General features: G+C 39.9%; 35 protein-coding genes, 1 tRNA gene and 2 pseudogenes (1 of these 38 running past the window's edge). 19 read left to right on the plus strand and 19 right to left on the minus strand.

Annotation, left to right across the window (positions count from 1 at the left end):
- The first annotated feature begins 416 nt into the window (after positions 1-416).
- From V7K89_RS32295 to V7K89_RS32310, 4 genes are all read left to right on the plus strand, one after another.
- The gene (locus V7K89_RS32295; protein ID WP_335194676.1) at positions 417-692 is read left to right on the plus strand and encodes a hypothetical protein; all 276 of its coding nucleotides are present in this window, start codon (positions 417-419) and stop codon (positions 690-692) included.
- Between the two features lie 225 nt (positions 693-917).
- Positions 918-2,624, plus strand: a complete 1,707-nt coding sequence (ilvD, locus tag V7K89_RS32300) for a dihydroxy-acid dehydratase (protein ID WP_335194677.1) — start codon at positions 918-920, stop codon at positions 2,622-2,624.
- A 305-nt stretch (positions 2,625-2,929) separates the two neighbouring features.
- Positions 2,930-3,268 (plus strand): hypothetical protein, encoded by a 339-nt coding sequence (locus V7K89_RS32305; RefSeq protein WP_334913524.1) that lies wholly within the window; start codon positions 2,930-2,932, stop codon positions 3,266-3,268.
- A 232-nt stretch (positions 3,269-3,500) separates the two neighbouring features.
- Positions 3,501-4,514 carry an alpha/beta hydrolase gene (locus tag V7K89_RS32310; protein WP_335194679.1) on the plus strand — a complete coding sequence of 338 codons (1,014 nt, stop codon included), beginning with the start codon at positions 3,501-3,503 and terminating at the stop codon, positions 4,512-4,514.
- A 725-nt stretch (positions 4,515-5,239) separates the two neighbouring features.
- On the opposite strand, the gene V7K89_RS32315 is transcribed toward V7K89_RS32310, so the two are convergent.
- Positions 5,240-6,889 carry a Ppx/GppA phosphatase family protein gene (locus V7K89_RS32315; protein ID WP_335194681.1) on the minus strand — a complete coding sequence of 550 codons (1,650 nt, stop codon included), beginning with the start codon at positions 6,887-6,889 and terminating at the stop codon, positions 5,240-5,242.
- Positions 6,890-7,177: 288 nt separating this feature from the next.
- On the opposite strand from V7K89_RS32315, the gene V7K89_RS32320 reads away from it, so the two are divergent.
- From V7K89_RS32320 to V7K89_RS32340, 5 genes are all read left to right on the plus strand, one after another.
- Positions 7,178-8,059, plus strand: a complete 882-nt coding sequence (locus V7K89_RS32320; RefSeq protein ID WP_335194683.1) for a 4-hydroxybenzoate solanesyltransferase — start codon at positions 7,178-7,180, stop codon at positions 8,057-8,059.
- 186 nt (positions 8,060-8,245) lie between these two features.
- A complete protein-coding gene (locus V7K89_RS32325) occupies positions 8,246-11,605 on the plus strand; it encodes an efflux RND transporter permease subunit (RefSeq protein WP_335194686.1) in 3,360 nt (1,119 codons plus the stop codon).
- Between the two features lie 378 nt (positions 11,606-11,983).
- Positions 11,984-12,421, plus strand: a complete 438-nt coding sequence (locus tag V7K89_RS32330) for a DUF6918 family protein (RefSeq protein WP_335194688.1) — start codon at positions 11,984-11,986, stop codon at positions 12,419-12,421.
- A gap of 1,043 nt (positions 12,422-13,464) precedes the next feature.
- Positions 13,465-13,549, plus strand: a tRNA-Ser gene (locus V7K89_RS32335).
- 210 nt (positions 13,550-13,759) lie between these two features.
- Positions 13,760-14,941: a CapA family protein gene (locus tag V7K89_RS32340; protein ID WP_335194690.1), complete on the plus strand. Its 1,182-nt coding sequence runs from the start codon at positions 13,760-13,762 to the stop codon at positions 14,939-14,941.
- A 112-nt stretch (positions 14,942-15,053) separates the two neighbouring features.
- Here V7K89_RS32340 and V7K89_RS32345 read toward each other — a convergent pair whose 3' ends face one another.
- Positions 15,054-16,682, minus strand: a complete 1,629-nt coding sequence (locus V7K89_RS32345) for a serine/threonine protein kinase (protein ID WP_335194692.1) — start codon at positions 16,680-16,682, stop codon at positions 15,054-15,056.
- Positions 16,683-17,294: 612 nt separating this feature from the next.
- Here V7K89_RS32345 and V7K89_RS32350 point away from each other — a divergent pair.
- Positions 17,295-21,578 (plus strand): DUF4347 domain-containing protein, encoded by a 4,284-nt coding sequence (locus V7K89_RS32350; RefSeq protein ID WP_335194694.1) that lies wholly within the window; start codon positions 17,295-17,297, stop codon positions 21,576-21,578.
- Between the two features lie 357 nt (positions 21,579-21,935).
- On the opposite strand, the gene rpiA is transcribed toward V7K89_RS32350, so the two are convergent.
- Complete coding sequence (rpiA, locus tag V7K89_RS32355) at positions 21,936-22,646, minus strand: ribose-5-phosphate isomerase RpiA (RefSeq protein ID WP_335194696.1); 711 nt, start codon at positions 22,644-22,646, stop codon at positions 21,936-21,938.
- Between the two features lie 180 nt (positions 22,647-22,826).
- On the opposite strand from rpiA, the gene V7K89_RS32360 reads away from it, so the two are divergent.
- Positions 22,827-23,036: a hypothetical protein gene (locus V7K89_RS32360; RefSeq protein ID WP_335194698.1), complete on the plus strand. Its 210-nt coding sequence runs from the start codon at positions 22,827-22,829 to the stop codon at positions 23,034-23,036.
- A 424-nt stretch (positions 23,037-23,460) separates the two neighbouring features.
- Entirely contained in the window at positions 23,461-24,135 is a 675-nt protein-coding gene (locus V7K89_RS32365) for an S-layer homology domain-containing protein (RefSeq protein ID WP_335194776.1), read from the plus strand.
- 30 nt (positions 24,136-24,165) lie between these two features.
- Here V7K89_RS32365 and V7K89_RS32370 read toward each other — a convergent pair whose 3' ends face one another.
- The 5 genes from V7K89_RS32370 to V7K89_RS32390 form a co-directional block, all read right to left on the minus strand.
- On the minus strand, positions 24,166-25,500 hold the full coding sequence (locus V7K89_RS32370; protein ID WP_335194700.1) for a hypothetical protein: 1,335 nt from the start codon (positions 25,498-25,500) through the stop codon (positions 24,166-24,168).
- 192 nt (positions 25,501-25,692) lie between these two features.
- Positions 25,693-25,854: a hypothetical protein gene (locus V7K89_RS32375; protein WP_335194702.1), complete on the minus strand. Its 162-nt coding sequence runs from the start codon at positions 25,852-25,854 to the stop codon at positions 25,693-25,695.
- Positions 25,855-26,234: 380 nt separating this feature from the next.
- Entirely contained in the window at positions 26,235-27,257 is a 1,023-nt protein-coding gene (locus V7K89_RS32380; RefSeq protein ID WP_335194704.1) for a hypothetical protein, read from the minus strand.
- Positions 27,254-27,505: a hypothetical protein gene (locus V7K89_RS32385; RefSeq protein ID WP_335194706.1), complete on the minus strand. Its 252-nt coding sequence runs from the start codon at positions 27,503-27,505 to the stop codon at positions 27,254-27,256. The genes V7K89_RS32380 and V7K89_RS32385 overlap by 4 nt, the downstream gene beginning before the upstream one ends.
- Position 27,506: 1 nt before the next feature.
- Positions 27,507-31,445 carry a hypothetical protein gene (locus tag V7K89_RS32390; RefSeq protein ID WP_335194708.1) on the minus strand — a complete coding sequence of 1,313 codons (3,939 nt, stop codon included), beginning with the start codon at positions 31,443-31,445 and terminating at the stop codon, positions 27,507-27,509.
- Positions 31,446-31,757: 312 nt separating this feature from the next.
- Here V7K89_RS32390 and V7K89_RS32395 point away from each other — a divergent pair, with 312 nt between their 5' ends.
- The 6 genes from V7K89_RS32395 to V7K89_RS32420 all read left to right on the plus strand — a co-directional run bounded on the left by V7K89_RS32395 (position 31,758) and on the right by V7K89_RS32420 (position 40,621).
- Positions 31,758-34,619, plus strand: coding sequence for a DUF3131 domain-containing protein (locus tag V7K89_RS32395; RefSeq protein ID WP_335194710.1), 2,862 nt, complete (start codon positions 31,758-31,760; stop codon positions 34,617-34,619).
- 186 nt (positions 34,620-34,805) lie between these two features.
- Complete coding sequence (locus V7K89_RS32400) at positions 34,806-35,864, plus strand: hypothetical protein (protein WP_335194712.1); 1,059 nt, start codon at positions 34,806-34,808, stop codon at positions 35,862-35,864.
- Positions 35,865-37,340 (plus strand): DUF3131 domain-containing protein, encoded by a 1,476-nt coding sequence (locus tag V7K89_RS32405; protein WP_335194714.1) that lies wholly within the window; start codon positions 35,865-35,867, stop codon positions 37,338-37,340. It abuts the gene before it with no gap.
- Positions 37,341-37,427: 87 nt separating this feature from the next.
- Positions 37,428-39,410, plus strand: a complete 1,983-nt coding sequence (locus tag V7K89_RS32410) for a glycosyltransferase (protein ID WP_335194716.1) — start codon at positions 37,428-37,430, stop codon at positions 39,408-39,410.
- A gap of 88 nt (positions 39,411-39,498) precedes the next feature.
- On the plus strand, positions 39,499-40,209 hold the full coding sequence (locus tag V7K89_RS32415) for a PIG-L deacetylase family protein (RefSeq protein ID WP_335194717.1): 711 nt from the start codon (positions 39,499-39,501) through the stop codon (positions 40,207-40,209).
- Positions 40,210-40,294: 85 nt separating this feature from the next.
- Positions 40,295-40,621, plus strand: a complete 327-nt coding sequence (locus V7K89_RS32420; protein WP_335194719.1) for an STAS domain-containing protein — start codon at positions 40,295-40,297, stop codon at positions 40,619-40,621.
- Between the two features lie 42 nt (positions 40,622-40,663).
- Here the strand turns inward: V7K89_RS32420 and V7K89_RS32425 are convergent, their stop codons facing one another.
- On the minus strand, positions 40,664-41,854 hold the full coding sequence (locus V7K89_RS32425; protein WP_335194721.1) for a SpoIIE family protein phosphatase: 1,191 nt from the start codon (positions 41,852-41,854) through the stop codon (positions 40,664-40,666).
- A 150-nt stretch (positions 41,855-42,004) separates the two neighbouring features.
- On the opposite strand from V7K89_RS32425, the gene V7K89_RS32430 reads away from it, so the two are divergent.
- Positions 42,005-42,433, plus strand: coding sequence for an ATP-binding protein (locus tag V7K89_RS32430; protein WP_335194723.1), 429 nt, complete (start codon positions 42,005-42,007; stop codon positions 42,431-42,433).
- 20 nt (positions 42,434-42,453) lie between these two features.
- Here V7K89_RS32430 and V7K89_RS32435 read toward each other — a convergent pair whose 3' ends face one another.
- From V7K89_RS32435 to V7K89_RS32480, 10 genes and pseudogenes are all read right to left on the minus strand, one after another.
- Complete coding sequence (locus tag V7K89_RS32435) at positions 42,454-44,895, minus strand: hybrid sensor histidine kinase/response regulator (protein WP_335194725.1); 2,442 nt, start codon at positions 44,893-44,895, stop codon at positions 42,454-42,456.
- Between the two features lie 5 nt (positions 44,896-44,900).
- On the minus strand, positions 44,901-45,425 hold the full coding sequence (locus tag V7K89_RS32440; protein ID WP_335194727.1) for a Rab family GTPase: 525 nt from the start codon (positions 45,423-45,425) through the stop codon (positions 44,901-44,903).
- 56 nt (positions 45,426-45,481) lie between these two features.
- On the minus strand, positions 45,482-47,668 hold the full coding sequence (locus V7K89_RS32445) for an OmpA family protein (RefSeq protein WP_335194729.1): 2,187 nt from the start codon (positions 47,666-47,668) through the stop codon (positions 45,482-45,484).
- Between the two features lie 95 nt (positions 47,669-47,763).
- On the minus strand, positions 47,764-48,396 hold the full coding sequence (locus V7K89_RS32450) for a hypothetical protein (RefSeq protein ID WP_335194731.1): 633 nt from the start codon (positions 48,394-48,396) through the stop codon (positions 47,764-47,766).
- Positions 48,397-48,623: 227 nt separating this feature from the next.
- Positions 48,624-53,330: a response regulator gene (locus V7K89_RS32455; protein WP_335194733.1), complete on the minus strand. Its 4,707-nt coding sequence runs from the start codon at positions 53,328-53,330 to the stop codon at positions 48,624-48,626.
- A 79-nt stretch (positions 53,331-53,409) separates the two neighbouring features.
- Positions 53,410-54,723 carry a hypothetical protein gene (locus V7K89_RS32460; protein ID WP_335194737.1) on the minus strand — a complete coding sequence of 438 codons (1,314 nt, stop codon included), beginning with the start codon at positions 54,721-54,723 and terminating at the stop codon, positions 53,410-53,412.
- Positions 54,724-55,131: 408 nt separating this feature from the next.
- A complete protein-coding gene (locus tag V7K89_RS32465; protein WP_335194739.1) occupies positions 55,132-55,344 on the minus strand; it encodes a CopG family transcriptional regulator in 213 nt (70 codons plus the stop codon).
- Positions 55,345-55,400: 56 nt separating this feature from the next.
- Positions 55,401-55,999 (minus strand): annotated as a pseudogene (locus V7K89_RS32470) (response regulator transcription factor); the annotation flags it as partial.
- Positions 55,979-56,529 (minus strand): annotated as a pseudogene (locus tag V7K89_RS32475) (histidine kinase dimerization/phospho-acceptor domain-containing protein); the annotation flags it as partial. The pseudogenes V7K89_RS32475 and V7K89_RS32470, both read right to left, overlap by 21 nt.
- A 359-nt stretch (positions 56,530-56,888) precedes the next feature.
- A protein-coding gene (locus V7K89_RS32480) for an MGH1-like glycoside hydrolase domain-containing protein (RefSeq protein WP_335194741.1) crosses the window boundary here: on the minus strand, positions 56,889-57,671 show its final stretch. The gene runs 1,926 nt beyond the window's last position; the window shows 783 of its 2,709 coding nt (coding positions 1,927-2,709); its start codon lies beyond the right edge, outside the window; the stop codon is at positions 56,889-56,891.

Genomic DNA, 57,671 nt, shown 5'->3' on the forward strand with positions numbered 1-57,671 from the left:
GATCATAACTGTAAGGGTTTGCCATACGAATGCAGAAATCAATCACTTCTCTATATATTCTACGTCCTAACTAAGATGGCGACTGCTATAACTTTGTGGATTACGTCTTAGATTTAATTGACTTAACTTGGAATCGTACTACTGTTTAAATATAAATCTATCTCTGACTACTTTTGATCGTTCAAGCAAGTCCTGATAAAACGAGTTTCAAAAGCCAATCATGAAAATATTCTAGAGACTGGGATTTTTACTCAGCATTGGCTCAACGCCCCGCTACCGCTAACAGCACTTTTCAGTCAGATTCTGTGAACAATTACCTTTTAGTATGGAATTTTTAATGAAATTTTTCGACAAAATATTTCGGATTTTCTGATAACTTACTGTATTCTGGGATATCCTACCATGTGGAAAGCCAAATGATGACTATGAATATGCAACGACTTATCAAAAAAACGTCTAACCCAATTCGCAAGAAAACAGAAGTAACTCCACTATCGACTGAACCCTTTGAGATGCCTGAGAGTCAAGATATTCCTGAATCGGTGGTTGAACCAAATCCACCTGTGTACATCGAAGCATCCGAATCAGACTACATCTGGGAAGATTATCGCCCTTTGCGCTCCGTTGGTAACTCTGGCTGGCAACCGTCTGATGTGTGGCGCGAGTTGAGGGTTGATAATTTCTGCGGGTGAGTAATATTAACGCAGAGAGCCATTCGATTTATTGCTGAATAAAATTATACGTTTGTGTAATTCCTGCTGAAATGTAATTCCTCAGCTACAGCAATAAAGTAGGCAGGTGTCGTAGTCCTTTATATTTGATACTTTATAAGTCTCAATTTTAAATAAATATATATTGGACATCTCAAAAAAGGCTACATATCATACTCGTACAGAGATTTGATTGAGGCCAGAGCAATGAGTGAAAAAACAACGTCAGATAATTTTAGAAGTAAAGTTGTCACACAAGGAGTACAGCGATCGCCAAATCGCGCTATGCTGCGTGCAGTAGGTTTTCAAGATAAAGACTTTAAGAAAGCAATTGTCGGTGTGGCTAATGCCTACAGCACCATCACTCCCTGTAATATGGGGATTAATCAACTAGCACTTAGAGCTGAAGCTGGAATTAAACTAGCCGGGGCAATGCCGCAAATGTTCGGCACAATTACCATTAGTGATGGGATTTCGATGGGAACTGAGGGGATGAAATATTCCCTAGTATCACGAGAAGTGATTGCTGACTCCATTGAAACCGTCTGTAATGGTCAAAGTATGGATGGCGTGATTGCCATCGGTGGCTGTGATAAAAATATGCCAGGGGCGATGATTGCAATAGCAAGGATGAATATCCCGGCTATCTTTGTTTACGGTGGGACAATTAAACCCGGACATTACCAAGGCCGGGACTTGACTATTGTCAGTTCCTTTGAAGCTGTGGGTGAATACAGTGCTGGTAAAATTGACGATATCGAACTGATGGAAGTAGAACGCCGCGCTTGTCCGGGTGCTGGTTCTTGCGGTGGGATGTATACAGCCAATACTATGTCTTCGGCCTTTGAAGCGATGGGTATGAGTTTACCCTATTCTTCCACAATGGCGACGTCAGATGAGGAAAAAGCCGACAGTACCGAAGAATCAGCCAAGGTATTAGTAGAAGCAATTCGTAATCAACTGTTACCCCGGCACATTATCACGCGCAAATCTATAGAAAATGCTATTTCTGTAATTATGGCTGTGGGTGGTTCAACTAACGCCGTGTTACATTTTCTGGCGATCGCTCGTGCGGCTGGTGTAGAACTTAATCTAGATGATTTTGAAACTATTCGTGGTCGTGTCCCTGTTTTATGCGATTTAAAACCCAGTGGTAAATATGTTGCCACAAACTTACATCAAGCTGGTGGTATTCCCCAAGTGATGAAAATGCTATTGATACATGGATTACTCCACGGCGACTGTATCACCATCACAGGGAAAACCATCGCCGAAATTTTAGCAGATGTCCCCGATGAACCACCTACCAATCAAGATGTGATTCGTCCTTGGAATAACCCGATGTATGTTCAAGGTCACTTAGCCATCCTGAAAGGGAATCTCGCTACAGAGGGAGCAGTAGCAAAAATTACTGGGATAAAAAATCCTCGTATTACCGGTTCTGCAAGGGTTTTCGATTCCGAGGAAGAATGCTTAGATGCCATCCTTGCAGGTAAGATTAAAAGCGGTGATGTAATTATCGTCCGCTACGAAGGCCCGATTGGCGGTCCTGGGATGCGGGAAATGCTAGCACCCACCTCAGCAATTATTGGTGCAGGTTTAGGTGATAAAGTCGGGTTAATTACTGACGGACGTTTTTCCGGCGGTACTTACGGGATGGTAGTCGGACACGTTGCTCCCGAAGCCGCTGTTGGTGGTGCGATCGCTCTGGTTAAAGAAGGTGATAGCATCACTATTGATGCTAATTCTCGCTTGTTACAAATCAACATTTCTGATGCAGAATTAACTAGTCGCCGCGCTAAATGGCAACCCCGCCCACCCCGTTATACAACAGGCATCTTAGCAAAATATGCTAAGTTAGTTTCCTCTAGCAGTGTTGGTGCTGTCACAGACTTGGATTTATTTCCTGAGTAGGGAGTAAGGGTAGAGACGCAATATACCGCGTCTCTTTACAAGAGTATGGAAAGACAACTTTCTAGCATTGGCTGTGAAACTTATTTCATCTTTTCGCGATCGCTGTATATCAAAATCGAAAATGTATATTTCTTGTTTTTTACTGCGATCACGACCCGTATTTAGTTATCTTCACATAGTTTGCTTCTTTTAAGTCACTCTACTTATGTTTTAAAGTAGGAATAGTTAATTGAAAGTGTTTGTTACTACCAATGAAAGTTTTAGGGTTAATCTTGCCAGTCCTGTTGCTGCTATGCAGTCCTGCTATGGCAGTTGAGCTTAAAGGACAAAATATTGATGGTCAAAAGCTGCCTGCTAGAGCTTATTACTATGCAACTGGTGGAGTCTACAAAGTTCAGGTGCGCTTTCACAACAAACGAGCCACAATTTACTTTGACGACGGCAACCAAACAACTATACAGTTAAACCAGCAAGCGATCGCTGACCCAAAGAATATTGAAGGTTTTGGAAAACTAGGACAATATCCTTTAAATAGAATATTCAGTGTTGGGTTGGTGTATGACAATAATTGGCTCGGTAGCAATGATAGTCAATTTCAACTGTCTAATCCGCTAGATGGGTTGTGGAGAATTAGTTTGGAGTGAATACTCATCTGACTTTAAAAAGGTTTCTCACTTCTGACAGGGCAACTCAACAATATGTCCTTTGCTAGATTCGAAGTAACTACTTAATTAATAAAGTAATATATATAGGAATCATATTTGATTTTTGAATAACTAAGCGGCTTAAAAGCCTGCCATACAAAGATTTTTTTCAAAATTCTCAGTATGATTTAAGTAGGATTACTATATATATGTGAACAGAATAATTACATAAATGAAAGTTGGCATTCAAAATACAGTAGAAATTCTAGAGCAAGTCCACCAATTAGAGTCCACATCAGGTCTTAAAAATGAAGCCTGCCGTTCTAAATTTTTGATTCATCCTGACTTCACTTCAAAAGTTTTTTTGTTTTTGCATGGTTTTACAGCAGGCCCTTACCAGTTCGAGCCGCTTGGTAAAGCCTTCTTTGACACGGGATATAACGTTTTGATTCCTTTACAACCCGGTCATGGACGCTCAGGTGACTGGAAGTCTCAAAATCCTCCACCTTTGCCAACAAATATTGAGATTTATCAAAAATTTGTAATCGAATGGTTACAAATTGCCAAAACGCTAGGGCAACAAGTTGTAATTGGTGGATTATCAACAGGTGGAACTTTAGCTGCTTGGTTAGCTTTAGAGCATCCTCAAGAGATTGACCGCACTTTATTGTTCACGCCTTTTTTAGGTAGCCGTTACTTAATATTCGATCAACTGATCAAAATTCTGCCAATTTACTTTGAATGGTTCAACAAAGATGCACCCGGCAATTTTGGTTATAAAGGTTTTTGTCTCAAGGCCTTACAGATATTTCTGGAATTGGGATATCAGGTTTTAGACAAGTCTCAAGGTTGTGTTTCTGCCCCAATTTTAATGGTATGTAGTGAGGCAGATCGTGCTGTTAGTCGCTCGAAACAGCAGGATTTTTTCCGAAGAGTACTTAGGGAGCAACCAAAATCCTGGTATTACTGTTTCGATGATTCGCTTCACATTGAACACCGAATGATGACAAAATTGGAAGACAATGATTATGAGGAACTGGTAATTACCCTTAGTAAAGCATTTGTTGAGAGTAATTTAACTTGGGTAGAGTTTGAGCAAATGGCAAAGCGGATAGCGCACGGGCAAGCTCATGACCAAATCATGCGAGAACTCAACTTTGATGAACAAGTTTTTCCCCAGCTATCTGCAATGATGACTCAAGGTTTTGGCTGTGAACATCTTAAATGTATTAATCCAGATTCCTAATGAGCATCGTAATTTTGCAAAAAATAGTTTTTTGTGTAAAACATGATACTTATCTTCAAATTATAAAAAAGAAAAAATTTCTTGGAGAGCGTCGGAAAAAATGCTTGCTTGTAGGGTGTGTAAGACTAAATTAGTATTGCTAGAAATATTGTATTTGACTTTGGCAACTACGCTCCACCCAATGCATAGGTGATGAGCCTACCAAAATTTTACCTTGAAGTCTCTAGCAACTGTGTAGGCGTAGCCTGTCGTAGACATCGCTATACCTATCGGTAAAAGTCAGCGCAAGTTTTTTACCGATACTAACATCATATCTGCTTGATTACTTATTAAACTATTGAAATTTTATATAAGGATATCTAAGTTTTCCCGGCTTAGATATCCACTAGCAACATAACCTACATTTAATAGATTGTTAGTCTTATTATAATTACTATTTTTTGTTTTTCAATAGTTCTTAGGACAGTTATAAATTCGTCCTTAAGTTAGATGTCAAAACTAGATATATATTCATCTAATATAGTTTCAAATTTAATTAAAGTTTTTGTGTACAAGAGAAAGTTACTTGTATAATCATACCTTCCTAAATAGTTATTAAATAAAGTTGTCTGATTTTTACCTTAAGCTTTTATATTGAGCCTAACTTATCAAGTTGAATTAGCAATCGCAAAAATAAAATATCAGTTATATTCAGGTGCGTTAACCAGTGTAACGCACCCTACTTTCTAAGACAAGTTAGCAACACTAGAGTTTTCTAAATTCGCTACTAATTTTACTCCAAATTCTTCTTCAAACACTCCTTTTTTATAATCTAAGCTCCAAAGTTCTAAAGTACAATCATCATCTGGTTGAGATGGAAAAATTAACAGGTTGACCTGCTTAAGTTGTGAATAATACTCACATTGCAGTTGAGCGATCGCACCAATTTGTCGTCTATCTAATGCCACTGCTAATCTCAGAATTGCACTTAATTGACTAACAATTTGTCGTTGTTGTTTAGTCAGTAAATTTTGGTAGCTTTCATGTTTTTTCTTGGGCGGCGATTTGCGATGATAACGCGCTAAATTGGCAATAATTTCAATCTCAGTTTCTGTATAACCGAGTAATTCTCCATTGCGAATTAAATAGTAAGAGTGCTTGTGGTGAGACGAATGGCTGATATAATGACCGCAATTGTGTAATATAGCCGCTGCCCACAGCATTTGTCGCTCGTCAGATCCCCAGTGATGTAGAGTACCTTGAGTTTGGTCAAATAAACTCTCGGCAAATTTAGCCACGCGATCGCTGTATTCTAAATTGATGTGGTATTTATCTGCCAGTTTGAGAACATTTCGTTCCCGAATTGAACTTTGGTAGCGTAGCTTATCTTCAATTAAACCGTGGGTTAACATCCAGTCTACGATTACGCCTTCCCTCAGAGAACGCTCACAAACTGTAATCGATTCACTACCCAAAAGGGTCATTGCTTCCTGTAATATAACTGCGCCAGCGAGGATAACTTCAGGGCGCTTCTCTGGCATACCAGGAATCTCAGCTTTTTCGGAATTACTCAGTTTTCGCAAGCGATTTACCAACTCTTGCAAGTCTTTAAAACTAAATTGGTAGCCATTGAGAGTGGAAGGAATAACACCCGACTTTTCCCGTGCATGAATCATCGCCAGGGTTTCAATTGTGCCCGCTGTACCCACCAAACGCGGAGATTCTCCAAACTCTAAATTTGTTAAGATTTCTTCTACAGAACGTTCCAACATCCCGCGTGCAAAAGCTTGCAGATACTGGAACTCAGTGTTACTAATGGGGTCAGTAGTGATTAACTCGCTAGTGAGTCGTACTGCACCAACTTTCGTACTCGTAAGAATGCGGGCTTGATGACTATCGCCTAAAATCAATTCTGTAGAACCACCGCCAATATCAATAATGGTATGAGGCTGGTTGTTAAATTCCATGCCCGACAGCACACCAAGATAGATTCGCCGCGCTTCTTCTTGACCAGAAATCAAGTTAACGCTTAAACCCAACTCCGCTTCTATTTTGTGCAAAAAATCTTTCCCATTGGGGGCTTCCCGCACAGCACTAGTTGCCACAGCAATGATTGTTTCAGCGTTAATAGTTTTGGCAACTTCTTGGAAGCGTCCACAAGCCGCGATCGCCTTTTTAATGATCTCTGGTTTGAGTTCTCCAGTGGTAAGATTGCGATCGCCAAGCCTGACAGTTTCCTTTTCTCTAGCAATAATGCTGAAAGCTGGTAGTGTGGGGTCAATCTTGACTACTACCATGTGTAGAGAATTTGTCCCCAAATCAATGGCAGCAATAATCCGATGTTGCTTAGATGGTTGAGTTGGAATACTCTCCCAGCTAGAAACTAAATTCAGCATCTAGTTTTCTCTCTTTATTAAGAAATGATGGCAAACGGTGATATGTCGGGGTAGCTAGCACTGATATTTATGACAACACACTTGCTCAGGCTAAGTGCTGTTAGTAGATAGCTAGGGTTTAGCTCATATTAGCTATGTATATTTACCCTACTACTTATAACCTCAATGACTATTTAAAGATATTTAAAGTTGCCATTTTCGGTTATGTTTTTACAAATAACAAATAACGTTATTCTATAGATGTAAAGAAGTGTGAATTGAGCTATCTAAAGTTATTTGTTGATTTCTATGTTAACGACGCCAGAACGCCCCCAGGAACCAATTTGGCTTGTAATTATCCGGCTTTTGCGCTGGCATAAACCAGAAGGGCGGTTAATTTTAATGATTCCTGCTCTTTGGGCTGTATTTTTAGCAGCTTCAGGAAAACCGCCTTTACCTTTAGTTGGTGTGATTATATTAGGTACTCTGGCCACGAGTGCAACTGGGTGTGTCGTCAATGATTTGTGGGATCGGAATATCGATCCAGAAGTGGAGAGAACACGCGATCGCCCCCTCGCTTCTCGCGCCTTATCTGTGAAAGTTGGGATTCTAGTTGCGATCGTATCTTTAGCATGTGCAGCAGTCTTGGCCTTTTATCTTAACCCCTTAAGTTTCTGGTTATGTGTGGCAGCAGTGCCTGTAATTTTGCTTTATCCAGGTGCAAAGCGGGTATTTCCTATACCGCAACTAGTACTTTCCATTGCTTGGGGTTTTGGGGTCTTGATTAGCTGGAGTGCAGTCACACAAACCATCTCCCAACCAACTTGGTTACTTTGGGGTGCGACTGTACTGTGGACATTAGGATTTGATACAGTTTACGCCATGAGCGACAAGGAAGACGATCGCCGCATTGGTGTTAATTCTAGCGCCCTATTTTTTGGTAATTATGCCCCTGTAGCCATTGGAATTTTCTTTGCTGGCACAATCTTGTTATTGTCTTGGTTAGGCGTAGTTATACATCTGCACTTAGCCTTCTGGATTAGCCTTGCAGTTGCCACTATCGGATGGGTTTGGCAGTCTCTGCTATTAAGAAAGCGATACTTAGCTAATTCTGCTTATGGTAAGATGTTCCGGCAAAACGTGTGGATTGGTTTTATTTTACTTGCTGGGATGATTGCTGGATCTTTATAAGCAGGCAGGGGAGCAGGGGAAAAGTTGCCAGTAAGTTTTTCCCCTGTGCTTCTGTGCGCCTTTGCCCCTCTGCCTCTTGTATTCAATCTCCAATCTTGCGCGATCGCCAACACTAAACCTTAATAAATTCTTATATTAATAAAAAGCTACTATCTCACTAATGAGTATTGAACTTTTCCTTGATTTATGTTTGTCAATACCTTCATCAAACGTCCAGTCCTGACAACGGTCTGTACGTTCATTATTTTGCTGCTGGGAAGTATCTGTATTCCGATTCTTCCCATTTCTCAGCTACCAGACCTCGCTCCAGTGCAAATCACCGTTAGCTCTAACAATACTGGTGCGGATGCTCAAACAACAGAGAATAGTGTTACCAACATTATTGAGCGACAAATTAATGGTGTTAAAGATGTATCTTATATATCTTCTAATACGGGGAATGATGGTTCTAGCAATATAACTGTCTCCTTCCCAACTAATGTCAATAGCGATATTGCTCAAGTAAACGTTCAAAATAAACAAGCGCTTGCTGAACCTCAACTGCCAGATGTTGTTCAACGAACAGGTGTCACTGTTGAAACGGCATCGAGCAGTCTGCTTCTGGTTTATGGGTTTTACTCAGAAAATAATGAGTATGACAACATTTTTATCAGTAACTATGTCGACCTGTATATTTTCGATCAAATCAAACGGCTTCCGGGTGTAGGAAAAGCCACAATTTTTGGAGAGCGCAAATATGCCATGCGTCTTTGGCTCGATCCCAACAAGCTTGCCCAACATCAACTAACTCCTCAAGATGTGACAACTGCCCTGCAAGAACAAAATATTCAGGTGGGTGCAGGGGCGATTGGTAAGGAACCAGCACCAGATAATCAAAGCTTTGAATTTGCTTTACGGGCAACCAGTCGATTTAAAGATGCGGCTGAATTTGAAGACATGGTGCTGAAGGTGAGTCGAGGTGGCACTAATAGCACCACTAATAGCACCACTAATAGCACCACTAATAGCACCGACACCACTAATAGCGCCACTAATAGTACCCTAGTTAAGGTCAAAGACATCGGTCGAGTTGAACTGGGAGCAGAGAATTATCTTGCTGATGCCAGATTTACCATCCCAGGAAATGCTCCCAAGCCAGCAGTGGGTTTGGGTATATATCAACTTCCGGGTAGTAATGCCCTGAACGTTGCTCATGCTGTTGAAAACCAGATCAAAATATTAGAGAAGAATTTTCCACCTGGACTAAAAGCACAGGTGGCATTTGATACCACTCCATTTGTAGAAATTTCTTTAGAAGAAGTTCTGCACACTCTGGTTGAGGCGATTGTCTTGGTGGTCTTGGTAATTTTTGTCTTTTTGCAAGACTGGCGTACCACGATCATTCCTACTGTTGCGATCCCCGTTTCCCTGATTGGGACGTGTGCGGCTCTGTTGGTTTTAGGATTTCAGATTAATACACTGACCTTATTTGGTTTCGTTCTGGCAATCGGGATCGTCGTCGATGATGCGATTATTGTGGTCGAGGCAGTTGCCGTCAAACTAGAGGAGGGCATGAGGCCCTTTGAGGCGGCTGTCGAAGCCATGAAGGAGTTAACTGGGGCAATCATTGCCACTTCACTTGTACTCATGGCGGTATTTATTCCAGTTGCATTCATTCCGGGCACTACTGGGATTGTCTACAAACAATTTGCGTTAACGGTTGCTTGTTCGATTGGCATCTCGACCTTCAATGCCTTAACCTTCTCTCCAAGTATGGCAGCCATCCTCATGCGCCCAGCTCAGACTCCACGGGGCCCTTTAGGTTGGTTCTTTACGCAGTTTAATCGGGGATTTGGTTGGTTCACGCGCCGATATGTGGGGTTTGTTAGCTACCTTACCCATGTCAAGCCGATTGTTATTGGGGTTTTCATTACTGGTTTAGTCGCAACGGTTTTAATGTACAGAGCAGTGCCTACCGGATTTATTCCAGAGGAAGACCAAGGTTACTTTTTTGTCATTGTCCAAGGACCAGACGGGGTTTCTTTGAAATACACTGAATCTGTTATGGATCGGGTTGTCAAGGAAGTCACATCGCTTCCCGAAGTTCAAGCTAGTTTTATGATCAGTGGATTTGGTTTCGATGGTAATGCTTCTAATTTAGGCATTGCCTTTGCTAACCTGAAACCCTGGAAAGAGAGAGTTAAACAATCTGAATCTGTCTATGGAATACTTCAGAGGATGAACAAAAAGCTCTCTGCAATTACAGATGCTAGAGCGATCGCTGTGAATGCTCCTCCAGTGAGAGGATTAAGTACTACGGGTGGTTTTGAGTTTATCGTTCAAGACAAAACCGGAAGTGCGCCGATTGAAACCTTAATTGAGAATGCTCAAAAATTGATTGGGGCGGCAAATAAAAATCCTGTTCTCCAAAGAGTCTTCACTCAGTTCACCGCAGACACTCCCCAATTTGATATTCAGGTAAACCGCAATCAAGCCAAAGCTCTCAACGTCGAACTCAACGATATCTTTGGAACGTTGCAAAGTTACTTGGGGTCGCAATATGTGAATGACTTTGTGCAGGGACAGCGACAGTATCGAGTATATGTCCAAGCAGATGGGATGTTCCGCTCTAATCCAAATGATATTGGCAAGCTGTATGTTCGCTCTGCAAATGGTGCGATGATTCCCTTGAGCAGTTTGGTGAAAATTACTCCCTTTGTGGGGCCAAAAACCATCTCCCATTACAACTTGTACAGGTCAATCAAAGTACAGGGCGCTCCTGCTCCCGGTGCTAGTTCTGGACAGGCAATTAAAGCGATGGAGCAAATTGCAGCAGAAGTCTTGCCTCAAGGATTTGGTTATGAGTGGACAGGGACTTATCTCCAAGAGAAGACATCTGGGGGAGCTACGGGCTTGATTTTTGCCTTAGCGATTGTGATTGTCTTTCTGGTGCTATCGGCTCAATATGAAAGCTACATTGACCCGATTATTATTTTGCTGACAGTTCCTCTAGCAGTCTTGGGAGCGATGACAGCCCTTTGGCTACGATCAAATATTTTCATGGTAGGTAGCCTTTTCCCCAAAGTGGTGGATGATATCTATTGCCAGGTAGGTCTGGTGACTTTGATTGGTCTAGCTGCGAAAAACGCGATTTTAGTCGTAGAATTTGCTAATCAACTGCATGAGCAGGGCATGAGCTACACGCGGGCGGCAGTGAAAGCGGGGCAAGAACGTCTGCGACCGATCTTAATGACTTCCTTTGCAGCACTGTTAGGATTTTTACCTTTGGTAATCTCTCAAGGGGCTGGAGCTAGCAGCCGTTGGTCTTTGGGAACAGCGCTCTTTGGAGGGCTGATGCTTTCGACGTTCTTGAGTTTATTCTTAGTGCCAATTTTGTATATTTTGGTTAAGAGCTTGGCTCAGGCTATATCACCTCGGAAGCGATCAGGAGGCTCAAACCCTCCAGATTCTCCAAATGGAGCTTCGGGATCTAGACATGAGACTCTACCTGCTGGCTCAAATCAGCCAGAGACGCAACTTAGGTCTCAGCAGGATGGGATAAGCTAACTTTTGCCCTTAAGTCTCCTAGCAAAGTGCAGACTAACCCTTTCTAACAAAAGGAGGCAGGGGGCAGAAGGGCAGGGGGAAAAGACCTCTTCCTGCTGCCGTGAATCAGAGCGAAACATGGGTCTGAGTCCCCCACTTCTGATAAGTGATTATCGTACCCTATGGGAAGCTAGCGCAACAAGTAGGATTGAATCCCCTTTCTGTTTTGTTCCCCCTGCTCCCTGCTCACTACCCCCTGCCTCCTGTTTCTTCGTTGAACTATGCAGCTTAAAAGCGTATCCACAACATCCTCTAACTCTGATACCATTTTCTGTAATTTCCTGCTTGCTAAAAAAATTAGTCGAATAGAAATTAACTACTTAGATAAGGAAGAGTGAAATGGGACTTAGCGACGGACTTTTGAACCCGACCAAAAAGACTATGGTCATAGAGGACTGTTGCAACATGATCGAAGGACAGCTTGCATCCAAGTCAGGTATGAGTGGTATCGCTTTGAAAACTGCCTTTGCTGCTTTGAAGGGGGTTAAGCCAGGGTACATTCCCTATGTCGTTGAGCAGATATTACCACAATGCTTTACAGCTCTCGATCCCATCTGGAGTCAAGGCGTAGAGAAAGGCGACCCAGTTGAATATCTGAGTGCGAATCGCTCTGATACAGCAGATGCACTACTAGGTGTTACTGATGCGAGAATCAAGAACTCAAACCGCCAAATCGTGCGAGGAACTTATGAAAAACTTCGCGGTTCAGCCAAAAAGCACGTAGAAGAAGCAGTGCCAGACTTAGCCAAAGTAATCAATAATTACACTAAGGTCTGAGCCAGAGAAGCAGAGACGCGATTAATCGCGTCTTTCAGATTAATTGATCGCGCAGCGTCTCTTCTGGAGAATCGCTTTTTTATATCACTTGATCAATTAGTTCAATTGTCTCGTCTGGCAAGGTGATGTTAATCGGTGATGCATAATTTTTCGCTCAGTTTTGCCTACCAAATTTAATATACACATCTAAAGCAATACAGCGTTTCCTGTTGTTATGAAGTACAGTTTCTTCTCCCTTCTTGCCTATCTCCTGTACCCTTTCAGGACTGAGAACGTACCTCACAATAGCGGGAACTGCTGTACAGTTCAGAATGAGCAACAAAACCTTTATATAGAGACGCAGTTTATCGCGTCTTAAAAAACCAATTATCTACACCAATAACCCTTAACCTAAGGGTATTGACATTCTAAAGTATATTTGTGTGAAGAGAGCGTAGTTTACTGCCGTAGGCATCGCCTGAGATAATTCTGCAAAGTGCGTACATACAAGCTTGTTGCCATACCTCCCTTGGCTCTTATATCAAGTTAGGTTAATTATTTATTATTACTCCGTTGGATTTTTATTTTTTGTTAGGTGCGATCGCGCTTTGTCAATTTTTGTGAAGCATAACTGTCTTGCAACAACTGTGACCCTTATTCTGATTACATTTCAGCTTTTGAAATATATTTGCAAGATTATTTTTGAGATAAAAAATGGCGGAATTTTTACTAGTTATGCCAAAGTACGATCACACTGGTATCAGCATGAGTCATTTGGTGCAATCGCTTTTATTGGAGTGGTTGAGATAAGAGGATATTGATTAAAAAATATTTTACAGAATAATACGAGTGCTGTTATTTTTAAGTCATGCTAATGTAACATGATAAATTTTGTGATGTCTTTTTCGATGTTTACAGACCTTAATTCGCCCTTGGCGTTCTTGGAGGATGCGTTACGCAAAAAAAGCGATAATGCTATAGTAGTATTGGAAATCCAGCAAAATTTCCCTAAATTTATAGCATTTGAATGTAGAATAGATACTCAAATGTCTGAATAAATAGTTGGAGAGGTGTCCGAGCGGTTCATGGTGACGCACTCGAAATGCGTTTTGGGGAAACTCAACGGGGGTTCGAATCCCCCCCTCTCCGTTCAAAAGATTACTGAAAATTTACTACAATGCGGCTGAAATTTGTCTACCTTGAACAAGAATCTTGAGCAACTTGTCTGTTTATTCGCAAGTGAGATAGGATTATCGCTTAATATTTACGTAGTTCAACATTTGCTAACAAAGCACTAAAATATACACTATAAACACAGATTTTTGGGATAAACTAATGCCATCGTGTGAGGAGTGAACGATGGTAGATCGCAGCTTTGGACGAGTATTCTCATTTAGTCTTATCAGCATTTGTTTATATCTGGGTATTAGTATAGGAGTCATTATCCGGCTTGGGCAATCACAACGATTAAACGCTGCTACTACACCTACTGAGCCTGTGCGATTTCCATTAGCTATTCCTGAACTTACGCCATCAACAACAGAACAACAAACCTTTCCAGATACTATTACCATCAAAGCCGTTGGAGATATTATTCCCGGCACTAATTTCCCTAACTATAGATTACCCCGCTTTCGAGATCAATTATTACCAAAGTCAGTGAGAACTCACTTGCAAGGATCTGATATCTTGTTTGGTAATTTTGAAAGTAGTCTAACTAATTATCTTTATACTGCCAAAGATATTAGTCGAGGACAAGTCTTTGCCTTTCGCTCTCCACCTGCATACGCCCAGCTTTTTGCTGAAGCTGGTTTTAATGTGTTCAATATGGCAAATAACCATGCAATGGACTTTGGGGCAGCAGGGTTCAAAGATACAATGAAAAATCTTCAGGCTGTGGGCATTGCAACATTAGGTCATAAAAATCAAATTCTTTATTTGGAAGCTAACAATATCCCCGTGGCGATGATCGGGTTTTCTCCTTATGAAATGTATAATTCCATCCATAATTTAAAAGCAGCTAAAGCACTCGTGGCAGAAGCCAAAAATAAAGCCAATATTGTAGTAGTATCAATGCACGCTGGAGCCGAAGGAACAGGGGCACTACGCGTTAAGAATAAAACAGAGTTTTTTTATGGAGAAAACCGAGGTAATTCGATCGCATTTGCTCGAAACATGATTGATGCAGGAGCAGATTTAGTACTAGGACATGGCCCTCATGTTCCCAGAGCGATGGAAATTTATAAAGGAAAAATCATTGCCTATTCTTTAGGAAACTTTTTGGGATATCGGACTTTATCTACAAATGCCCAAACAGGTGACTCAATGATTTTAGAAGTCAAACTCAACTCAGCAGGAGATTTAGTATCAAGTAAAATTATTCCTGTTCGGATGGATCAGCAAGGAATTCCTCATATCGACCAGAGTTTTCAAACTGTGAAACTTATGCGTTATTTGAATAATCAAGCTTTTCCCAAGAATCCGGTAAAGATTAATAAAAAGGGGGAAGTTGTTGTACACAATAGGCTGGATCCTTCCTAAAATAATTACTAATTCGTAATTCGTAATTCGTAATTAGTTAATTAGGAGTCAGCGCTGTGCTGGATTTACCGCACTGCTTCACCAAAATCCCAAATTGAAAATATAAAATTGACTAGTTATTGTCATCTTGTGGCTTTTCCTCGAACTTCTGAATATTCTGGGGTTGACTATTAGTCGGTGAATTTTGCTTTTCCAGTGTTGGTACTACCACAGCAGAAGGATCTGATTGTTTGGATTCTGTTGATGGTGCTGGTTGTATAAGTACAGGTTTTGATGGACTTACGGATTCAGGAGAGGCAGGATTTTGACTAGAAGCGGGTAAGTTTTTTTGTGGGAATGGCAATGGTGCAGGGGAAGCATTTCGCTGATCTCGGAATGTCCGTAATTTTTCTACTACCGAGGGTGTGGGTGAAACGCTAGGTGAAGGTGTGGATTTATCGGAATCACCGCGTTGTGATTCTCTTGTAGGGTTGCTGGGAGATTCTTCTTGGGAAGAACGACGATTGCGCCGACGCTGCTTGGAATTAGAGGCAGGTGCTGTTTCAGTTCTTGAGGTAGTGTTAGTCTCTTTACCTCTGGGTGAAGATGTACGATCAAAATTAGGTACTTTTGCTGCTGGTTCTTGAGTTGGCTGTTGAAAAAGCGGCTTTGCAGTCGGTTGCTGCTGAGATTTGGGTAATATACTCGTAATCCCAAAACCTGCTGTCACAGCAATTAGGGCTACACCTATACCAATAAATATCTGAGATGACCCCAGCTTTTTAGCCAGTACAGTTTCTTTTGCGATGCCTGGGTTGGGCTGCGCCAACACAGATGGTCTATGAATACGATTTTGGGCAGTTTTCCCAATTAAAGTTGCTGCCTGCTGGGCAGATAAATTGACAGTTGGCACTGCATAAGTGGGTAAGACTTGCGATGATGTACCATTCACTTGATTTACAGGTAGCAATTGCAGCCATTCAGCAACTGTCGCTGGCCGAAAACGAGACTCTACCGCCATCCCGCGCATTACTGCCTGGTTGACAGCAGCACTCAAGTGTGGTTGCAATTCGCGAGGGGAAGGCATTTGTTCGCGATCGCGCAATAATGCTGGCATAGGAACTTGGGCTGTCAACAGTGCATACAAGGTTGCTGCTAAACCATAAACATCCGTGGCGGGTGTGCGTGCCGCTTGCGTCATATACTGCTCAATGGGAGAATAACCCTCAGAAACCAGACCTGTGTGGGTCTGCCTGACACCGCCATTAAATTCCCTGGCAATGCCAAAATCAATCAGCACTACTTCCTGTGTTCCTTGGCGAAGAATTATATTATCTGGTTTGACATCGCGGTGTAACAAACCGTTGTTGTGTACTACCTGCAACGCTGCCCCAATTTGCCGGATGTAATGAATTGCTGTGGCTTCAGGCAAAGTTATCCCCGGTAAAACAAATGCGTCTCCCAAGGTTTCGCCAGGAATGTATTCCATTACCATATAAGGCAGTCCAGCTTCTACAAAAAAGTCACTAACTCGGACTATATTTGGATGAATACACGTAGCTAATCGTCTGGCTTCATCTTGGAATTGGCGCTCGAATTTAGCAAAATCAAGATGTTGTCGCAGCCGTTCATTGATGGTTTTCATCACCACCTCCTGACCTAAGTAGTGATGCTTAGCTTTAAAGGTAATGCCAAAGCCACCCCGCCCTATTTCTTGAATTAGGGTATATTTTCCATCCTGCAAAATTGTGCCTGCTAACATAAAGAGTTCTGAGTCCTGAGCGAGCAGATAAGTAGCGAGTCCTGAGTTTTGAGGGATTTCCCAAAAATTTTCCCATAATTTTATCGGGCAGGGTTCTTGCCTGTCTATTTTACGGGATGATTTAGTTGTTGGAATTCCTGAAGTGAGAAAGACCTCCTTAACGATCGCAACAGTTTTATCTTTCTCAGATGATAGCGTGGGAGTGCGGCAAGCTTAAACCGGAAGACGGGCTAAGGCTATTTTTTAGGTTTTATAAAAGTCATTTTTAGAAAAGCTATTTAAAACCCAAATTCATCAATTGAATATCTGGCACGATCTTAACAAAACTTGAAAAACCGCGTTTGTGGGCGAAAAATCTAGGTTCTCAGGATAAACCAGCATAAAAACTGATTTTTGATACATCTGCTAGATGTGAATTCCAAAACGCAGTAATATTACATACTTTTATTACTTTACAAAAGTGGCAATTTACTAGATGATGACAACGAAAGGGAATAATACATTAGTAAACATCTAGTTCTTTTTTACTTTCAGTAGTTGTGTGAAAACCCTGTAATTACAAGGCTGAAGTCGGTTTGAGTTTCCCTCATTACCATAGCTCGAAGTAACAAAATGGCAACGTTACATACCTCAAACTTCCTAGAAAATCACGCAACTTCTACCTCATGTACCTATAGTTTAGTCTTCATCGACATGGCGGTTGAAGACTATAGCAATTTAATCAATGGCGTGCTTGATAATGCTCAAGTGTTCGTGCTTGACTCGACACAAAACGGTGTTGAACAAATTACGAAAATTCTGGCGAGTTGCGTAGACGCGCAGCAGCTTGCCGTTAGACATCGCTCGAATTTGACTAACATTCATATTGTGTGCCACGGTGTCCCAGGTTGCTTACAATTGGGCAACACCCATTTAGGAATTGATACCCTCGATGAATACAGCCAGCAACTCCAACAATGGCAGAAGATATTTTCAGCCTCTGGCAAAAGCGATAACCCTAGTAACTTACTCATCTATGGTTGCAATGTGGCTTTGGGTGATGCAGGGGCAGAATTTGTAGAAAAACTGCACCAACTCACAGGAGCGAATATTGCCGCTTCTCGTCAGCGGATTGGCAATGCAGCATTAGGCGGTAACTGGGAGTTAGAAGTTCGCACTGCTGATATGGAAGTAAATCTTGCGTTTGCAGAAACGACGCGAGAAGCTTACCCAGGAGTACTAGCAACGTTTACAGTAAATAATACCGGAGACGCAGATGATGGCGATCGCAATAACGGCATCACAACACTCCGGGAGGCAATTAACTTAGCCAACGCTACTGCTGGGGATGATGCGATCGCTTTTGGAGGCGTGTTCACAGATACTACTCCAGATACCATCACGCTCACCTCTGGGCAACTGACGATTACCGATGATGTTACCATCTTGGGGACTGGGACATCTAAGCTTACTGTGAGTGGAAAGAATACCTCTACAGTATTCGAGATATCGGGACTAGGGACAGGTGTCAATATTAATGGACTGGCGATCGCTAGCGGCAGTATTAAAATTAATAGAACTTCCATCCTCAGCCTAGCAAAAAGTAGTGTGTCTGGTAATACAGCAGGAAGTGGCATCTCTAATAGCGGCATCCTCAGTCTTACTAACACCAGTGTCTTTGGCAATACGCAAGGTGGTATCTATAACGGTGGTATTCTCAGCCTAACTAATAGCAGTGTTTATGCCAATACCGCGGGAAGCAAGATTTATAATGGCAATACTGGAGGAGGCGGCATTTTTAATGACTCTTCCTCTGATAAAATTGGTATTCTCAGCCTAATTAACAGCAGTGTCTTTAGCAATACGGCAAACTCCGGCGCTGGCATCTATAATCGAGGCGGTACTCTCAGGCTGACCAATAGCACTGTCTCTGGCAATACTGCAACCTCTGGCGGTGGCATTTTTAACGGAAATGATGATGGTTATGGTTCCGGATCAGCTACTCTAACTAATAGCACCATCTCTGGCAATACAGCGTTAGAGGATGGCGGTGGCATATACAATGGCGGAGCCTACGCCAGTGGCAACAGCCTCACCCTAATTAGCACTACAATTAATAACAACACAGCTGACTCAGATGGTGATGGTACTGGCAATGGTGGGGGTGTTTTTAGTTCCTCTGATTCCTCTGTTAACGTCAAGGTTAGTAACACCATCATTGCAGGCAACTTCGACAAGTCCACCTCCGGTGATATACACCCCGACGTGAGTGGTGGGCTGATTGACTCCGGCAATAACCTGATTGGCAATAATACTGGTAGCACTGCCTTTACCACCAGCACCCTCGTCGGCACAAGTGCTAACCCCATTGACCCCAAACTCGGACTGCTGCAAAATAACGGTGGTGCAACCTTTACCCAGGCGTTACTTGCGAAAAGCCCTGCTATTGATGCTGGCAATAATTCTCTAGTTCCTAGTGGTGTCACCACTGACCAACGCGGCGGTCGATTTAACCGGATATTCAATGGTGTTGTTGATATTGGTGCTTACGAAGTCCAATCCTCTGTCACTCCGCCACCTGTTAATACTGGCACATTTGTGGTGACTAATACCAACGATTCTGGCTCAGGGTCATTGCGCCAGGCTATCCTCAATGCCAATTCGACTCTTGGGGCAGATACGATTACCTTTGCAGGCGTGTTTACCGATGCCACCCCAGATATTATCACCCTGACCTCTGGGAAACTAACCATCACCGATGATGTAACCATTTTGGGCGCTGGGGCATCTAACCTCATTGTGAGTGGGAATAATTCATCGGGCGTGTTTGAGATATCGGGTTCTGGAACAGATGCCAGCATTGATGGCTTGAAGATTGCTAATGCTAATGATCCCTTAGGCAGTATTTTGATCAATAGCAATACCAGCCTCAGCCTGACGGGAAGCAATGTTTCTGACAATACAGGGGAAGTAGGCGGCATATTTAATAGAGGCATTCTCAGTCTCATTAACAGCACTGTCTCTGGTAATAGAGGGTCATCATTCGGCGGGGGCATCTTTAACAAAGGCAACCTGAGCCTAACTAGCAGCACTGTCTCTAATAATTACGCATACGTCGGTTTCTACACAGCATATGGCGGTGGCATATTAAATACAGGTAGACTCAATATAAATAACAGCACTGTCTCTAATAATAATGCGTTCGCCAGTGGTCTTGATCGGGGAGGCCCAGACCCTTACCCATCTTACGGCGGCGGCATTTATAACTCAGGTACTGTCGATATCACTAGCAGCACTGTCTCTGGTAATGGTGCAGCAGACGGCGGTGGCATTTATAACTCAGGTACTTTTAGCCTGATTAACAGCACTGTCTATGATAATAGTGTATATTATACCGGCGGCGGTATCTTGAACAGCGGCACTCTCACCCTCACCAATGACACCATTACCAATAACGCAGCAGAAGGCTTTGGCTATAACGGTGTTAGTGGCAACGGTGGAGGTGTCCTCAGTAATGGCGGTAATGTTATCGTTGGTGATACCATCATTGCAGGCAATTCCTACACAGCCTATTCTGATGATTCTGGTTATTCCCGCGACGTTTCCGGTAAGTTCACTGACGCTGGTAATAACCTAATTGGCGACAACACAGGTAGCACCGGCTTTACTACCAGCACCCTCGTCGGCACCAGAACCAACCCCATTGATCCAAAACTCAGCCCCCTGCAAAATAACGGTGGTGCAACCTTTACTAATGCTTTACTTGCAGATAGTCCTGCAATTAACGCTGGCAATAATGCTTTGATTCCAGCAGGTATCACTACTGACCAACGCGGCACTGGATTTAACAGAATATCTAAGGGTAAAGTTGATATTGGTGCATTAGAGTTTAACGGACTGAATGGAACCAATGGCGCTGATAATTTAGTAGGCAAGAACTACAGTGACATAATTAACGCTCAAGCCGGGAACGATACCATCACAAGTAATCAAGGCAACGACATCCTAACTGGTGGCGGCGGTAAAGATAAATTTGTTTACAATTTAGGTGATGGTGTTGATACCATTACCGATTTTGGTGGGTTAGGTAAAGGCTCAAATCCATCAGCAGCAATCATTGCCGAAGTGGATACCCTCAAATTTCAAGGTGCTGGATTGACAGCTCAAAATCTACTACTTACCCAGAATTCTAACAATCTGGAAATCACCTTTGAAGGGGTGGCTGATGACAAAGTTATTCTGCAAAACTTTTCTGTGGAAAACCTAGAGAACGTATCGGCAGTAGGTAATATCCTGTTTAATGGGCAAACCAGTATTAGTGAAAGCTTTGATGTCTTCGATGCCAACTCCACCCAAAACGCTATCTTCAACAAGAACACAGTCACCTTTCTCAATGATTTGAACAACAATCTCAATGGCTTTGACAACTCAGCAGATGTTATTAATGGTCAAGGGGGTGATGACCGCATCGACGGCAAGAGTGGTAACGACCTGCTGCGCGGCGGTGCAGGTAACGATACTTTGCTTGGTGGTACTGGTAATGATACCCTGGTTGGTGGTACAGGTAATAATAGCCTCATTGGAGGTGCTGGTAATGACATCCTCATTGGCGGTGATTTTAATGATACCCTGACTGGCGGTAGCAGTAATGACCAGTTTATCTACCAAACCCTTAGCAATAGTGATACAATCACTGACTTTAATAAAAGCGAGGATAAATTAATCCTTACTGACTTGTTTAAGAGTCAAGGCTACAGTGGCAGCAATCCCATCTCAGATGGTTATCTACAGTTTGTGCAATCGGGTACTTCTACACAAGTTCAGTTTGCATACTCTGGTAACAATTTTTATACTTTTGCAACTTTGAATAATTTCACGGCGACAAATCTGGTAATTGGTACTAACGTCATCGTCTAGCGCTTAATTCTAGTCTGTAGCCACTGTCTTAAAAGTCAAGAGATCATTTAATAAATATTAGACATTTGGTGAAAAAGAACGTAGAGACGTAGCAGTTGCTATGTCTCTACAAGGGTTGTGGATAACGCATAATTAATTTGTGCAGATGTCTATCATGTCCGCTTAAACAGTTGTCATTGCGAACGGAGTGAAGCAATCGCAGAGACTTTGTGATTGCTTCTCTACGAGACGCTCCGCGAACGTTTCACTTCGTTCCACTCGCAATGACATATCACAAGTAATTTCCCGGATATCATATCATTGCTTAATTTTGGATTTTAGAATGTCTGTGAAATTTAAAATCCAAAATCTATACTCTTACAGTTGCCGCACTAATGGCTGACCATCTTTGACTTCACCAATCAAAACTAAATCGACACAGTTAACGAAGATACCATTTTCTAAGACGCCAGGAATGTTATTCAATGTGTTTTCTAGTCCGGCTGGATCTTCAATAGAGTCAAATCTGACATCTAAGACAAAATTCCCTTGATCGGTGATTACTGGGCCAGCTTTTTTTACACCCATGCGGAGTTCTGGTTTACCACCGAGTGTTTTGATGGCATTGGTAACAGGAGTAATTGCCATTGGAATCACTTCCACGGGCACAGCGAAACTAGAACCTAAGCGGTCTACTAACTTGCCACTGTCTACCACAACGATAAACTGTTCTGCTAGGTAGTCTACGACTTTTTCGCGGGTATGTGCTGCACCACCACCTTTAATCAAATTCTTTTGCGGATCGACTTCATCAGCGCCATCAATGGCAATATCGATGTGGTCAATAGCATCCAAGGTGGCGAGAGGGACACCATACTGCTTCGCCAGCACTTCTGACTGAAACGAGGTAGGTATACCAATGATATCTTTGAGTTCGCCAGACTTGAGGCGATCGCCCAAAAACTGAATCGTATATGCTGTAGTTGACCCCGTACCCAAGCCGACAATGGAACCCGACTTGACTAGGGCGGCGGCGGCTTTGCCAACTTCTTGCTTCATCAACTTTACGGGATCTGCTGCTGCTGTCATTCCCAAAACTCCTGAAAAACTGACTATAGTCCATAGTAGTGGGCAGATAACATCAAAAGATGAAAGGTAAAAAACAAGTTTTTGCTATTGATTAGGGATTTCCAAAATATAAAACATCCTAGTGTCCGGAATAAAGGAGATGACTGATGTATATATAATGTATATTAATATACGAAATTTATGAACTCACTCCAGTACACTGATTCTACTTTTAAGCAACTTTTCGCTGAGATTGACCCGGAAATAGCAAATACCTTCACGGTAGAGCAATTAGAAGCGATAAAAAAGGGTTTAGCCTCTCGTGCTAGGACACGTCATTCTTTAGACATAAGAGTTTCAGTACCAATTCCCGGATTAAAGTTTTATCTGGTGTTGCTAGCAGGTTCATAACGTCGCTCAAAAGTGCGTTTACGCTCTGAAAAAGGTTTATATCCTTTTTGGACTCCTGCCAATATCTTGTTCCTCATAGGATTTCTAATCATTCTATCGACTTGTAGCTACACTATATTTTCTTTTGCATTGTCTTCACTTACTCCCACATCTAGCTCCTATTACCCTACTTCAATTCCTTGGATTTACAATAAATCAGAATGCGAACAAACTGGTAGAATCTGGCATGATGGGAAGTGCTGGGATTCTGAACACAGTCCTAATTTTTAAAATTTCTAACTACACCCTACGTAGCAGGAGCAACATTGGCCAGCCTAAATTCGTCACTAACTGAGTTACAGGTTATTAGCAACACCCAACTTCGCCTGAACCTCAGTAACGTAGTTTTTTAAATTCACGTTAGCAGTTAAAAGTGCTTATCATGATGCGTCAGCTTTCAATTACTTTATCTTTAATAGCACTACTACAAAGCTTGCCAGCAATTGCTCAAGTACCAGAATCTACTTCTGGAATACCAGCTGATTCCATTCAACAGGTAACTGCTGTCAAATGGATGACAAACTTTCCCGATGGCAAGTTTTATCCCGAAAGGTTAGTGAGTCGGGCAGAATTAGCCTCGATTATGGTAAAAGCATTCCGCCTAGATAAAAGAGAAGCTGTTACCAAAGAAAATTTAACTATTCCAGATGTTCCTCGTTCTTATTGGGCATTTAATGATATACAAACAGTCCTAAAAACTGACATCATGAAAGGCTATCGGGGCAATGAATTTTTTCCTAATCAAAAGGTGACAAGGGCAGAAGCTCTGGCTATTTTCGCCCAGGCTTATGGTGTATTTCAATTTCCTGATAGCGCTGTAAATGAGATTCTGGCTTCACATCCAGATGAAAAATCTATCCCAGCTTGGGCTAGAAAAGCGATCGCTACAGTAGCTAGTGAAGGATTTCTGAATACAGATGCTCAAGGCAATATTTCTCCATTAAAACCCGTAACGCGTGGGGATATGGCTTATGTATTGAGTAAATATTTGCAACGACAACAGCAACAACCCGAAACACCAGAAGTTCCGATGATTCCAAATAGCCCACAATCACCTTAGCTAGACTTTATTGAGCCAACGTACTCAAAATTAGTTTTGACCCGGATTTCTATATTTGTCTCGAAGTTGGCGAAGAAGATATAAGGAATTAGATTGTGTTGGTTGCTGCAAGACATTATTCCCATAATTAGTTTGTGAGGGTAGGGTCGGTTGCTGCAAGCCATAATTCCCATAATTAGATTGTGATGGTTGGGTCGGTTGCTGCAAGCCATAATTCCCATAGATAGATTGTGGTGGCTGGGTCGGTTGCTGCAAGCCATAATTCCCATACCCTACAGGATTTGTGGGTGTAACAACACTTTGACTTTGGCTAGAGTAAGGTACAATATTACTTGGTGCTACATTAGGCACTACTTGACCGTTATTTAAATTGTTGTAGGCATTTTGCGGTAGGTTTGTACCCGTAGTTAAGCCATTGTTAGGTACTACTTGACCGTTATTTAAATTGTTGTAGGCATTTTGCGGTAAGTTCGTGCCCGTAGTTAAGCCATTGTTAGGTACTACTTGACCGTTATTTAAATTATTGTAGGAATTTTGTGGTAAGTTCGTACCCGTTGACGTGTTGCCTGTCCCAGGAGTTAACCCAGTACTTGGTAGAGAATTCTGACTGGTTAAACTGTTGATGGGTGGCGTTAGCGTTGTTCCTGGATTGGAGACTTGACCCGAAGTATTTGTCTGAATTGCAGTAGTACCATTGAAACTAGACAACTTCTGGTTTGTCGATTGGTTAAGCTGTGTTTGCAGAGGGTTGGTAGAAAGAGAATTTTGATTATTGTTGGTTTGATTTGGGAATCCAATACCCAGGCTAGAGGATGTTTGGTCTCCTCCTATTGGTTCAGACGCCGTATTTAAGGTTTTAAGACCTAGAAACTGGTTACTACTATTAACCGTTCCAGTACGCAATAAATTGTCTGTTTGGACGACAAAAGGATTTTTAAAGGTTGGGGAAGTGTCGCCGTTAACGCCTAAATCAGGATTTAATTTGGTATTATTAGCAGACTTTTGTTTGTTACTTACATCATCTAATGAGCCTTTGCTGTTTTTCGCCTCAGTCTTTTGCTCAGACCCATTTGCTGTTGATGAGAGAGTTGCTTGGTCAAAGTCATTAAATAAAACTGGCAGGTTATCAATATCTGCTGCAATAGCTTTGTTTTCTTCTGACAGGGAGGAATCAGCTGATTTTTCTATAACGACAGGTTTTTTTTGCTTAGAAACGAAAATATCTGGGTTTGACCAGTATTCCCAGGTTGCTAGCCCAACTACAGATAAAAAAATCGCAGTTCCCCAAAAACCAGGTCGCCCTAGATTCCATAACCTGGCTTTGAGATAGCGTAAGTAGGCGGGAGGATAATGACGATTTGGCATGGGATTGGTAATTGAGATTTACTATAAATTCCTAAAATTCCACAGAAGAGACATTGCTGTTTGATGCTTTTACTTGCCTGGTAAGGAAATGTCTCAACTGAAATTCGATTGTGATTTTATCGTAACTTCTCAAGAAATTATTAGTCATTATTAAGTCAAAAATTTATTAATAACTATTTTACACTAAACCGTTTAGTTTAAATTTTTTTTGAGTATTTTAGCTGCGATCGCTCCAGCTTCCATTTTCGTTATTTTGATTTTCCACAGGACTAGCAACTTATCGATGGTGCTTACCGAAGAATAGATAGCTTTTGCGATATCTACAATATTCACTTTGGGTAGCAGAGGTGGCATCTCTGCGGTGGAAATATTTAAAATACCCCGCTTTTGTCACTCTCCGAAAACTTTTGCCATAGAAAACTGCTGTAGTTAATAAAAAATAATTACCAACTGTAACTTCTTTGTAGCGATTCAGGTGCAGGGACAGGGCAAATGCATCACAATTTTGACAAAGTAGTAAGTAGAGGTGTGTTTAAAGTAGTATAAATAAACTAAATGAGTAATTAAGTGAGCGATCGCTAGCTCTACCTCTTTCAATAAATCCTAAATATATCAGAGATTGCTGATTTCTCGGCTTCTAAGCTTTTGTCGTTAGATGGCGATCGGGGTTTGCAGTGCAGTTTCCAAAATAAGCAGGCGCAGGGATGCCTTGATATTTAACATAAACCTGTTTTTCAATTTTCAATTAATACCTTTGCCACTTTTTGTAGCAAAGATGATTGACTATTATCACTGATCTTTAGAACATTTTGAGTTAATGTACTAAAATGTAAAGCTGTGATAGGATGCTCGATAAGTTCAGATGTCTGAATTTGCGTTTGGGAATATGTCTTCCCAATCAAATGATAAACTCTAAAACCTTTTTTTAGAGTACTATCAAGACTTTTCGCAGGCGGAACATAATTTTGTTCATAAGTACTAACAGTCTTTCCTAAATTATAAAATGTGACTAAATATACCCCTTGATGTTTAAGAAAATTTTTCAGAAATTGTTGGTCAGATTCAGTCAGATCAATTCCCGTATTGTTAATAATCTCTAATGATTCTACAGATTCTATATTTTTGATAAAAGGGTTTTCTAAGTAATGGTCAGCCTGAAAATGAAGGAGATTAAAATTAATACCACACTCACTTAAAAAATCCTCAAGTTTTGTCATAAGATTTTGATAATGATAAATCTGAGTCTTTTTGAACTTGTCAAAATCTTCCTGATCTTTAGGAAATTGCATAAAATGAATAGAATTTTTACAGCGAGCATCAAGGTCACGTTCAAAGTAGTAGTTCTTATTTTTATAAACTAACAACTCTCCCAAATCATTACTATCTGTAGTTATATACTCATCATTTGGTAACAATAGTCGTCTTTTTCGAGATAAGGTTAATGTGAGTACATTATAGTTATTGTATTTGATTAAAAGATTCTGTCCCCAGACTATTAAAGCATTTTCTGATTTGCTAAGACTCCTGGAATGCAGTAATAGTAACTCCTCAAAACCATTCATTGTCTCTACAGATAAACCTTGAGACAGAAGATAAAATTTAAAAACTAAATTAAAAATTCTTTCTTGATTCTTGCTAAATAACTGTTTCCATCCAGAATGGCTTTTATTTGGGGATAAAAAGAACACATTGTTTTTACCATCAACGTAGGAAAGGAAGTATTGAACATCTGAATATTTAGGTTTTACTCCATTCACAGAAAGCCGTTCTTGATCTGATTTTTAATAAATTTATGTCGTTTTTTGTAATAATCGGTCTGTGAATCTTCATCTTGGGAAGACTCATCTTTAGAAACTGGATATTCAGGAATAAAATGCTCAATTCCTGTATCCTTACTAAACAGATATAGGAAAAGTTTTTCAGCAACTTCTTCGGGCTTCATTAAAATCTGTAACTGGTTGGTTCTTGATTTATCTGAGAATGCTTTAGTCATTTTATCTCTCATCTTATTTCCCCTTTTGGAACAAAAAGTCTTTAAGTATATTAGATTCAACTGGTATATTGTAGCGATCAAAGTAAATCAAATTTCCCGAAAACAATGTTGGTGAGTATTGGTGATTTTTTTCTTTTTTTGCGTGCAAGTTTAGAAGTAACCCTCTCACAGTGCTAAATTCTGGATAGTCTGAAACAATAGCATCTAGCTTTTTTTGGGTTTTTTCCAACGTCTGATTTGAAAGGCGATTTCCTGAAGCTATACTCCATGCTTTAACATCAATACAAAACAGCGAATTGTCCTTGATATAGTACAAATCAAACCGCTCATACAATTTGGGATATTTTTTGAAATTTAGCAATTGCTCAAAACTGTAGGTGGCTTTTATAGCTTTCCAGTCTTTACCTTTGAAAACTACATCCTTAATCCAGCGTTCCGTAAAATTTTCGGTCAGTGATGGATACAACACATCATAAAAGAAATGTGGACGCGGAATATAAGTATTAAAAATTTCCGGTTGTGGAATCAACTCGTTGTACAATCTGTAAATTGAATCAGTTGAAGGATTTAACAAGTCAATTTCATTTTCTTCCAAATCGTAGCCTTGAGCATTTGTTTTGAGATTTTCGGGATATAACCGCTTCTGATAAGGATAGATTTTTTCTCCATTGATGCTATCGCTGACAATCTGAAATTTTTTACCATCTTCCTCTACAGAAGCTAAATATGGGGTAAATTCAGGTTGTTCCGCGTTATGATAAAATAATGAGTCAATAAATTCATCAGGAAATAGCTTTAACTCTCTTAAATTTTTTAGATATCTGTCTGGCTCTTTAAAAACAACAGGGTCGCGTAAAGCATTCCACTTTCTTGTGATAGCAAAAGCGTTTTTATCTTGATGAAAGTTTTCAATATCATCTAACATTTTTTCTCTAAAATTTTGGAAACTTAGAGAAGCACTAGCCTCCTGATAAACATGCTCATCATAATCATTAATTACTCTTTTATTCTCTTCTTCTTGAACACTTAAATAAACTTTGTAGTTATTAACGGAAAACTTACGAATTTCATTAGGTTCTTCTTGCTTCAGATATCTGTAAAAATTCACTAAATTTTTTCTGGTTTCTTCATTTACGAAAATCTTGATCACTTGGTTGGGAAAATCACGTCTCTCAGATCTGCCAATAGCTTGCAAAATTGCTTTTCCTAATAAAATTTGGTGTTGTTGATCTCGAAATGTTCCAGCTTCCGGTTGACTCAGATATTTGTTGAAATCTTTGATTTCCAGATTGGAGTCTCCTAAATTTACAATACTTTTCATTAACGCAAAATGATAACGTGTCGTAGATTTTTCAGACTCTTCTGATTTCTTAAGTGATGGTTTCATTATTGTATAGTAACTGTCCATTAACAAAACCAAAGAGTCAAAATCTTTTTCATCGCCGTTGTGATTTTTTATGATAGGGTTCAATCCTTTTGACGCTGACTGATAAGCCGAGATAAAGAAAATTTTTTGCCCTTGTTCTTCAACAAGCTCATTCAAATATGTTTTTTTAGTTATTTGATCAAAGTATTGACTATTGAAAGCTGCTTCATAAAAAATTATTTTTATACGAATATTACTCTGATATTCTTTATGCCTTAAATTGACATAATATATGTTTGGATGTTCTGATGATCTCTCAAGTCCAAAGTTACCATGATGAAGTTTATCCCAATAATTCATTAACTTTTTAATCCAGCGTAGAGTTTGAGTAAAAACAATTGTTTCTTTAATTAAATCTTCTTCAAAAAGATAAAATAAGAAACGAATAAAATTTTTTATCTCTTGGATTTTGTAAATACTAAACCAAGTACCATCATTCTTACAATCATTGATAAAATCTTTTAAAATATTGTTTTCAAATCTTTCTGCAACTTCTTGAGTTTGGTTATTGGGAAAAGATGATAAATTTTCATGGAAAAAATTTACTATAATCTGTCGGTTGCAATCACGCTGATTTCTGATCTCTTCACAAAGCAAGATTTCTTCTTCAACCATTGCCTTAAATGAAGTTTTACCAGATTCATTACGTAAATTATCTTCTAAATAACGCATATCATAACTTGTACTTAAATCTCCAGAAACCCCTCCTGTTGCTGAAATAAGAAAAATCACATTACTATTATTATTTAGCATGGAATTTATTTTGAATTCAGGCGATGTCAATATTGCAGTACTCCCAATAGAGACTTCCCTAAGCGTGCGATCAATCAAGTTATTTTTGGGATTTTGATAGCGAGAAATTTCTTTAATATTTATGATAGACTTATAACTTTCATAGACATAGGTACGGTTTAAGTTTTTGAGCAGTTGATTTGGTAATGAGCTTTCTTCACTTGCTTTTTGGACTTTAGCTATCTGTTTTGACCAAATATCTAAAGAACGAGATTGGGAATCTTCAGCGTCCAAAACATTAGCCAGAAAATATTTGATAGTTTTGATTTGTAATCGAACAGTCAGAATGGCATAAATCAATTCTGCTACAGAGGTATTGTCTGCAATTTTCTCCTCAGTTATGTGAACATGACCGCCGGGAGGTCTGGTTAAAAACAATTTTTTCAGAGGTTCAATGTTGTAAATGTATAGGTTGTTATATGAGAAAATGCTCATTAATTCATCACTGATTTTGTTGTAAAGCTGCTGAGGAATTAACAAACTTCTATTATTCTCAAATTTTGAAAAAACTCTAGATAACATTTCAAAATTTAATACAATGGGATTTTCTTGCTCGAAATCATTGAAAATTCCAACAATTTCTTCCATTGATTTATCAAGCTCTTTTTTAATCGTTACTACTTTTTCCAAAAATTTAATAGAATTTCCTTCCTCGAAGGTCAGCCGTTGATATACTGGGGCAAAATTTTGCAATCTTGGGTCAATATCTTTGTTTTTCTCAAAATGTTCTTGAAATTTGTGAAAAGCTCCCTTATTCTTCTCAACAAAACTTAGAAATTCTCTGTTTTGAGTAGAAAAAAGAATAGAAAATTCTCTATTAACAGATGATAGTGCATTATTAATTGCCAACATTTGAGGTGAGATGATATCAAGTTTTTCATCTAGCATAATTTGATAACCATCTTCCTGCTCATCAAATGCAAGGATAAACTTTCTGGAGGTATTCGTGTGCTGAATAATGTATTTGTCAAGCTCGTTGCTTTTTTTAACCCATGTTTTATCTTTATAGACAAAGTATGGAATAGCGGTTTCAAATTTATCATAAGTGAGCATTAAAATACCAGATTTATCTTGCAGGAGATAAAAGGGAAAAAATATCTCAACTAACTTTAAACATTCATTTATCCAACTTGAACGCTCCAATTTACATTTGATAGTAAATTCTAAAAAATTTTCAAGTAATTTATTTATTTCACGTCTTGCTCTCGTAGTCTCAGAGCTATTCAATTCCTCATCTCCAAAGCCTACAGTTTTGATATACTCAAGACGGCTTATGATTTTTTCTACTGTCTTAAGTCTTTGTTGATTTTCCTGAACCTTTTCATGAGGATATACTTTTGGATCAATCTTCCAAAACTGTTTGTTTTTAAGGATTGAATGGATCCATTTTTTGTATAATTTGATATATTCATCCGTCATTTTCATTTCTAATGAATTTAGTTTATAGACGGGAATATCTGGATATTGAGTAACGATTGAATTTGGAACACATAAATGTTCTCTTAATGGGGCAACATATATTCCAATTATCTGAGTATTTGGATACTGTTGAATTGTTTTATAAATTGCTTGAAACAATTGGTGAGTCTTTCCTGACCCTGTACCATAATTGATGAGTTTGAGTTGGGAAAGGTTTTCTCGAAAACTATCTTCAATTGTTGTAAGGTAGGAATTCAGAATTTGGGAACGAGCAGATTCTGAATGCTGGCTAAAAAAGTTTTGTGGCTTTTGCATTACGTGTAATAGCTTGATTTAGAGTAATACATAATACTTAAGCTTGACTTAACTGACATATCTTTAGCTCAAGGCGGTTGAAATTGCTGTATATTAGGGCAAATTTGGACTGCGCTTACTATATATAAAACTTTTCTTAAATCTCAAAAATATACCAGAAATCCTCCGTTTATTTACCCAATCTGTCATAAATATATAACAAATCTCCGTATAATTCACCCTGATATTTAGAACTTTTGCGAATATCATTCACTAGCGATACTCCACTTTATCGATAGCTGTACAGACGCGTTCTTAACTCCTTCTTTGCTTATGCTATACAAGCACCATCAACAAAAGCTGTTAAGATGGGTTGCATTGTTCCTAGTTGGAACATTTCTGCAATTACTGTTTTATATCCCAACACCAGTCTTATCTCAAAATTCCAATAGCTGTAGCAATATTACAACCCCGCTCACATCTGAAGAACAAACTTATGCTCGTGCGGCTTGGCAGTATTTTGTCAAAAATTATCAGCCAGCAACGGGATTTACCAATTCTACGGGGGGTTATCCTTCAGGTACACTCTGGGATATGGGTAACTACCTGATGGCATTGAATGCTGCACGATGGTTGAATCTTACCGATCAAGCAGATTTTGATTCCCGCCTTAATAAGTTTTTGACAACTCTCAACAGCTTGAAGTTATTTGAAGATGCTTTGCCCAATAAAGTCTATAACGCAGCCACTGCAAAGATGGTTGATTATGGCAACAATCCACTAGAACAGGGTATTGGTTGGTCTGCTTTGGATATTGGGCGAATACTGGCTGCGTTTGATGTCATCCGTACCTGCCATTCTCAATATAATGAGTGGCTCAAAGGAATCGTAGCAAAGTGGCAGGTGGCGCGATCGCTTAAAGATGGACAACTTTTTGGCGCTACTGTTCTCCCTGACAAGAAAACCTTACTAGTGCAAGAAGGACGACTCGGCTACGAAGAATACGGCGCTAGAGGTTATCAACTTTGGGGTTTCTCAGCATCCAAGGCTATTGCTTTAGAACCGTTTAAGTTAGTTGAAATTAATGGTGTGCAAATTCCTGTTGATAGTCGTGACTTTCAAAGTACCAACGCTAATAATTACGTTGTGAGTGAGTCTTATATCCTTGATGGGATTGAATTTGGCTTGCAAGGAGAGTTAGCTGATTTTGCTGCCAGGGTTTTAGATGTGCAAAAACGGCGTTTTGATACCACAGGTCAGTTAACTGCGGTAACAGAAGATAATATCGACCAAGCACCTTATTTTCTCTACAACACCGTTTACGCCAACGGTGCAAACTGGGCAACAATCACAGATGCCAATCAACCTTATCCCCAGTTTCGCAGCATCAGTACAAAAGCTGCTTTTGGCTGGCGCTATCTGTTTCCAGATAATGCTTATGCCCAAAAAGTTTTTGATGCAGTTAAGGATCTCCGCAGTCCTGATGATAGCGGTTACTATGCTGGTATCTATGAAGAATCAAAACAACCCAACAAAGCTTTGACAGGTAATACTAATGGGTTAATTTTGGAGATTTTATACTACAAAGCTAGAGGAAATCACCCGTTAATTGCTTCCACTTCTGCGAGTGTGTCTACTGGCAAGCCGAGTGAAAATGCTTCTTCAGCAACATCCTCAAATCAACCGAATTCTACTGGTAAGCCGAGTGAAAATGCTTCCTCAGCAACACCTGCAAATCAACCGAATTCTACTGTTACAACTTCGATCGCAACCCCTGCGGATACTTCTAAACCTACAGAAGTGACCGTTGCACCTATTCCACCTGTGGATAGTCCCCAGCCATCATCTAATTTGAAACTAGATCGACCACTGACGCCTATTGAACGGCGCTATGCAGAGGCGGCTTGGGGATACTTTCAAGCAAATTATCATTCCCAGAGTGGGCTGATAGACGATCGCAGTGATTTCAAAGGTGCAACCCTCTGGGGATTGGGAGATTATCTCGCTGCACTCCACGCGGCGCGATCGCTTGATATAATTACCCCCAAAGAATTTGATCGGCGTACCCGTCATCTCTTGGGAGCTTTGACAAAGTTACCGTTATTTGCTGGGGAATTGCCGGGTCGAGGTTATGATACCAGAACTCTCCAACCAGTCGATTATGGTGGAAATCCAGTTCCCGAAGGAAACGGTTGGTCAGCTTTAGATTTGGGTAGAATACTGGCAGCGCTGTACAACTTAAAAAGCTGTCATCCAGAATATACGGCTGCTGTAGATAAAATTGTGCTGGATTGGTCATACTTGCGTGTGGTGCGCGAAGGTATTCTCTCCAGTGCCACCGTTAGCAAAGAGCAAGATGGGCGATATCTGACTCGCGTTAACCCCGAAACTCGCTTGGGTTATGAGGAATATGCTGCTCGTGCTTTTCAATTATGGGGATTTAATCTCGATCGTTCTGCTGTTGGAGGTGAATATCAAACTACCTCAGTGGAGAAATTGAAAGTCCCAATTCAACGCCATCGCACAGATACTAATTCTAAAAACCAATACACAGTTAGCAATCCTTTTGTACTCTATGCATTGGAGTTTGGATTAGATCCAAAAATGCGATCGCTCTTTGAACCAATTTTTCTAGCACAAGCTGAACGTTACCGTCGCACTGGCACCCTCACAGCCTCAGCCACCACCTTGATTGATCGTAAACCTTATACTGTCCACAGCACAATTACTGGACAAGGTAAGTCTTGGGTAGCTTTAGGAGATGACGGTAAACCACTACCAAAGGGACGATTAGTCAGTACAGCAGTTGCTTTTGCCTATAATGTACTGCTTCCAGACAATAAGTATAGTCAAGAGTTACTACAAGGAACGACTGACTTATACAATCCATTAGCCGGATTTTATGAGGGCTTCTATGAAACTACGGGTAAAACAGCAGTTGGTTTTACCAATAGCACTAACAGTATGATTTTGCAATCCTTGCTATACAAGGTGATGAATCAACAACCTTTAATTCGTCCCACCAATAACATGAAATCTCCTTGGTGGCAAGAAGTTAGTAAAGAAAATTCTGGGCGAGGTTTACCCAACATTGCTAGACAACAAACCAAGTTAATTTCTGATAGTTCTGGAAGTTACTGGGTTTCAGATAGTGAAAAGGCTCCACTAGTAACTGGTACAAAAGTCACACAATAAGTTGAAACGCAATTTACTTTTAGCTCATCCCTGAAGGGGTGGGCTTTCACACTGACTTTATGTAATTACCAAGTTGTGTTTGTTATTAATCAGTTGTATTTGGGAATACTTGTACATGATGCAGTAGCTTTCACGAGCAACAGTCATCTATCTGGATTCAAAATCCCTGTTTATTCGTTCAAATCTATGGACAAGGTACAACTGGCGCTGATGATGCTAATTTTACTAGGAAGCATCTTTGCGAATAAAAATCTCATGGCGGTTACTGATGCCTCAAGGCAACTCGAAAACCGGAAATTAAACCAAATTCGCAACCAAATACCTTCCAATACTCCTGTACTACTGGGACTGTATGCCGCAGATTATCTAGGAAATCAAAGTACAATTGATAGCCAATTACGTCAAGTCGATCAATGGGTTGGTAAGCGCCATACTATTGCTGGATTGTTCTTAGATATTGAGGACTCAAATCCTGCTTACAACATCCCAGTGTCCCTAGAACAATTGAAGCACAACGGATATACAGCTTTTATTAATCTCAAATCTACTCGTTCAGCAGCGCAGATTGCTAAGGGAGACGTAGATAGTTCTCTACAAAAAGTGGCAAAAGCCTATGCTGATTGGGCAAATAAAGGAGAGGGTCGTATGGCGTTCATCGCACCATTGCAAGAGATGAATATTCCTGGAGAAGCATACAGCAAAGACCCGCAGAACTTCAAATTAGCTTATCAACGTATCCAAAAGATATTTAAAGAGGCTGGTGTATCTTCACAAGTAATACGTTGGGTATTTGCACCTAATGGTTGGAGTGAAAACAATGAACATCGCTTTGAAAACTACTATCCTGGGGACACGTCGGTAGATATTGTTGCCTTTAGTTCTTACAACTGGGGGTTTTGTAGTAATTCTTCTTGGAAACACTGGAGTAGCCCAAAAGAAGTTTTTGAACCATATATTAAGCGGATGAAGGTTATGGCTGGCAGTAAGCCGATTTTTATCGCTCAAACAGCTAGTACGAGTAATACGCAAAATGGTTTACCCAACACTGCCAAAGACCAATGGTTAAGAGACTCCTACACTCAGCTACCTCGGATGGGTGTAAGAGCCATCCTTTATTTCAATATTAATAAGGAATGTGATTGGGCAATTAACAATAATAGTGGCAAATCTGCTGGTTATAAAGACGCGTTAAATAATCCGGCTTTCGGCTATTTATCCCCTGCTGAGTTGGCAAAGAAAATATAAATGGCAACAAGCGTCATTAAAAGTATGATTTTGCAATCAGTTTTGTATGCAACGACAAATCAACAACCACTGCTTTGTCCGAGTACTGCGACGTGGCAATGCTCTCCTATCCCATCTATGATCATTGCTGCCCCTGATAACTTTAACCCTGATGTCGAAACACCATCGCTACAAACCGTTCCAGAACTTAATGCTCCCACAGTTACGCCACTACCGCTAAAACCAAAACTGATACCACTAAAACCAACAGCTACACCAGATAAACCTGTTACTCCTTCACCAACAACTTCTTTACCACGATTGACCCAAGAAGCGGATCAAATTGCTGCCAGGCGAGCTTGGAAATATTTTGAGCGTAACTGGAATCCCCAAACAGGTTTAGTAAATTCGGGAGACAACTTGCAGTGGACAACTTGGTGGGATCAAGGTAGCGCCTTATTAGGAATTCATGCGGCTTACCAATTAGGATTATTGCCACAAGATGTTTTCCAAAATCGGATGAACACATTGCTACAGACGTTGGAAAAACTGCCCCTACCGCCAACTGGTTTACCCAACAAAGCTTACAGTACCCATACTGCCGAAATGCGCCATCTCAATGATACCCCCGATCCCAAGGGTACAAGTGGTTGGTCAGTTCTAGATATGGCCCGATTTTTATTAGGATTGCATGTTATGCGATCGCATTATCCAGAATATAGCGATCGCATAAACCACATCGTTGCTCGCTGGAATCTATCGAAACTTGTCAAAGATGGTTGGTTAAACGGTGCTATTCCTAGAGCCGGTCAACTTCTGGAAGTGCAGGAAGGGCGATTAGGCTACGAGCAATATGCTGCTCACAGTTTAAAGCTGTGGAATATTCAAGCCACTAATGCTCTCTCTAATCCGCCAGTCAAGGTGATTCAAGTGGATGGTATTACTCTGCAAGTCGATCAACGGAATTTAAAAAACTCTGGAGCTACTAATTATCTAACAAATGATCCTTATTTACTTTGGGGTTTAGAAATGGGTTGGAATGATACTGTCAAGCCTCAAGTGCAAAATCTTTTCAAAGTGCAACAACAACGGTTTAAGCGCACTGGAATTTTAACTGCTATAAATGAAGATTCGTTGGATCGTCCCCCTTACTTTCTGTATTACAGCGTCTATGCCAATGGTCAATCTTGGCAAGCCGTTAACGTTAGCGGAAAAGCCTATCCCCAATTGCGGTTTGTTAGTACAAAAGCAGCATTTTCTTGGTTTGCACTCATGCCAGATGACCCTTACACGAAAAGGCTGCGAGACTTTGTTCAAAATTTATCCGATAAAAATCGCGGCTATCTTTCAGGACGATATGAAAATTCTCAACTAGGTGTTAATGCTTCAGTTGATATTAATACGAATGCGATTATTTTAGAAAGTTTGCTTTACCAAGCTAGAGGCAGACATCCACTGGTGTTTGAAGCCAAGAGCCAGGCGAGGCAGCAGAAATAAAGAAAATTTTTAACAACTTCTAACTCCCAATTTAGCATTTTTCACCATTGCGCTATCCTTTTACATTAATTACTTACTGGTATTAAGATGACTTCAGTTTCTATTAGCGATCATTCCTCAAACTTCTCTGGTAACAGCCGCTCATTACTCAAAAAAAGAACGCTGTTATTTCGCTATTTGGCAGAAATTAATTTAATTTTTGGTATCTGGTATTTGCAATGGCGCGTCACCCATTCCATCAATTTTGATGCCCTCTGGATCTCGATTCCTTTGCTGATAGCAGAGATTTACAGCTATTTCGGTGGTGTAATGTTTGTAATTGGGTTGTGGCGACCTTTAGTCAGACAAATTAAGTCTCTCGACCAAATGATCCCACCTCTACCCAGATCCGACTGGCCAACAGTGGATGTGTTTGTCACTTGCTACAACGAGCCGACAGAAATTGTCGAAGAAACTGCTAAAGCTGCTTTAACAATTGATTACCCGCCAACAAAGTTACGCGTTTATGTGCTGGATGACGGGAACTCGGCTGATATGCGAGCAATGACAGAAAGATTGTGTATTGAAGATTTGCAATCACCACAATTACAGCTAGAAGCGGAACGGATTGATGCAGAACATTCTGACTTGTTGGAGCGCCTGAAGCAACTGGAAAATCTCACACCTAATACTCAAGCTGCGGAACAATGGCTGCAAACATCATCAGAACCAGTGGTTAACCAGCCTGCGGCTGAATTTGTGCAAAGTTTGCGATCGCTGATTCTTTGGCTACCTCCAACTCATCAAAGTATTCGCGATCGCCTAATTACCGAACGGAAAGCTTTAAAAGAAGCTATTCACAAAAAAGAACTAGAACTAGTTGAACTTGCTCGTTTTCGTTACATTGCTCGTCCTAAGACCCCTGGTGTAGCACATCATGCCAAAGCAGGCAATATCAATTATGCAATTTTTTCTGGAGAAACGTCAGGAAATTTTATTGTTACTCTAGATGCTGACCACATTCCCAAGCGAAATTTTCTCAAGCGAGTTCTGCCTTATTTCTACACTTATAATCTTTCAACAGGAAAATACGACCAGAATCAAATTGCTTTTGTACAGACCCGTCAGGATTTTTATAATATTCCTCCAGGCGATCCTTTTGGACATCGAGCAAATTTATTTTATGGGCCGCTTCAACAAGGTAAAGATGGTATGAATGCGGCGTTTTATACGGGCACAAATGCGATTCTTAGACGTGAAGCATTAGTTAGTGTCGGACTGCAAAATTTTGCTGATGAATTTGCCAAAGATGAAAAACGTTTAGATGAATTTGATTTAGTTGGTGGGGTATCCAGTAATAGCATTACGGAAGATATGAATACAGCCATGCGTCTGCATAGTGCTGGTTGGAAATCTATTTATCACAATGAACTTTTGGCAGAAGGTTTAGCACCAGACGATCTAAGTTCTACTCTGAAACAGCGGCTACGCTGGGCACAAGGAACTATCCAAGTGCTAGTGAGGGAAAATCCATTGACAAAATCAGGGCTAACCTTTTGGCAAAGGTTGCAATATTTCAAGACGATGTACAGTTATTTCTCTGGTTTTGCAACTCTGGTTTTTATTTCTTGTCCAATTATTTATTTTTTTATGGACATTGTTCCAGTCAAAACCTACGGTCCTGACTTTGCCGTACATTTTTTCCCAGCTTTTATTATTAACCGTCTGACTTTCCTTGCAGCTACTTGGGGCATTCCAGCTAGAGAAGTATGGCGCTCGGAACAATATGCGATCGCTTTATTTCCCTTATTAATCCAAGCCGTATGGAGTGTATTCACAGGACAAAAACTCAATTTCCAGGTCACACCTAAGCAACGCCAATCCGGGATTTATCTCCGGCTTATTTGGCCGCAGCTGGTTATTTTTATCCTTACCATCTTGGGGATGTTCTGGAGCCTTTACCAATTTGCAATTGGCCATTTAAATAATCCTGAGGTTCACCTGCTTAATGGTGCATGGGCTATCTATAATTTATTACTTTTGTGGGCGATTATCCGCGCATCTGTTTGGCAGCCTCCAAAACAAGTTTAAGAGGTAAGTAAAAAAAGCTGGAAAAGGGCAGGTGAATAAATAACTCATGACTGCTGACTTGCAAATCTAATTTAGAAAGAAAACAGCTATGAACACTTATTCGGACTCAAACAACTTTGGTCAGCGAACTGTCTTAACAATCTATGCTCATGCTGATGATGAAGTTTTACCTGCTGCTGGTACTCTTAGTCTGATGTCCAAAGCAGGATGGAATGTTCGTTGCTTAATTTTGACTGATGGTGGTCTTTCTAGTTCGCCTGTTAAAGGTACACGTCATCAAGAGGCAGATGCAGCTGGTAAAATCATCGGTGCAACTTACGAGTTTCATGCACTTGAGGAGTGTAATTTCTCCACACAAGCAGTGATTAAAGTTACTGAAGAAGCTCTTGGACATTGGCAACCTGATCTGATTATTACTCACGCACCACAACCTGAAAAATATGGACATAGAGATCATGAAGTGTGTGCGATCGCAGTTTCTAATGTTGCTACCCGCAAAAACATACCATTATGGTATTCAGCACCACCTGTTTTTTTGCGCGGTTTTGAACCCAACTTTTTTGTGGATATCACCTCTGTAATTGAGGAAAAAGTTGCAGCTATCGGTTGTTATGAATCAGAGTTAAATAAAGCATTTATGCAACTTGATGCCATACTTGTTTTATCTCGCTTTTGGGCACGAGAGTTAGGTCAAAAAGATGGCTATTTTGAAGCTTTTGAAATTTCTCGGCAATGGGTTGATGCTAGCTTTTTTACTGCAATAGCAAATAATAGTAATCAGCAAGTAGTAAAAAGCTAATTGCTGATCTCTATTGCGGTTTAATTAGGTCAATGCCAAAATATAACTACATAGTTTTCAAGCAAAATAATCGGAAAATAAAACCATGAATATGAATGTAACAGTACTAGAATTATCTGGAATTTTAGATGGTATTAGAGGTAACGAACTACGTCGTGAAGTTAGCGGAATTTTGGCAAACGGAGCTGATATTTTGTTGCTCGATATGAAAGAAGTAAAATTTATTGATAGCTCTGGTTTAGGTGCTTTAGTATCAGCAATGCAAATGGCACGAGCGGCTAATAGTAAACTGTTTGTTTGTTCGATCAGCGAGCAAGTCAAGATGTTGTTTGAACTAACTAAAATGGATAGAATTTTTCAAACCTTTGCCGATCAAGATGAATTCAATCGCCAAGTATTGGCAATACAATAAGCTGTTGAATCATCCAAAATTAAATATGCACAATTGACTATACTAACCAAAGTTAACTTTTACTAAAGATAAGTCATCATCAAGACTATCTTGAGCATTTAAAGTGATAATGTTCGCTAATAGTTGATTGAGGTTAGAGGTATCTTTCTGACTATATTTGGTTAGTAAGTCAATGAAAGCATCGATTCCCCAAATTTTACCATCTGATTGATTAATTTCATAAGCACCATCACTAAAGATGAATAAAGTGCTGTTTTCTTGAACCTGAAAAACAGCATCCTCAAATTGGACTTCAGGTAAAAACCCAATTGGTAAATCTAAAGAAGTTAGCTGTTTAATTTCGATATTATTTGTGGAGGTGTTAGATAACAGTAAAGCTGGTGGATGTCCGGCATTGGCATAAATGAGTTGACGTTTAAGGCGGTGATAAACTCCGTACCAGATTGTAAAGTATTTATCACCGTGCTTGCTCATTTGGAAGGCATGATTGAGTGCTTTTAGAACTTCACTTGGTTGAGAAAAGTTAGTGTTTGGTAGAGATTGCGATCGCAAAACATTCAGCACCGATACCGATAGGAGGGCTGAACCTACTCCATGACCTGATACGTCCAACAAATAAATTGCCAAGTGATCCTCGTCAATCCAATGATGGTCGAAGCAATCGCCCCCTAGTTGTGCTGAGGGAATAAACAGATTTTCTGTAGTTACTGCTCCGACAAGCGGTGAGGGTAAAAGCGATCGCACATAAGCAGCTGCCTCAGACAATTCGGTTTCCAAAATTTGCTTTTGGGTTTGCAAATCTTGATTGAGTGTCTCCAAGACTTGCTTTTGACTTTGTAAATCCTGATTTAGCTGGTGTAACCTTAGTCCTGCTCTTACCCGTGCTTTCAATTCATTCATCTCTATTGGTTTAGAGATAAACTCATCCGCTCCAGCGTCAAGTCCCCTAACTCTATCTTCCTCCTCTCCTCGAGCTGCTCCCTTAGCCGTCAATAAAATAAAAAAAGTAGTTGCTAACTGTGGATCTGTTTTAATTCGACGACACACTTCTAGTCCATCTACCTGGGACATCATCCAGTCACAGATAATCAGGGCAGGATGTAGCAGTTGTGCTTTTATAATTCCTTCTTCGCCATTACTGGCTACAGTAGTCTCATAACCCTGCCTTTGGAGTGTACTTTTTAGTACTGCTCGCACTGTTGGGTCATCATCAATAACCAGAATTTTAAACATAAATTATAGTTTACTAAGTAAAACGCTCGGTAAATAGTTGCTTTAATTTAAGTTATATGCAATTTAGTTTTTAATGTATAGTAAAAATACTCAAATTAAATAAACTAATTAAGGAATATGATGATTTAACAAGATTTTATTAGTTAAGAAGTGAATAATAAAATTTCTCTCAAAGTCAACACAGACCTGACAGCTTCATCTCAAGTTTTGTCTTGGTTCGAGCAGATGAATCAACCACCTATTATCGATAAACAAGTTTGGTGGCAATGTCAAACTCTGATGATAGAAGGTTTTACTAACATTGTTGAACATGCCCACAAAAATTTACCTATTGAAACTCCGATTGAGATGGAAGCTGTGCGGTTAGATGAATATATAGAAATTCGCATCTGGTCTCAAGGGGAACCATTTGACTTAGAACAGCAATTGCGCCAAACATCTGAATTTGAAGATAACGATCAAGAGCGCGGGCGGGGTTTAAAAATCATGTCGGCCATTGCTAACAAATTGAGTTATCAGCCGACAGAAGATAATCGTTACTGTTTATTTATTAGTAAATCTTACAAAAAAGACCCATGATTGGAGTGGGAAGACACTGACTAATGACTACTGATTAAAAACTCTTCGATGCGTTTAATAAAGTGTTCTAACTCTACGATTAAGTTAGTAGAACCTCGACGCTCTTGATTGATCGCTAATTGTTCTAGTTTTTCTGCTGCTAGATGCATAGTTGTAACTCCCATATTGGCACTAGCACCTTTAATTTGATGGACTTGGAGTGCTAGTTGCTCAAAGTCATAAGCTGCGATCGCTATTTTAATTAACTCTAGACGAGGTTGAATATCCTCAACAAACATTTGCAATAGTTCCAATTCAAATTCTGAATTATTTTCTGAAAGTTGATGCAAGCGTTCCCAATCAATTGGGAGATCAACTGAACCGACATCTATTGTAGAAACTGCCTGCTCTGTGGCAGCTGTTTCTTTTACTCTGAATATCACATTTCCCCAATACTCTAGCGTCGCGGCCAAATTTTCATTCATCACTGGCTTGCTCAAATAGTCGTCCATTCCGGCATCTAAACACATTTGTTTGTCTTGTTTCATCGCATTAGCTGTCATCGCAATTACTACAGGACGACGACCACTAGCAAAGCTACTTTCTTGCCAACGATGAATTTCTTTTGTGGTTTCCAGACCGTCGAGAATCGGCATTTGGCAATCCATCAGAACCAAATCATAAGGAATCTTTTCTAATAGCTGCAACGCTTCTTTCCCATTATTAGCGACATCAGCACTGTAGCCCAGGTTTTTGAGTTGGTTCAAGGCTATTTTCTGATTTACCAGATTATCTTCAGTTAAAAGAATTCTTAATTTATGTAAGTCAGGAAACGGGGAAGAAGATGCGGGGATGCTGAATATCCCCTGACTCTTGAACGCCAGTTGCTCCACTTGAGGAGACTTGATCGCTTTTTGTATCTCCTGTTGGGAGAAGACCAGACTGGCTCCTGCTGATTCCTCTGGAATAACAGAAGCGGTAATCGTAAAGTAAAACGTGCTACCTGCATTAAGCTCACTTTCAACCCAAATTCTGCCACCCATTAACTCACACAGTTGCTTGCAGATGGCAAGACCTAAGCCAGTACCGCCATATTGTCGAGTAATGGAGGAGTCAACTTGACTGAAGGCTTTAAATAAACGTTCAAGGCGATCGCGTGGAATTCCAATGCCTGTATCTTTAACACTAAACTGAATTTCTTCAGTATTGGCAGCAAAAGAATGATTAATATCGCTATTCTTGCGGGTTATAACTGAAATTTCTATGGTTCCAGTTTCGGTAAATTTAATCGCATTACAGAGTAAATTAATTAAGACTTGACGCAGTCGGGTAATATCCCCCACAATCGTAGTCGGAAGTTCAGGAGTATCAAAAAATGTGAGTTTTAAACCTTTTTCTCTAGCTGTAGGCGCAAGCATATAAAGAGCCTCATGAATGCAATTTCGCAAACCAAAAGGTTCTGCTTCAAGTTCTAAATTGCCCGATTGTATTTTGGAGAAGTCAAGGAAATCGTTAATAATTTTGAGTAAAGAATTTCCACTGGTGTAGATGATTTCAACAAAGTCTTGCTGTTCGGCAGTCAATTCAGTATATTGCAATAAATTCGCCATACTAATTACAGATGCGATCGGAGTCCGAACCTCATGGCTAATCATTGCTAAGAATTCTTGTTTAGCAAGTTCTACTTGCTTTCGTTCAGTCATGTCTCGCAAAATGTAAACATAACCTTGAAAATGTTCAATTTCTGTCTTAACTATTGAGGATGAAAAAGCTACAGGAATTGTTTTACCACTTTTAGGATAACAAACGGTTTCTACTTCTTTGATTAAAGGATTTTTTTCTTGATTGGAGAATCTACTAATATTTTCAATCTCACCAATAATCAAGGGATATTTATTAACTTCTTTAAGAACTTTTGTGATTGGTTGACCGATTAGTTCTATCTCATTATATTGTAATAAATTTTGTGCAGCATAATTTACTTTTTTTATCTCACCTGATAGCGTTGTTACTAACAACGCGTCTGCCATTGATGTCACAATTTGGTCAATATATTGTTTAGAAGCCTTTAAGTTACGTAGTAAAAGATTTGCTTCATTTGCACCTTGAAATAAAGATTGCTCAAGTACCATCCGTTCTGTAGCATCTTCGACAACGATGGTTAGTTGATTACTGGAATGGTCTTCCTGGAGATTATTAGTAATCCGAATATCAATATACAAAGGAGAAGCCGTATGTTGCGATCGCATAATTCCTTTTAATTCAAAATTATCTTGCTCTCGCTGTAGAATTGCATCAAAGATATCTTCCAGTCCCTCTAATTCGGGAAACACAATCCGAACATCCTGGCCAAGCTTCACTTCATTAGAAATATCGGCAAAATGATTTAATCCCAAAGACATCTCTAGAATCTTGAATTTTGTATCAATTATCAAATATTCAATACCACATACTGATAATAAGTTCGTTACAAATGAGTTCATTTTAATTAAATTAAACGATTGGCTAAAGCTTGAAATATTTTATCAACATTATTGCCAGTTTTTGCTGAAGTTACATAAGTGTCTAATATATTAGCTTGATTAGTAAATTGATACATTTGACGAATTTTTTCTAAATATTCGGCTGCAATCATATCTGATTTGTTCAGTGCAACAACAATATAGCTATTAGGATTAACAGCTAAAAAAGTTTGAATATGCTCCTGGATATGATGGAGCGTTTCTGCTTGTGTCACATCACCAACTATCACAGCACCTTTAGAACCTTGAAAATAATTTTTAGCAACTGCCTTAAACTTATTACTACCTTCAATATCCCAAATTACTAACTGTAAGTTTTGTTCAACAATTAGGTCTTTTTTTGAAAAATTAACCAATTTTTGAGAAATTTTTACTCCTACAGTTGAAAGGTATTCATCACTAAATTTACACTCGACAAATTGGTGAATTAAACTAGTTTTACCAACACCAAAATCACCAAATAAACATATTTTTTTAGATATTGTAGACATAGTTGGAGAAAATTAGAAAATGTTTGATCAAAATCATCGCCACTATCAACCTAAAATTACTTGTTTATCGTTTCTAGAGCGACACAGCGGCTTAACCACAAAGGTTGAGTTTCATCAATTCCTGGTGGTAAATTTGTCCTACCAATGACTTGTAGGCGAGATGGCTCAATGCCTAATTTAATCAGTGCTTGTTGTACAGCCTTTGCTCGCGACAGTGCCAATTTTTGAGATTTATTCTCGCTATTACGGTTACTATAACCAATGATTTTTAAATGCTTATTTGGGTGCTGATTAAGAAAAAACTTAACCTGTTGAATCTTATGTGCTGTATCTGCTTTCATTAAACTCGTTGAGTCGGGTTGAAAGTAAAATCGAACTTCAATCTGTGGAGGTTCAACTCGTACCGCGCTAGACACAGATTTTACGCCAGGAATTTGTTCAAATGCATTAGCAATAATCTGAGCATCTGTAATTCGGTTGACAGTTCCTTCAATAGCTACTTTACCAGCAATGTATTGAGTAGAAATTGCTATATCGTCAGTCTGATTTAAAACTGCTGTGACTCGTTTTATTTCAGCAGCAGCTAATACGGGGTCTGCTGGTACTTCTACTAATAAAATTTGATTGTCAATCAACCAATTAGGAAAGGTGATTTTGACAGTTTGCTCGGCTTTCTGGCGAAGAAGTTGATTAGGTAATCGTCCTGTTAATTTTAATTTGTTGTGTTCTACTTGTACATTAAGTCGATATACGGCTAGTTCTGGAACAGAAGCTAGAGCCAACGAAGTTTGATTTTCAATGGAATGTATAACTCCACTACGGTATTGCCAAATACCCCAAGGAATTATAATGGTACTGATAACTGTTAAGACTAATATCTGGAGCAGTGAGACTTTTGTTTTCTTTTTCTCCTGAATACCTGTATGTTTCAATTCTTCTAGAAGTGTATGAACTTCAAGAGGAATTGAATCTGGCTCACCGTCAAATTTTTCAATTAAATCACCATGCTTTTTAACGATTGTGCTGAAGAATTGCCGCATTTTCCAAATAAAGTTTTTGCTTGGTTCTCCGCGCACAACAATCGCTAAATAACAGTATCCTGCAACTTCCAAAATTATTTTGGATGTCCCATATTCAATTGCATCTAATTCTGTTATGCTTCCAGATTGATTGATGCAATCATTGGCAAAACTGCGAATTGCTGTCAGCATTCCTGCTACCATTTCAGCTTCTAGCTGCTCTACATCAGAATGCTGAATATTTGAGATAACTAAACCAGATGCTTTATGAATCAAGAAAATAGCTTGAATTGTAAATGGTAAAGCTTCTTTAAGAATTAATTCTGCTTCCGAAACTCCCTGTAGCTTGGCACGAATTTTACGTTTAATACCTTCAACGCTGAGGGTTTCTTCAACTTGTCGGTTAATGGCACGGATTGTCTCTGCCATATATTTGGCTATGGTACTACCAATAACTGGGTAGAGTGCATCCACCACAATATTCTGCTCAATTTCAATTTGCTTTTTTATGGCTCGTCCCATTGCCGGAGCGATCGCATCTGAAACTTCTTCTGGAGCTATAATAATCTGTTGGGAAAGAGCTAGAGGAACTACAGGTGCGATCGCCTCACTCATGCTAACTTTATCTTGTTCAGTACGACTGCGGATAGTCTCATCGATGATAGGAGCAATTATTTGGACAAATTCTTCTCTCGACTCTGTAATCTTCAGCTTTAAAAGCTCAGAAATCCACGGTAGTAGTAGATTTATTAGCTCTTTGGGGTCGTAAATTTGATGCTCTATTTTTGCTAATTTTTGTTCGAGTTTAGTTGTAATATGATTTATTTCTGATAGTTCATATCCGACTAATATTTCCCGTAATTTTTGCAATGCATCCTCTGAGTTGTCTAATTTTTCCTCAAATTCTGTAAATATTTCAAGAGATTCTTCTAATTCTTCTTGGGTAGTTTGTGAGTAATTAGATATATCTTGAGTCAAATTCAAATTTGATTCTAAATAAGCTTCACATACTTCTAATGTCACTGGAGTAAGTTGCAATAATTCAAGGTTTTCTGGGATATACTCCTTTTTCTTATCAGTTTTTGATGGTAATAAAGGAAAAGACTGCTCAGGTGATTCGATAATTTTGAGTTCAATTAGCAAATCCAGCAAGTTGTCAAGCTGTACAGCTATTTCTGGCTTTAAATCAACAGATTGATAAATCGGATTTTTCACCTGAGTCATCCTTTTTAGAGTGCTGAGTTAGGAGTTAGAAGTTCTTATCTACCTCATTTTTATTTACCTTCTGACTTAATTACAAATGCAATTTTGCCATACTATTAGAATGAGTTAACTACTTTTGACAACTTTGTAGTTTCTAGAAGCGGTACAGCAGTATATTCGTCGCTGCGTTCATTGGCTGCTTCTCGCAATTTAGGAATAAATTCAGTTTCTTTCAGACGCATTCCTAAGGCAAATAAAGTTTCAGCCATATCGTCTTTAGAAACTTTATTATCTGTCAACTGCGAAAAGCGTCGCTCTATTTCTTCTAAAATCAGATCGCGTAATGCCGTAACATCATCTTGTAATTGGACTTTAGTTTGAAATATTTCATCTCGAATTGAGGTAGTTTGGCTATCTAAGGTTTCATCAAGCGACTGAACGCTGCTAGAAAACTTTTTATTAAGTCTATCAACCTGTTGCCGTAAGTCAAGAGTTTCTTCTTGAGTTGCGAGGTTAAGTGACTTCAGTTTTTTTTCTAGGGACTCAAACCCCGTTTTTAGTTCAGCCGAAAAGTTGGACTTGAGTTGCTCGACATGCAATCGCGTCTGTTGTTGCAGGAGAGATATATCTGACTCCAGCTTGGTAAATCGATTTTCGTACTCTCTTAGCTGTGTTCCAAGAATAATATCGCGGATCTGATCGATATTGCCAAGTCTTTCTCGTACATCGTCTCTACTCATCTGACTCATTAGGAAAACCTCGCTTTTCAGGAATCAATTGGGAATAAGAGGTGATGCATTTAACTGACATTTAGGCTAAAAATTCTTAGCTTATGATGCAGCTAACTCACCGAATATACTTTGTTATTATTCCCAATCGTTGAGAATTTATATCTGTAAAATATAAAATGAGTAACGAAAAATTAAAAATAAGTATTTTTCATAACTTACTCAGAGAAAATCCTCCAGTGAATTTATTAATAATTATTATTTTCGGTTGTAGCATTACTATCTTTATAGGTCAAAAAATCTTGGATGCGTTTAAGAAAGTCTTCTAACTCTACGATTAAGTTACTAGAACCTCGACGCTCTTGGTTATAAGCTAGCTGTTCTAGTTTTACTGCTGCTAGATGCATGGTTGTAACTCCCATATTGGCACTAGCACCTTTAATTTGATGCCCTTGGAGCGCTATTTGCTCAAAATCATGAGATGCGATCGCTATTTTAATTAACTCTAGACGAGGTTGAATATCCTCAACAAATATTTGCAGTAGTTCCAATTCAAATTCTGGGTTATTTTCCGAGAGTTGGTGTAAGCGTTCCCAATCAATTGGGAGGTTAACTAAACTGACATCTGTTGTATAAATCTGCTCTGTAGCAGCTGTTTCTTTTGCCTCGAATATCAGATTTCCCCAGTGCTCTAGCGCTCTCGCCAATTTTTCTTTTATTACTGGCTTGCTCAAATAGTCATCCATTCCGGCATCTAGACACATTTGTTGGTCTTCTTTCATCGCATTAGCTGTCATGGCAATTACCACAGGACGATAACCACTGGCAAAGTAGCTTTCTTGCCAACGGTGAATTTCTTTTGTAGTTTCTAAACCGTCAAGGACTGGCATTTGGCAATCCATCAAAATTAAATCGTAGGGAATTTTTTCTAACAGCTGCAAAACTTCTTTCCCATTACCAGCGACATCAGCACTATAACCCAGACTTTGGAGTTGCTTCAAGGCAACTTTTTGATTCACCAAATTATCTTCGGCTAAGAGAATTCTCAGTTTGGGAAAGTCAGGAGAATAATAGTTGCGGTTGTTTTCAGGATTTTTCAGTTTTAAATTCTGACTTCTGACTTCTAACTCCTGAATTTTGACTTCTGTCTCTTCTTCTAGCTGCGTTCCTAAAATAGTCATGATGGTATCGAGGAGTCGGGACGGCTTAACAGGTTTGACTAAATAAGCCGCAAATCCTATTTTTAGCGATCGCTGGATTTCATCGCGTTGATTAGTAGAAGTAAGCATAATCAAAGGTAGCCCAGCGATCGCTGAATTTGCTTTAATTTGTTCTCCTAAAGTCATGCCATCTATTTCTGGCATCTGCATATCAATTACAGCTATGTCATAGAAATTTTTTTGCTTGGCAGCCTCCTGAATAGCTTTCAGAGCAGCAGTAGCCGAAGCAGCCTGATCCACCAGCATCCCCCAACGGGTAGCTTGATGGTGGATGATTTTGCGATTAGTAGCATTATCATCCACCACTAACAAGCGCCGATTCAGCAAAAGTTCGCCTTCGCCTTCTAAGGAAATAGGCTCAAGTTGCTTGGCGAGAGTTACTTCAAACCAAAACTTAGATCCTTTCCCCAAGCGACTTTCTACGCCCATTTCTCCCCCCATCAAGCTTACCAGTTGCTTGCAGATGGCTAATCCCAAACCTGTGCCGCCATATTTCCGGGTGGTGGAAGCATCTACTTGAGTAAATGGCTTAAAGAGTTTACATTGATCTTCTGGGGTAATGCCAAGACCAGTATCTGTAATCGCAAAATAGATCGTGGCTGTAGTCGGGGAAAGCGAACGCAATTCTGCTCGTAATACTACCTCTCCCTTGCTGGTGAACTTGATCGCATTGCCGATCAGGTTCATGAGAATTTGCCGCAGGCGGCCAGCATCGCCTTGGAGGCGGGTAGGGACGTTGCTATAGATTAATCCTGCAATTTCTAATCCCTTATTATGAGCTGAGGGAGCCAATAATTCCAATACCTCTTCTACACTGGTAGATAAGTCAAAATCTAGAGTTTCTAGTGCCATTTCCCCAGCCTCTAGTTTGGATAGATCCAAAATTTCGTTGATCAGGCTTAACAGAGCATCGCCACTAATGCGTATTGTTTCCATAAAATCCCGCTGCTCGGAGTTTAGGGGAGTTTCTAACATTAAGCTTGTCATCCCCAACACAGCATTCATGGGAGTCCGAATTTCATGGCTCATGTTGGCCAAAAAGGCACTTTTGGTTTGAGAAGCTAATTCAGCTTGCTGACGAGCAATTTCGAGTTCTCGTCGCTGTTGAGTTTCTGCATCTAACATTTGGGCTTGAGCTAAGGCAATACCTACTTGGTCAGCTATTTGCCGTAAAAGATGAGTTTCAAAGCTAGACCAGTGGCGACAACTGCCGCACTGATGGACAATCAGCAAACCGCAAAGTTCTTCTTTGACAAGAATGGGTATGACTAAATTACATTGGACTCCAAATTGTTGCAGTAATTCCAGATGGTTTTTTTGGACTTCAGCTATATCTATGTCAGTAAGCCCCAGATTCGGTCTTTGACGGTACTGCTGTAGATAGTACTGCTGGATGTATTCGGCTTGAAAGTAAGCATCAGTAAGATTTTTATCTTTAATTGCCAGCCAGCCAGAAATTACTGCCTCAACCACGGTGGCTCCAGATCCATCTGCCAAAGGCTGATAAATCAAAACTCGGTCGCTATGGAGAATTTTTTGGACTTCGGTGACGGTGATTTGGAGAATTTCTTTGATTTGCAAAGACTGACGAATTTTGAGGGTGATTTCAGTAAATAGTTGCGATCGCAAGTTTTGGCGTTGGAGTTGTTCTTCTGCCTGCTTGCGCTCAATAAACTGCCCTACTTGCTCACCAATCGAATTCATGACTTTTGCCAAATCTGGGTCAGCTTGCTGGATCTCATGGCTAAAGCAGGTAATGACACCGATGATTTTTTTACCACTACGGATCGGAAAACCGAAAGCTCCGTGCAGTTCTGCTTGGGCAGCGATTTGAGAGCGGATGAAACTCGGATCTTTAGCGACATCAGCAATCCAAACAGGTTCAAGGCTAGTCCAGACACGACCAGGCAGCCCAATTCCTGGTGCAAACGTAATCTGCCGACTGAGGATGTCAAATTCTTGCATCTCGAAAGAGATTTTATACCATGAATTTAGCAAAGACAGTAGATTTGATCCCGGATCTAGCATCCAAAATTCACTTAAATCCCATCCCAAACTTTCGCAGATTCCTTGCAGGATTTGGGGCATGGCTTCGTTGATTGTAGTTGACTCTGCCAAGACGCGGGTTGTAACATACTCAGCTTTCAGATGTTGTTCAGCTCGTTTGCGTAAGCGCAGCTCCTCGAAGACATCGGTGATGTCGATACCTGTGGCGACAATGTATTCAACGTAGCCCTTATGGTCTTGCAAGGTAGTGTTAGTCCAGGCAATCAGCCGCCGACTGCCATCCTTAGCTACCCAATAGTTTTCGTACTCATTGGGCCCTTCACCAATTCGCAACTGCTCAAAAACTGCCTTAATTTGCTCTACCTCTTCAGGAAGTAAAAACAGGTTCCAGAAATGCCTTCCTTTCACCTCATCAAATGAGTAACCAGTTATTTGTTCACAAGCTTGATTGAAGCGAACGATTTGTCCTTGTGTGTCAATAACTATTACCAAAGCGCTGGCTGTATCAAGGACTGCTGAGATAAAGTTGCGTTCTTGGTTCAGTGTTTCCTCTGTTAATTTACGCTCTTTTACCTCACGAGAAATTAAATAGTAGACTATAGCTAGAATCAGAAAACTTAGAAAAATAGCGATCGCCAGTGTCAAAAGCGTGGTGTTAGCACTGGCTTTTGCAGCTTGTGACTGCTGTTTGAGCAACCTTTTATCCTCACTCTCGATCTCATGGACGAGCTTACGGATATCATCCATGAGATGTTTTCCTTGATTTGTCTGGATTAACTGCAACGCTGCGTCGAATCCCTGATTTTGACGCAGGTCTATAGTTTGTTTGAGTATGGCAAGTTTTGCAGCTATCAGAGATTCAAGGGTTGCGAACTGCTTTTGTTGGTTAGATTGATCTGCGATTAAATTTCTCAGTTCGACAATTTTGCGATCAATGTTTCCAACTACTGCTTGATAAGGTTCTAGATAACTTTCTTGTCCAGTGAGGATATAACCGCGTTGTCCAGTCTCAGCATCCTTCATCTCAGACAGTAATTCTTCTAGTTTATTGATTTTCTCTTGAGTTTTTTGTACATGATTATTATTATCAATCAATATACGTGTGTTCTGATAAGAAATCACGCCAATTAAAACTAAAATTGCCGATGCTAAACCAAACCCTCCAGCTACTCTTTGAAAAAATTGTTTGCGTCGCTTCTGCGTCTGTTTGCGTGTATCATTCGCTAATACTAAACTTGCTAAAGTGCGCCGCATTTCTAGTTGTTTAATTACCTGGCGACCTAAAATTCGTAATGCTTCCAATTGTTCGGGAGAGAGGTTTCTTGGTACATGATCATTAACACAAAGTGTTCCTAGTGCATATCCTTCAGCGTTAGTCAGCGTTACACCAGCATAAAATTGAATATTAGGCTCAGAAGTGACTAGTGGGTTTGTCGCAAACCTTTCGTCTTGTGTGGCATCAGGCACAACAAAAACTTCAGGTTGCATAATCGCATGGGCACAGAATGCCACATCTCGCGGTGTTTCTAGGGCATCCAAACCAACTTTTGACTTGAACCATTGGCGATCGCTATCAATTAAGCTGATTAAGGCAATGGGAGTTCCACAAATATATGAAGCTAAACGGGTCAGGTCGTCAAAAGCAGCTTCCGAAGGAGTATCAAGAATCTTATACTCCAAAAGAGATTCGATTCGCTGTGTTTCGTTATCAGGTAATGGTGCTTTCATTCTTCGGCTTTATAGCATTTTGGATTTTAGATTTTGGATTTTAGATTATTTATAGGGTTTACCTTTTGCCTCCTACCTACTAAAATCTGATCCGCAACTGTCCTGTCAAAGAATTACTACTGTAGGCACTTCCCCCGGTTTCTTGATTGCGGACATTACTAAAGCTATAGCCCAAGTCTGCTTCTATACTGGGCGACAGTTTTACCGTACAGCGCGTTTGATAGGTATTGGCATTGTCAAATTCTCCTTTAAGTCGCTGCCGTCCTAAGTTGGCAGCAAGGCGACAGCGTAAGAAATTAGTAATATCTCCTTCCCAAGCTACCTCACCGTTGTAAACTAGGAAATCTGGTGGAGAAAAATAACCGCTTGTGCGTTCTAAATCGCGCTCGTAACTCCAAGTAAATAAGTTAGCTGCCAAAGAAAATTGTCCGAACTTGCGCTCTAACCTACTAAAAGACTGCACCTCGGAATTACCATCGTTGTAACTACCCAAACGCAATGACGAAAACAAGCTAGTATTACGGTCAATCTGCCAGTATAAATCAGGTCCAAATCGCCAAGCAGTAATTTGATTATCTAAAGTTCGAGCATTTGATTTATAGGGCCTTTGTTCTAAATTAGCTGATAGTACTACTACCGATAGCAATCGACCTGATGAGGAAACTCGCGGCTGCGAAATGGGAGCCTCCACCTTAGCATTGAGATTGATCGCTGTGGGTAAACGATTGAATACATCGACTCCGGCTGCTGTTTGGAGAGTCACTTGTCCGATTTTTCCTTGCCATCCAATTTGCAAGGGAATATTGGTTACTGATTCAACACCGCGTTGCTCAAAGAAGTTAAAACCAGTCTTGAAAAATATTTTATTGCCATTTCTCAATCGAAACTGAACTGTTGGTTCGAGGAAAAAATTAGTTTGGCCAAAGTTGTCTGTCTCATAGTGATAGTCTGTATCAATACTTTCCAAAACTGCATCCGGCGTTTTTGGTTTGGTGGAAGTTGTTGGTGGAGTAGAATTCTGGTGCGGTGGTTCGGGTAGCGGTGGCGGACTAGAATTCTGCTGCGGTGGTTCAGGTAGCGGTGGCGGTAATCGCAAATCAGGATTGAAGTTTTCCGGTGCCGCCATCAAAATAGGTGTTGGCTTTAACTGATAGGGGAGTGGTTTTGAGAATTGCTCTGCTGACTCAGGATTAACTGTGGTGACTTGCTCAATCAATCCTGAAGGTGATTTCCAGGTTTGATGTACTTGGGCTGCTTGTAACTTAGCTGCTGATAATATCCAAATACCTATGCTACAGATTACTCCCAATTGAATCTGTAGGTATCCTAAAAGAAATACAGCATACAAACTATATCGAGAAACAAAGAGATAACGTCTAAAACTATCTGCCATCGGTTGATACTAGATTTGTAAATGAAAAACTTGCTGCCAAATAGTTTTCTGGCTGCTAGCTAATGTATTCGGACTGGGATTATGATGCCCACAATCGATGCTTGTTAAGACATAGGAAAGACAAAAGGCGTAAAGGTGTTACTAGAAGCGTTCTTGCGATGAAAGTAAGTGGCGTTTGAGGAACGAAACCCAACATTTTCAAGGCTTTATTGGGTAACGCTTACGCTCATCCCAAGCTTATTGAGTTAGCAGATTTCTAAAATTTGGCAGGATATAAAAGTTCTCAGATGGATGAAGTACATATTAAAACCTCACCCCCAACCCCTCTTTTTACCAAAGAGAAGGATTGGAGGTGAGTTTAAGCTGTAGCTGATTCTGATTATGAAACGCTATTATTCAAGTCGATAGTTAGTGTGATTTTGACCAACTGCCAGCAGTGATTGTTGAGTCTGCTGTTCCCATCTCAGAGTTTTCAGCATTGTCAACCTCAAGACTGCGGAGCAATTCTCGAATTACATCTGTTGCTGGTCTTCCTGTGAGAGTACAGTATTGTTCAAGTTTCTTCATTTCCTCGGTTGTGAGATTTACTGTCAGTCGTTTAACAGCCCATTTTTTCTTCATAATCCTCTTTTATCTTTAATATGTTACTTTTTCTCAAAATCGCCAAGTAATTACGATTACTCCCGTAGTGCATAGCCTACACCACAGACTGTATGAATCAAACGTTTTTCATTCTTTTCTTCTAACTTGAGTCGTAAATAACGAATATAAACCTCAATAATATTAGAATCACCCATGAAGTCATAACCCCAAACTTTCTCTAAAATTTGATCTCTAGTAAATACTTGACGAGGGTGTGAAAGGAGATGTTCTAATAAGTCAAACTCTTTTGCTGTTAACTGAATGCTTTATTTTCCCCGAAATATTTCACGAGTGCGGCGATTTAAGCTTAAATCTTAAAATTGCAACAAATCCTCGTCTATTTCTTGGGTGTGACGGAGATGAGCGCGAATTCTAGCTAATAGTTCTTCAATGCTGAAGGGTTTAACTACATAATCATCAGCTCCTGCATCTAATCCTGCCACGCGTAGACGCAAAGCAGCTTGCCGTAGGCATCGCTCACTTCATCTTTTGCTGTCAACAAAATTACTGGTACTGTACTCCCTGTTGTTCGCAAACACCAACAAATTTCTAAACCTGTCAACCCTGGAAGCATCCAATCCAGAATCGCTAAATCTGATGATCAGTCTCGTGCCAGAGTCAAGCCTGCGATGCCATTATAATCTGCTTTGATCTCAATCAGATAAATTTCTGACTCGATCGTAATTGTGCGATCGCTATATTTTTTTGCCATCATGACACTTCTTCAACAAGATTATTCAGTACATAAGATTTCATTTGAAAGTATAAATAACCGCTATCTGCACGTGCTAAATCAAGTAAGTCTTATAACAAGCGGATAGTGCGTTCAGCTTTTGATGCCGCAGTTTCTAAAGCTTCTTGTTGAGTTTGGGTTAAGTTATTCTGCCTTCGTAAGACGCTTTGCAAATAACTATGTACAATCGTTAAAGGTGTGCGTAATTCGTGAGAAACATTACTCACAAATTCTCGCTCTTGCTCCCATAATTGGGAAAGTCGCGATAACAGTATGGTTAAAGTTTGAGCTAATTCTTTAACCTCACTGGGTGCATTATCAAGATTTAGCTGTACTTGTCCCAAATCTTCAACAGAAATAGCAGAAGCCATTTGATTTAGCTGGCACAGAGGTTGCAGAAAACGCTTAATAGAAAATGCGATCGCAGCGCTTTTTAGGTTCTAGATGATCTTGGGTTCTTTTTAGCTGGAGCAGCTTTTGTACATAACTTTTCGCTACACCAAATTGAACGGCTACTTTTCTGACCGAAGTATCACCTCTTTCATACGCATTTACTATTTTTTCTCGCAAATCGATTGAATAGGTTTCATTGTAGTTCTTGATGGACTAATACTTAATGTACCTCATAAACCTCGAAAACGCTGTAGTTTAAATGGATTTACTAGGAATTAAATTAATTTTTGCTGAGAATTATTTCAAAAATTTTAATTTTCAACATTGGGAACAAAGCAAATTTTGGTAACGACAAGCCTTTTTAATCAGGGTCAGGGAGGATCGAGTTTGGATGTTTTTATATTAGAGCGATCGCATTTTTATCCTTCTCTATTTTCGGTTCTCGATCCTGTGCTTCATATTCACCAAATTGCTGGATTAATTTCGCAACTAAACCTGTCCAACCAGTTTGATGACTAGCACCAATTCCGGCTCCATTATCACCATGAAAATACTCATAGAATAAAATCAAATTTTGCCAGTGTGGATCGTTTTGAAACTTTTGCATTCCACCATAAATAGGACGTTTACCAAAAGTATTTTGCAAGAAAATTTTGGTTAACCTTTGAGATAATTCTGATGCAACCTCCCAAAGTGTCATCATTTGACCAGAACCTGTTGGACATTCAACTTTGAAATCGTCTCCTAGATAATAATGAAACTTTTGTAGAGACTCAATTAGGATGAAATTCACCGGAAACCAAACGGGGCCGCGCCAGTTGGAATTACCACCAAATAAACCACTACTAGATTCAGCCGGTTCATAATCGACTCGAAATTGTGAACCATCGACATCAAAAATATAAGGATTTTCAGCATGAAATCTAGAAAGCGCCCGAATACCGTAATCTCCAAAAAACTCACTTTCATCCAGCATTTTTTGGAGAATACTTCTGAGCTTATCTCTGGAAACTATCGCCAGTAATTTCCTTGCACCCACTCCTTTTGTTTCCATACAAGCCACATTTTGCCGCAAGTCAGGACGGTTTTGGATGAACCATTCCAATCGCTTTTTAAAACCAGGCAGCAGTTTTAAAGTTTCTGGTTCAATAGTTTCAATGGCAAAGAGAGGAATTAAACC

The organism is Nostoc sp. (assembly GCF_036917515.1).
Taxonomy (GTDB): Bacteria; Cyanobacteriota; Cyanobacteriia; order Cyanobacteriales; family Nostocaceae; genus Nostoc.

Coding starts and splice junctions, on each gene's coding strand:
- V7K89_RS32340 (WP_335194690.1), top strand. CDS start 13,760: ATGGTAGATCGCAGCTTTGGACGAGTATTCTCATTTAGTCTTATCAGC.
- V7K89_RS32360 (WP_335194698.1), top strand. CDS start 22,827: ATGAACTCACTCCAGTACACTGATTCTACTTTTAAGCAACTTTTCGCT.
- V7K89_RS32325 (WP_335194686.1), top strand. CDS start 8,246: ATGTTTGTCAATACCTTCATCAAACGTCCAGTCCTGACAACGGTCTGT.
- V7K89_RS32395 (WP_335194710.1), top strand. CDS start 31,758: ATGCTATACAAGCACCATCAACAAAAGCTGTTAAGATGGGTTGCATTG.
- V7K89_RS32370 (WP_335194700.1), bottom strand. CDS start 25,500: ATGCCAAATCGTCATTATCCTCCCGCCTACTTACGCTATCTCAAAGCC.
- V7K89_RS32415 (WP_335194717.1), top strand. CDS start 39,499: ATGAACACTTATTCGGACTCAAACAACTTTGGTCAGCGAACTGTCTTA.
- V7K89_RS32390 (WP_335194708.1), bottom strand. CDS start 31,445: ATGCAAAAGCCACAAAACTTTTTTAGCCAGCATTCAGAATCTGCTCGT.
- V7K89_RS32330 (WP_335194688.1), top strand. CDS start 11,984: ATGGGACTTAGCGACGGACTTTTGAACCCGACCAAAAAGACTATGGTC.
- V7K89_RS32420 (WP_335194719.1), top strand. CDS start 40,295: ATGAATATGAATGTAACAGTACTAGAATTATCTGGAATTTTAGATGGT.
- V7K89_RS32320 (WP_335194683.1), top strand. CDS start 7,178: ATGTTAACGACGCCAGAACGCCCCCAGGAACCAATTTGGCTTGTAATT.
- ilvD (WP_335194677.1), top strand. CDS start 918: ATGAGTGAAAAAACAACGTCAGATAATTTTAGAAGTAAAGTTGTCACA.
- V7K89_RS32405 (WP_335194714.1), top strand. CDS start 35,865: ATGGCAACAAGCGTCATTAAAAGTATGATTTTGCAATCAGTTTTGTAT.
- V7K89_RS32460 (WP_335194737.1), bottom strand. CDS start 54,723: ATGGCAGATAGTTTTAGACGTTATCTCTTTGTTTCTCGATATAGTTTG.
- V7K89_RS32385 (WP_335194706.1), bottom strand. CDS start 27,505: ATGAGAGATAAAATGACTAAAGCATTCTCAGATAAATCAAGAACCAAC.
- V7K89_RS32350 (WP_335194694.1), top strand. CDS start 17,295: ATGGCAACGTTACATACCTCAAACTTCCTAGAAAATCACGCAACTTCT.
- V7K89_RS32435 (WP_335194725.1), bottom strand. CDS start 44,895: ATGAACTCATTTGTAACGAACTTATTATCAGTATGTGGTATTGAATAT.
- V7K89_RS32310 (WP_335194679.1), top strand. CDS start 3,501: ATGAAAGTTGGCATTCAAAATACAGTAGAAATTCTAGAGCAAGTCCAC.
- V7K89_RS32425 (WP_335194721.1), bottom strand. CDS start 41,854: ATGTTTAAAATTCTGGTTATTGATGATGACCCAACAGTGCGAGCAGTA.
- V7K89_RS32305 (WP_334913524.1), top strand. CDS start 2,930: ATGGCAGTTGAGCTTAAAGGACAAAATATTGATGGTCAAAAGCTGCCT.
- V7K89_RS32455 (WP_335194733.1), bottom strand. CDS start 53,330: ATGAAAGCACCATTACCTGATAACGAAACACAGCGAATCGAATCTCTT.
- V7K89_RS32400 (WP_335194712.1), top strand. CDS start 34,806: ATGGACAAGGTACAACTGGCGCTGATGATGCTAATTTTACTAGGAAGC.
- V7K89_RS32440 (WP_335194727.1), bottom strand. CDS start 45,425: ATGTCTACAATATCTAAAAAAATATGTTTATTTGGTGATTTTGGTGTT.
- V7K89_RS32450 (WP_335194731.1), bottom strand. CDS start 48,396: ATGAGTCAGATGAGTAGAGACGATGTACGAGAAAGACTTGGCAATATC.
- V7K89_RS32375 (WP_335194702.1), bottom strand. CDS start 25,854: ATGCCACCTCTGCTACCCAAAGTGAATATTGTAGATATCGCAAAAGCT.
- V7K89_RS32315 (WP_335194681.1), bottom strand. CDS start 6,889: ATGCTGAATTTAGTTTCTAGCTGGGAGAGTATTCCAACTCAACCATCT.
- V7K89_RS32365 (WP_335194776.1), top strand. CDS start 23,461: ATGCGTCAGCTTTCAATTACTTTATCTTTAATAGCACTACTACAAAGC.
- rpiA (WP_335194696.1), bottom strand. CDS start 22,646: ATGACAGCAGCAGCAGATCCCGTAAAGTTGATGAAGCAAGAAGTTGGC.
- V7K89_RS32410 (WP_335194716.1), top strand. CDS start 37,428: ATGACTTCAGTTTCTATTAGCGATCATTCCTCAAACTTCTCTGGTAAC.
- V7K89_RS32465 (WP_335194739.1), bottom strand. CDS start 55,344: ATGAAGAAAAAATGGGCTGTTAAACGACTGACAGTAAATCTCACAACC.
- V7K89_RS32345 (WP_335194692.1), bottom strand. CDS start 16,682: ATGTTAGCAGGCACAATTTTGCAGGATGGAAAATATACCCTAATTCAA.
- V7K89_RS32445 (WP_335194729.1), bottom strand. CDS start 47,668: ATGACTCAGGTGAAAAATCCGATTTATCAATCTGTTGATTTAAAGCCA.
- V7K89_RS32295 (WP_335194676.1), top strand. CDS start 417: ATGATGACTATGAATATGCAACGACTTATCAAAAAAACGTCTAACCCA.